Below are 57,671 nucleotides of genomic sequence, written 5' to 3' on the forward strand. Positions count from 1 at the left end.
GCCGCAAGCTCAGGGGCGTTCGGCCTGGGTGATCCAGAGTAATAGTGAGCCTGATGCTATGTCGTTGCTACACCATAGTTACCGGCAGCAGTTTGAGCGCTATTGTTTGTGGTGGACTGACGGCTCTGAACAGGTTCCGGCCTGTACTTTGGTCAGCAATGGTTTACCTCAGGTCAGCCAGTACGCCGCTATGCTTAACGGCGATTGGCAACGCTGGCACTGGCAGTGTGCCGACATTAACGATGGCGGAATTGTATAACGATGAAACAAGTTGTATCCCATGCTCAAACCCACAAAGGACTGGTCAGAAAATGTAACGAAGATGCCTGTCTTGATATGGCTGATAGCGGTGTCTGGCTGGTTGCCGATGGCATGGGTGGACATGCGGCTGGTGATATTGCCAGCCAACTGGTTGTTGATACGGTCAAGGTTGCGGTACAGCGAAGTGACGATGTGTCACTACAGTTGCTGACAGAATCATTACAGCAGGCGAATGACGAGTTATGTCTTTACAGTGCCAGAAACCTGGAGGGGCGCACCGCTGGCTCTACCGTCGTGGTGCTGATGATAGACAAACTGCATTACCATTTTCTCTGGGCCGGAGATAGCCGTGGATATTTGCTGCGTAATAATGTTCTGCGCCAGGTTACCCGTGATCATTCTCAGGTAAATGAGATGGTTGACGAAGGGTTAATTGATAGCAGTGAAGCAGAACAGCACGAGCTCGCCAATGTGATAACACGTGCCGTAGGTGTAGACCCAAATCTGACCGTCGATGTCATTAGTGGTGTGTGGCAACCGGGAGATCTGTTCTTGCTTTGCAGTGATGGACTTAACAAGGAGCTGAGTGACGAAGAGATTTGTCATTATCTGACACATAACAATATTGCCGAGGCTAACAGGGCGCTGCTGCACTCAACGCTGGTTGCGGGGGCAAGAGATAACGTGACTTGTATTCTGATAAAGGTTGATGTGAATCCTGATTATGTTAACGAAAAGGATAAGACAATACCTATTTATATAAAAAATTAGAAAAAGTGACTTAATTGTTGTTATTAATAAAACAATAAAGTAACATAATTCGCTGGAAAACGTCTCATTCTGGTTGTTGTGATGGAATACAGTGAATTAATTGATTTTGAAATGTTAATTAATGTGGTTGATGCCAGTGCACCAGCAGGCATTGATCCGCGTAGTGATATTTCGCCCACTTCTCAGTATTACCAGTTAAAAGATATTCGTGGTCAGGCCAGAGCAAACGAGCGAGCGTTACTCGCTGAAGATGAGGATTTTCAGGCGCTGATATCTGATTGGCGGCCACTTAGCGAAAAAATCCCCCAGGTGTTATGCAGCAGCACTAAAGATCTTGAGTATGCCGCCTGGCTGATAGAAGCACTGTGCCGTACACATGGTTTTGCTGGTCTAGCCGCAGGTTTTAAAGCTACCCGGTTACTCATTGAGCACTTCTGGACTTGCCTGTATCCACTGCCTGATGAAGATGGCATGGAAATGCGCATCGCTCCACTGATTGGCTTGAACGGTTATGAAGGAGATGGCGCCCTTATCACGCCCATTCTCAGTATTCCGCTGACTGATGTGACAGCGCATGGTCAATTTGCATGCTGGCAGTACGAACGTGCGGCTGACATTTCACGTAAGGATGAAAAACGTCAGAAGCAAAAAGCCGATGCGGGTATTGCCAGCCTGGAACAAGTGAAAAACGCAGTAGCGGAGACATCTGCGGCATTTTATCAGCAGCTCAAAACGCAGATTGATGATGCGATTGCTGAGTTTACTTTATTGTCTCAAGCAATGGATTCCGCTATGGGGGGAGAACCCCAGCCGACCAGTGCGATAAGCAAAGCACTGCAAAAATGCCTCGATGCGGTCAATTATCTTGCAGCAGACAAGCTGGCAGAGCAGGTGGTAGCTGTCACATTACAGAGTGAAACTGAAAGTGATAGTGAAGCCGACCCTGTTCAGCGCCAGGTTCAGAGTCGTGAACAAGTGCTGTACAGCCTGAAACAGGCGGCTGAATTTTTCCGCAAAACTGAACCTCATTCACCGATTTCGTACGCGCTTGAACAGGTAGTGCACTGGAGTGGACTCAGCTTGCCTGAGCTGCTGCAGGAGCTGATCGACGATAACAACAGCCGTAATCATTATTTCCGGTTGGCGGGGATCCCGCAGAAAAGCAGTAGCTAATAAACCGGTACCAACAGGCGTAAATAACAGCTGAGTAACAGGAGAAAGTCAATGGAAAGTATTCACAGTAAGTTGTCCCGGGTGCGTAAGCCCCGAGTGCATATTACATATGACGTAGAGACAGAGGGAGCTGCGGTTAAGAAAGAGTTGCCTTTTGTTGTCGGCGTGATGGGTGATTTTGCCGGTCAGAACACCGAAGCATTAAAGCCGTTAAAAGACCGTCGTTTTGTGCAGATTGATCGCGATAACTTTGATGAAGTGTTAAAGCGGATGAATCCGAAGCTGAATTTCAAAGTTGAAAACAAGCTGGCTGGTGATGGTAGTGAGTTCAGTGTCGACCTTCAGTTTAAATCGATGCAGGACTTCGAGCCAGCGGCAATTGTCAAACAGGTTGAACCTTTGGATAAGCTGATGGCGACCCGCAACAAGCTACGCGATCTGATGACTAAAATCGATCGCTCTGAAGAGCTTGAGAATATTTTGGAGCGGGTACTAAACAACAATGAAGATCTGCAAAAGCTGGCGCAGGATCTTAGCGTAGAGGGCAAATAATATGAGTACGGAAGCTTTACTTGAGCAGCATGATAATGCTCAGACAGCCTCCAGTTCTTTGCTGGAGCAAGCCATAGGTGCGACTAAGCAAACCGATGCGTCACGTGCAGAAGAATTGCTACGAACCTTAACAGAAGAGGCATTAAGCGGAACCGTAAGCTGGAATAAGAACCTGACGGTGACGTTTAATGAAGCGATTAACCGGCTGGACCAGCTGATTTCTGAACAGCTGGCAGTCATTATGCACACTCCAGCGTTTCAGAAGTTAGAGGGGAGCTGGCGTGGCTTGAATCACCTGGTGATGAATTCAGAAACCAGCGCTTCGCTTAAAATCCGCATGATCAGTATGAGCAAAAAAGAGCTTTATAAAGATTTGAGCAAAGCGGTGGAGTTTGATCAAAGCCAAACGTTTAAAAAGGTTTATGAGTCCGAGTTTGGTACGCCTGGTGGTGAGCCCTATGGTGCGATTATTGGTGACTATGAATTTACAAATCACCCGGAAGATATTGAAACACTGACGTATATGTCAAACGTTGCGGCAGCCGGTTTTTGCCCGTTCATTTCGGCATCAGCTCCAGCGCTATTCGGTTTTGATGACTGGACAGAATTATCTAAACCGCGCGATCTGGAAAAAATCTTTGAATCGCTGGAATACACCAAATGGCGGTCTTTCCGTGACAGTGACGATTCACGCTTTGTGACGCTGACAATGCCACGTGTTCTGGCACGTTTACCTTACGGCTCGGCCACGGCGCCGATAGAAGAATTTGGCTTTGAAGAATTTGAACTTGACGGCCAAAAAGGTGTAGCGAAAACCACCAACCATTCAGACTATTGCTGGATGAATGCAGCTTACGTTATGGGAACCAAGCTTACCAATGCGTTTGCTCAGTACGGCTTCTGTACAGCAATCCGCGGCGCAGAAGGCGGTGGTAAAGTTGAAGGTTTGCCCAGCCACATTTTCATGAGCGATGATGGTGACCCGGATCTGAAGTGTCCGACAGAAATCGGTATTACCGACAGACGTGAAGCAGAGCTTGGGAAAATGGGCTTTTTACCACTGTGTCATTACAAAAATACCGATTACGCAGTCTTTTTTGGCGCTCAGACAGCACAAAAGCCGAAAAAGTATGACACGCCGGAAGCCACTGCAAACGCGGCAATTTCAGCACGTCTGCCTTATCTGATGGCGACATCACGTTTTGCGCATTACCTGAAAGTACTGGCCCGTGACAAAATCGGTAGCTTTATGGAAGCTGAGGATGTTGAGGTTTGGCTAAATCGCTGGATCCTTAACTACGTGAACGCATCAGAGGGCAGTGGTCAGGAAGTCCGTGCCCGGTATCCGCTGGCTGATGCCAAAGTTCAGGTACGTGAAATTCCAGGCCGTCCAGGCTCTTACAATGCGGTAGCATGGCTAAGACCATGGTTACAGTTAGAAGAGCTGTCTACATCGCTGCGCCTGGTAGCGAAAATTCCTGAAATGGGCAGTTAATACCTGAAGCCTGCAGACACACTCATCCCCATGTGTTTGCAGGCTGATGGGTGTTTTTAATTGCGGGTAAGCAGTCGAGGATGTCATGGCAGACGCGGTAAAATTTGTTTCAGCGGATGTTTTTACGCAAACAGCACCTTCTGATCAGCATGACAGTGCGTTTAGTCAACCGGTATATAAACGGTTAGAACGTGGTGGTGTGCTGGCACGTTTTTTACGTGAGTCTGATCCGCTGGCTGCCATTCTATATTGGCTTGAACATGTTGCAGGCATCAGAACTAATAGTACGAATGCCATCAGTGCTTTGTTATGTCGCGCCATCGCAGATATTGACCGACTAATTAACCTTCAGCTCAACGATATTATTCACCACTCCCAATTACAACAGCTGGAAGCGAGCTGGCGGGGGCTGCTTTACCTTACTGAGCAGACAGAGCGGCATGATCGGGAACAAAAAATCAAAGTAAAACTGCTTTCGTTGTCCTGGCTCGAACTTAGCAAAGATATCAATCGCGCGATCGATTTTGATCAAAGTGATTTTTTCAAGCTGATATACGACAACGAGTTTGATATGCCGGGCGGCGAGCCGTTTGGGGTGTTGATTGGTGATTACCAGATAAGCCATCAGATCCGTCCAGGGCAACTGGTAAACGATCTTGATACGTTAAAAGAAGTTGCCAGAACGGCGGCGGCGGCCTTTGCCCCTTTTATCTGTTCGGCACACCCGTCTTTGTTTGGCGTTGATCACTTTTCTGAACTTGGCCTGGTTTCAGATATCGGAAGTCAGTTTAAACAGCCCGAATATGTTAAGTGGCGTGCGTTGCGGTCCATGGAGGATGCCCGTTTTCTCGGCGTTGTTTTGCCGCAAATCTTAATGCGTAGCCCTTATAAAGACGATGGTTCACGCAGCGAGAGTTTTGTTTTTAAAGAAGCATTAGTACATGCCGAAAAGGATTACCTTTGGGGTAACGCGGCCTTTGCCTTTGCTGCCGTGTTGGTCCGCGCTTACAGCGAATCGGGTTGGTTTGCGCAGATCCGCGGTATGAAAGCCGGACAGCATAATTTCGGTTTGGTCAGTGACTTGCCGGTAAGCCGCTATGAAACAGAAAAGTATCAGCCTAACAATAAGCCCTCTGTAAACCTATTGGTAGGCCATCGTTTTGAAGCCGAACTTTCAGATAACGGCTTTGTGCCTTTATCGGTAGTGCCTTACAGTGATCATTTTGCTTTTTATAACAATGCGTCTGTGCAACAGGCTAAAAGTTATGACGATAAGCTGTCCACGGTCAATGCGCGCCTGTCCGCTATGTTGCAATACATTCTATGCGTGGCGCGGTTTGCACATTATATAAAGGTGATTGGCCGCGATAAAGTCGGCGGTTACCACTCTGCAGAGCATTGCGAACAGGAACTGCAACGCTGGCTACATAATTACACTACTGCGTCTTCAGATGCATCCAGCGATGTCAGAGCAAGGCATCCGCTGCGCGAGGCTCGTATCCAGGTTCGGGAAAAACGCGGCGAACCCGGCCGATATTATTCCATTATTCAGCTGCAACCACATTTCCAGTTAGATCAGATGATCACCACGGTGAAACTGGTTGCGGAGCTTTCTCCCAAACACGCTGCTACAGCATGAGGTTTACAGTGAAACAATTACAGGCATTGATTAAACAAGGCGAGCTTATAAGCGCTACTGAATACGCAATTGCTGCGCTTAAAGAGGATCCGGCAAATGCTGACGTACGCGCGGCTTATATAGAGTTGTTATGCATACAGGGCGCGTTGGAAAAAGCCGATCAGCAACTGGATATGATGGTAAGGCAGCATCCGGATTTCCTGGTTGGAGCTGTCAATTTGCGCCAGTTAATCCGGGCGGCATCTGCCCGGCAGGATTTTTATCAGGCAGGTATGACTGCCACCTTGTTCAGCGAGCCGGACGCCATGTTTGAGTCGCTGCTAAAACTGCGGTTAGCGTTAAAAGAGCAAGATTTGCCCCAGGCAGTGCACTGTGCCGGACAGCTTGAAGCGAACCGCTGCAATACTGTTTTTAACATTAACGGCGACACAGTGTCACAGCTGCGTGATCTTGACGACAGTCTGGGCGGTTATCTGGAATTGTTTGGCACCGATGGTAAATTTTACTTGGCCAAGTTTAGTGAGATTGACAGTTTACAGTTAAAAAAACCTGAATCATTGTTGGATACAGTGTGGCGGCGGGCCGAGATAGCGCTTGCCGATGGCCCGCAGGGAGAAGTGTTCATCCCGATGACCTACAACGACAGTATTAAGGTCTCTGAGCGTCTGGGTAAAGATACCTCTTGGCAGCAACTGCATGAACATCTGGTAACCGGCATTGGGCAGAAAATGTTGCTGGCCGGGGACGAGGCTATGGCGTTGTCCGACGTGCAGTTATTGTCTGTTGCGCAAAGCGCTGAACTGGTCTGAGTGTCAGGGAGCTTTAGCAGTGAAACTGCATTATAAGCAGCCGTTGCAGCAATCGCTGCTGGACAAGCTGATCGATGATACTCCGGGCCAGAAAGACACCGGACGAAGTCGCAGAGGCTTTGACCTCAAAGCACTGCGACAAAGCGTACGCCGTGATCTGGAAAACTTACTCAACAGCCGTGTGCAATGGCATACATGGCCGCAGAGCTATAGCGAATTGCCGCAGAGCTTGCTGAACTACGGGCTGCCCGATTTCTCAGTCATGGTGGTCGATTCAGATGAAGGGCGCTTGCAACTATGCCGGGCCGTTGAACAGACTATCCGCAGGTTTGAACCAAGGTTTGTCGATGTTGAGGTAACCGTGCCAGAGCAGGAACACGGCATGGAAAGGGTGCTGAGGCTAAGGATCCAGGCACTGTTGTACGCCGACCCTGAACCAGAGCACATCATGTTTGATTCAGAAGTAGAGCCGGTACACCTGGGCCTCACCATCAGGGATTATCTGTCATGAATGATGATTTACTGAAGTATTATAACCGGGAGCTGACTTACGTACGCCGGATGGGGGCTGAGTTTGCTGAGCAGTATCCTAAAATTGCCGGCCGCTTGCGCCTTAGTGAAGAAAATGTTGAAGATCCGCACGTTTCAAGGCTAATAGAGGGTTTTGCTCTGCTCACAGCGCAGATCCGGCAAAAACTGGACGATAGTTTTCCGGAGCTGACCGACGCTTTGCTCGGCCAGCTATACCCGGACTATCAGGCGCCCATTCCTTCAACGTCTATCCTGAAACTGAGCAGCCAGAATCTGTCAAATTCTGGCATAGTAGTAAAGCGCGGCACAGAGTTCGAAACCCGTACTGACGGGCTGAAACCCTGCACCTTTCAGGCTTGTTATGATACTGATGTCTGGCCGCTTGAAGTTAATGCGGCTGAATTTAAAAATGCGCCGTTTCATGCACCTAAACCACCGGTGCAACAAAGTGCTAAGGCTCTGCTTAAGTTAAGTTTGTCGTGCGAGTTCGAAAAAACAGCGTTGCATGAGCTGGAGATAACATCGCTGCGCTTTTATCTGAACGGACAACGTCACCATGTTTACCGCCTGTACGAGTTATTGTTAAGTAAGTTGTTGGTTGTCGGTATGGCGCCGGTGGGGCAGCCTGACGCTATGGTGTTTATCTCTGCTCAGCAACTTAAGGCGGTTGGTTTTTCCGATGAGCATCAGGTGGTGCCTTACAGCCAGCGTAGTTTTGCCGGGTATCGCTTGCTGATAGAGCAGTTTTTATGTCCTGAGAAGTTTCTGTTCGTTGAGCTGGATGGTTTGAATCCTGACTGGCCGGGTATCGCCAACGAGCTGGAATTGTATTTCTATCTTGCAGATGGTGCAGAAGAGCTGGAGCGCCATATTACGGCAGATAGTATGTTGCTTGGTTGTACGCCGGTGATCAATTTATTCAGCCAGAAACTGGAACCTGTCAATCTTGACAGTTCGCAGTACGAATACCGTCTGGTACCCCGGTATGCGGATGCAGATGTATGCGAAGTGGTAAGAATAGAGCAGGTGCAGGCGTTTGACCCCTTTGGTAATGAAGTGACGCTAAATCCTTATTATAGCCAGGGGCATCCGGACTATTTGCAGCAGCAGGACCTGTTCTGGCACAGCAGGCGTGAGTTCGCTGATTGGGCCGGCGGTTATTCTGAAGCCGGCACCGAAATGTATTTGTCGGTGATTGACCGCAAGTTTCAGGGCATTAATGCCTCCGAGAGTGCTAAAGATTGGGTGGTTCAGGTGCAGGCCCTATGCAGCAACCGGAACTTACCGGCCTACTTACCTTTTGGTGGGGGAGAGCCACGGTTTCTGATCCGTAAACATGCTGATGTGATTAAAGATGTGCGTTGCCTGACGGCGCCAACAGCCAGTGTCAGACCAGCGCTGCAGGAAGCCAGCCGCTGGCAGTTGGTAAATCATCTGACACTTAACCACTTTACCGGCGATGATGCACTGCACCGGCTCAAGGAGACACTTCAGTTATACGATTTTCGCTGCACGCCGGAGTCCAAGGCCATCATCGATGGCATCTGTGCTCTGCGTATTACATCGGGCAGTGCCAGGGTGGTGCAGCAAGGCAAAGTGGCAGTCTGCAGTGGCAGTGAGATCCTGCTGGAGTTCACGCAATCGTCGTATGCCGGCAGTGGCATATACTTTTTTGCCAACATCCTTGATGTATTTTTTTCTCAGTACGCCACAGTAAACAGCTACACCCGCCTTAGCGTGAAGCTAAAAGAGCATGAGCAGCTTTATCATCGCTGGCCGGCACGTTGTGGTAATAAGGTACTGTTATGACGGTACAAGAACTGAAACAGGATCCATCGGGCTTTGACTTCTATCAGGCGGTGTACACACTGGAGCGTCAGCTTAGTCATCAGCAGAAACGCTGGCAGGGCGTTGGCCGGGACGGATTCCCCCAACGCGAGCTGGTTCGCTTTAAAAGCGTGCAGCATTTAGGATTTCCCGGGCAGCCGGTAACAAAAGTGCAGAGCCGCGAAGTGCAACAGAGCGAAGATGGCTGCGAAGCGGTAGACATGCAAGTCAGTTTTATGGGGCTTACCGGCCCAAGTGGGGTGATGCCACAGCATTATACCGAAATGGTGTTGCAGCGTTTGAAACAGCGCGATAAGACCATGCGTGATTTCTTCGATGTCTTTAATCACCGGCTTATTTCTCTGTATTACCGGGCATGGGAAAAATATCGCTTTGCCTGTCAGTATGAAATGGCTGGCTCAGAGCATGACAGCTTCAGTGCGGTACTGAAAAACCTGTCGGGTGCACAGAGTACACTGGGTCTGTATTACGCCGGGGCTTTTGCTCAGCACAACCGAAGTGCCCAGCAGCTGAAGCAAATTCTCACTGAGCTACTTGGCACCACTGTCGAGCTCAATCCGTTGCAGGGGCGCTGGCTGACGTTAGATGCAACTGAACAAAGCAGACTGGCGATGAAATTTCTACCTCAGGGCCAGCATGCGACACTTGGACGCTCTGCGATGCTGGGCAGTAAAGTGTGGGATGTCAGCGGCGCCATTGAACTGCTTATTAAGGTACCTGTGGGACGGGCAGAGCCCTTACTGCCCGGAAGTTATCAGCACCATTTAATCAGCCATGTACTGGCAGATTTTCTGCCTTCAGCACTTAGAGTGCGTATCACTTTGCTGGGCAGACACTGTGATTTCCCGCAGGCAAAACTGGGTAAATCCTGTCTTGGCCAGAGCGGCAGTCTGGCAGTCAGAAAAGCAATAGAACATCAAGGTACCCGGCTTAGCTATCAGCTGGCCCGGGCTTAGTTAATGCACAGGAAGCAAATATGTCTACTACCACATTAAAAAGTCTGGTTGAGAAACTAAACCCGGCTAGTCGCCAGTCGCTGGAAGCTGCAACGGCACGATGCCAGTCCCGCAGCCACTATAGTGTTGAAATTGAGCATTGGTTAGATGCCATGTTAGATAAGGGTGATGGTGATATTCCGATGCTGTTACGCAGCTTTGATATTAACCCTGATACTGTTAAGCAGCAGTTGCAGCAAGCCCTGGAGCAGATGAAAACCGGTAACAATGCGTTGCCGACCATTTCAGTACAGCTGATTAACTTGCTGCGTACCAGTTGGTTAAGTACTACTATCGAATTTGCGGATCAGCAGATCCGTTCTGCACACATTTTATATACATTGCTCAAAGACGACAGTCTTGCTGCGCTGTTAAGCCGCAGAGTGCCTGCGCTTGATAAACTGGATGCAGCTGAACTACTGCGGCTGTGGCCAGAGCTGGCAAAGCAGAGCTCAGAGCAGCAAGGCCAGCAAGTGATCAATAACTCGGTCAGTGGCGGTAAGACACCGGCACTTGATCAGTTCACCACTGATCTGACGGCACAGGCCCGTGCCGGCAAAATTGATCCTATTGTCGGGCGCGACTATGAAATCCGCCAGATGATCGACATTTTAACTCGCCGGCGGCAAAACAACCCGATACTGACCGGTGAAGCAGGCGTTGGTAAAACCGCGGTTGTCGAAGGACTGGCATTAAAAATTGCCTCAGGCGACGTGCCGGACAAATTAAAAAATATCAGCCTGCGGGTGTTAGACCTTGCCCTGCTGCAAGCGGGTGCAGGCATGAAAGGCGAGTTTGAAAACCGGCTGAAAAATGTCATCAATGAAGTCAATCGCTCGCCATCGCCGGTAATTCTGTTTATTGATGAAGCGCATACCATGATTGGTAGCGGTGGCCAGGCTGGCCAGAACGATGCTGCTAATTTACTTAAACCCGCACTTGCCCGTGGCGAGCTTCGCACTATTGCGGCAACGACCTGGGCGGAATATAAAAAGTATTTCGAAAAAGACGCGGCGCTGGCCCGTCGTTTTCAGGTAGTCAAAGTAGAAGAACCTACACCTGAGCTTGCCGTTGTGATGATGCGCGGGCTGTTGCCCGTGATGGAACAACACCATCAGGTATCTATTACTGACCAGGCGCTGCAGGCGGCTGTTAAGCTGTCTCACCGCTATATTAACGGCAGGCAGTTACCCGATAAAGCGGTGGGCTTGCTTGACACTGCCTGCGCAAGGGTGGCGATGAGCCAGGATGCGATTCCCGGTGTAGTGGAAGACCATCAGCGGCTGGTGACCCAGTTTCAGCAGGAAATTGAGGTTCTTAAGCGGGAACAGTGTCTTGGCGTTAATCATATTGAAACATTAGCCGCACTAGAGCAAAAAGCAGAGCAGATTGCTGCAGAGCTGGCGCAATTGCAGCAACACTGGCAGCAGCAAAAAGCTCTGGTCGCTGAGGCCCGCCAATTGGCGCTGCAACTTACCGCCGAGCCTCAGGAAGACGATTCGCCGTTACTACAACGTTTAAAACAGATTAAAGACGAGTTTGCAGCCATTGCCGAGCCGATGGTGCACTGGCAGGTAACTGAAGAGCTGGTAGCTGAAGTGGTGTCAGACTGGACCGGTATTCCGCTGGGTAAGATGCAGGCTGATGAAATTAATACCATGTTGGCGCTTAATACGTTCTTGCAACAGCGTGTTGTAGGACAGGATCATGCTTTAGAGCTGATAGCACGCACTGTGCAGACCTCAAGAGCGCAGCTTGCTGATGAAAATAAACCCAATGGTATTTTTCTGTTAACCGGGCCCAGCGGGGTAGGAAAAACGGAAACCGCGTTGGCATTGGCTGAGCAGGTTTATGGCAGTGAAGAGCAATTAACTGTAATTAACATGTCAGAATTCAAAGAGGAGCATAAAGTCTCTCTGCTGCTTGGCTCTCCACCTGGATACGTTGGTTATGGCGAAGGCGGTGTGCTGACAGAAGCAGTGCGGCGTAAACCCTATAGCGTGATTCTGCTGGATGAAATGGAGAAAGCTCACCCTGGCGTACAGGATATTTTTTATCAGGTGTTTGATAAGGGCACGATAAAAGACGGTGAAGGCCGTGATATTGATTTTAAAAACACCGTTATCATCATGACGTCTAACGTCGGCACTGATACGACGATGCGTTTATTTGAAGATCCTGATACTGCTCCCTCTGTGGAAGGACTGGCCAAAGCGCTTAAAAACGATTTGTTAACGGTATTTAAGCCGGCATTTCTCGGCAGATTAAACGTTATTCCATACCTGCCACTTGATAATGACAAGCTTGCGATGATTACAAATTTGCAAATAACCCGCATTGATAAACGTTTACGTCAGCATTACAAAGCCGATTTCAGTTACGGCAGTGAAGTAACTGATCTGATTGTCAGTCAGTGTCAGGACGCCGGCTCTGGCGCCCGCACTATTCATAATATTCTGCAGAATCAGTTATTGCCTGAACTCTCTGTACGCATTTTACAGCGGGTCGCTCAGCAACAGCCGGTTAATCATATTCTGCTGCAGGTAGTGGATGGCAAATTTGAATACAGCGTGAGTTGACTATTTGGTTAGAAGTGTCAGGCAGTATCTGCCTGATACTATGAAAGTTAAAAAATAGCTGAATTAATGGTTAATTTTATGTTGTTAATATTGATTTTGAAGATATAATTTGTGAAGTTTAAAAACTGCTGATCAGTTATGTAATTTTATTGATAATGCATGATTAATTTTAATGTGTTTATTAGATAAAGCAGCTGGTGGTTTTTAACGTTTCCGGGTTAATGAGTTATCCGGGCTAACCTTGATGTCCGATATCGGGCACCTGTTTAAATATGCAAAAGGAGCATAGCATGCAAGCAAATACCTACCTGCAATATGGCGCGATCAAAGGTGAAACGACCGCTGAAGAGTTCAAGGATATGATTACTGTATTATCTATGGACTGGGGCACTCAGCGTGAACTGAGCTCTTTCACTGGTACCGCAATGGACCGTGAAGCCAGCGCCACCCGCTTAAATGACATTGTGATTACTAAGCTGCAGGATAAAGCGTCTCCGGATCTGTTCAAAGAGGCGACAATCGGTAAGGGACAAAAAGCGGTTTTCCACATCACCAAACAAGGCGATAAAGTGGAAGAGATCATGAAGATCGAGCTGACTGACGCCATGATCAGTAGCTACCAGATGTCAGTATCTGGCGACCGTCCGGTTGAAACTATCGTTATCAGCTATACCGAGCTGATGATGACTGTTACACCTACAGACGACAAAAACAACGTTACTGCACCGTTGGTATACGGTTACAGCGGCGTTAAAGGTTCTAAGCTGTAAGCTGAACCCGCTGGTGTGGTCTGCCACACCAGCATCCTATCTGCTTTTTTACCGATCATCTTATATTAGTAACCAGTTGAGGCGAATGGATGCAACAGGCAACCCAGGACGAAAACAGCATCAGAATTGATACGCCGCTTGGCAAAGATGCGTTGATTTTAACCCGGTTTGTATTCAAAGAGGCATTGTCTCAGTTATTTAGTGTTAAAGCTGAAGTGTATGGCAATGGTCGCGAAATCAAACCTGATGAGCTGATCGGTAAGGAAGTCACCATTACGTTGTTACTGGGAGGTAACAAAAAACGCTATATCCATGCTGTTGTAGCAGATGTAGCTGCGCTGGGCGCCAGAGTGAGTAAAGAAGCTGCTGGCGCTGACTACCGCGATTATAGTCTGCATCTGGTTGCCAGTGCCTGGTACATGCAACATAGGGTAAACAGCCGCATTTTCCGCGCCAAAAACGTATTAAAAATTGTAGAGCAGATAGCCGGTGAGCACAGCGTTAAGGTTGATGTTTCAGCTAAGATCCAGGGCAGTTACCCTGACTACGATTTTAAAGTGCAGTATGAAGAAAGTGATTTGGATTTTATTCAGCGCTTACTACAGCAAGAAGGTATTTTCTATTACTTTGAACATACACAAAGCAGCCATAAGTTAATTCTGGCAGATAAGGCAACCGCTTATGAGCCGGGTATTGAAGCTAAGGTAAAGTTCTTTGCCGGCAGTTTGTCTGAGTCTCATATTCACCACTGGCAAAAAGCGTTGGTGATGGCTCCGGGGAAATTTGTTCAGCGTGGATTCGATGTAAAAAAACCTACCGCTTTGCCAACTGGCGAAGCGAACAAAGGCAGTTTGGTGAGTGGGCATGCCAACTACGAAGTATTTAGTTATGACGCTGAATCTGAGTTTCATCCGCGCGCCAAAGCTATTGCGGATATCAGATTAGAAGCACTGCAACGGGATATCGAAAGACGCAAAGGCGCAAGCAATTGCCGCAGTTTTAGCACCGGAAAAACCTTTACTCTGACCGAGCATGAAGATAAGGCAGAAGCCGGTAAACAGTACGTCCTTACTGAAGTAGTCCTAACGGCAGCAATAGCCAGCCAGACCGGTGCGAACAAAACCACTAAACAGGAAATTAGTAACAGCTTTTACTGTGTACCTAAAGAGGTAGCTTACCGTCCTCAGCTGACCATTGCAAAGCCAGTGATCACGGGTGTACAAAGCGCCACTGTTACATGTAAAGGCAGTGAAGAAATCTCAGTTGATGAACTGGGGCGGGTTACCGTTAAGTTTCATTGGGATCGCTCAGATATAAAAGATAATGAAAGCTCTTGCCCTATTCGGGTTAGCCAGAACTGGGCGGGCAAAAACTGGGGCGCTTTTTTCTTTCCGCGGCGCGATCAAGAAGTGTTGGTCGAATTCTTAAACGGCGACCCGGATCAGCCAATAATCATTGGTGCTGTATATAACTCTGATCATATGCCGCCTTACACGCTGCCTGATGATAAGACACAAAGTGGTATTAAAAGCAGATCTACTAAAGACGGGGGCGCCGGCAATTTTAACGAACTGAGGTTTGAAGACAAAAAGGGTGAAGAGCTGCTGTATCTGCATGCTGAAAAAGACTTTGAATTACAGGTGGAGAACAATCAGACCGACTTAGTCGCTAATGACCGCGTTACTACTGTAAAAGGTAATGACACTGAAACCGTGAATAAAGACCGGAAAAATACCATTGATGGTAGCGATACGCTTAAAGTTGGCAAAAAGTTGCTGATTGACGCTGGGGATGCCATCACGATTAAAACCGGCGCAGCGTCTATTTCGATGAAGAGCGACGGTTCTATTGATATTAAAGGCGCGAATATCACCATTAAAGGCAGCAAGGTCAGTATCAATTAACTGACACAGCAGACAGGACTAAGTAAATGGCAAAACCGGCGGCGGTTATTGGATGTATGCATGTTTGCCCTAAGGTTGACCCAGGCCCTAAACCTCACGTTGGGGGGCCAATTGTTCAGGGCTCGCCTAACGTCAGTATTTGTGGCATTCCTGCAGCACGCAAGGGCGATAAACTGGTATGTATTGGGCCACCTGACACCATAAGCGGGGGCTCGTCTACTGTGTTTATTAATGGCAAAAATGCGGCGCGCATGGGCGATGACACTGAACATGGCGGAAAAATTGTAGTAGGAATGCCTACGGTTGTAATTGGCGGCTAAACAGAATGTTGTTGCAAGATACTGCGATAGAGCAGGCAGAAATGCTGTTTTGTCAGCGTTTAACGCTAATGAATGATCGTTATACCCGGGTTGACCAGCTAAAGCAGCAGGACCACCGTTTACTGGATTGTCTGCAGGTGCTGGCAGAGTTAAAACGGCAAGTGACTCCACCTATGCCAACGTTGTCCTGGCTGAATTGGTTGACAGAACCACCCCTGGCCGATGCATTGCCGCATATTGATGAATTAAGCAGTTTTTCTACGCCTGAACAGGCGTTACAGCTATTGCTTGATATTAAGTTTAGCCAGCAAACCGCTGAGCTGCAGCATTTCACGGAACTATTGCTGAGTAATTCGGCTGTTGATTGTTCTGCTGTCTGGCACTTTGCAGCGAGGCAGCAACTGCCAGTTAGCAAAGCGGTCTTGCCATTGCTGCAGGGGGATAACATTTGTGCGGCGGCAATTTTCTATATTGGCTGTAGTGGCGATCGCAGCAAGTTGCCGCTAGTGCAGCAGTGGCTATCGATGTTTAATCCAGATGATAGTCGCTGCGGTATAGCTCAGCTGTCGGCTTATATGCTAGGGCAGCAAACCGATGTAGCTGAGCTTGTCGCCAGATTATCCCAGACGTCAGTTTTAACGGATGTCTCACTAATGCTGTTGATGGTTAATGCCCCTGAAGCAATGCAACTGCGGATTATTAATTATCTGTCTGCAGTTGGCGGGCAAACGGAAATGGCGATACGCGCAATGGCTTTTAGTGGCCAGCTCAAGTTTGTTCCGTTGCTGCTGGAGCTTTCACAGCAAAAGGACAGTTCACAGGCTGCACTGGACGCACTAACGCTGATGTTAGGGGTATTGGACGCTGATATGCTGGTATCTGCAGCCGATGTTGCCGCAGTACTGACAGGAAAAAGCAAACGCAGGCTGGCCGGTTGTAATTTTGAGGACGCACAATTGCAGGTAGTTTGGCGACAGGGTAATGCATTGCAACGTCAGGTGGTTGCATGCCATCGCTTCCTGACTAAACCCGGAAGCGCTTTGGTATTCACAGACAGACTGATTGACAGGGTAGGTTATGACTGTTGAGCAGACGTTGATGTTACATCAGTATGCGTTTACGTTGGGCGCTATGCCAGATGCGGACTGTATTGAACAACTCGAGCTTAGTGCTTTAGCGCCTGCTGAAATGGATTGGCATGGGGTGACGGTACGGCATGCTTTTATACAACCTTACTGCGAACCGGAAGATTTTAATCTCCGACTGTGCCAGTTATTGCAGCATTTAGTGGCAAAACTCAAAGCACAGCAAAATACCGATCTGTTGGCAGAGCCGTGCGTTGTTTATCTGGTTCTGCCTGAGCTTGGCACTGCAGATGGTTCTGCACTTAACAGCCTGATACAACAGATTATGCGTAGCTTGCCGGGCCTGTTGCAATCTGCCCATTGCCGGGTGTTTGCGCATGGCAGCGCGGGTGCACTTATGGCATTAGCCGCAGCGCAAAACTTGTTACAGCAGCAGAGTCAGGCGCAAATATGGCTGCTGTCAGTTGACAGCCTGTGTAGTGCAACCGCCTTTGAACGTTATTGCCGATACTCAGCCAGCTATGTTTTGTCTGAAGGGGCTGTAGCGCTGTGTATTGGCAGTAGAGCGTTGGACACTGCAAATGGAGATGCTGGGCTGCAGTTACTCTTCAACGCCGTGGATGCAACCACCGGGCACAGTAACAATGATGCTACTGCTAATGTGTTGCGACAGGCAGCTGGCAAAGCGTTAGATCGCACAACAATGCTCGGGCAGCTGTATATGCCAGATTGTGGTGACGAGAGCGCAGGAGCTGTCTGGCTTGAACAGTATCACTGGTTACGTGGAGCAGTCGATGGCGATACAACTTTCTGTCTGCCGGCATATTGGAGCGGTGAGCTTGGCGCAAGCGGCGGTCTATATCGCTTACTGCACCTGATGCGAGCTGGCGCAAAAGGGCGTTTACCGGGCCTGACATTACAGTACGAACAATCTCTACAGCATTACCGCACTGTTGCGTTATTTGCTGTAAAGGACATTGATAACTAACAACAAGGACGTGTCATCAACATGGGTATGCACAGTTTACAGCTTAAAAGCCGTTATGGCGGCATGTTGCAGTTTAGCGCCCATGCAGTTGCCGATGCAATACAGTTTACTTCAACGACAGACGCGGCTGCGTTTTTGCAGGATAATTTTCCGGATTCAGTCACTGGGTCGGCGTTAGTTAATATTTCTGGCTGGTTTGGCGGTGCCGCCGTCAATATGCAGGTGCAGCACGCCAAAACCGAGTTATATAAGTCGCTGGCAAAAGCCATTATTAAGCGAAAGCTGTTTGTTTGTCGAATGGCTGAACCTGAACGCGTCAGTGATGCAGCGCCAGCTGCGACAGGTAAAGCCAGTAAAAAGCCCAAACTGAATAAGCCAGGTGGAGCAGCCAGCCCGACAAGCAGCCAGGGTAGCAATAGCGCAGCCGGTGAAGCCGTAGTGGGCAGTGCTCCCGCAACAAACGCAAGCGGTGAGGCCGTGCCTCAAAGCAGCAACATTGCTTTTTGCGGTGATCCCGTGGCCATGTGTACCGGAGAGGAAATATTAGCGCTGGTTGATTTTGAGTTGCCAGGGCTGTTCCCGTTGCAGTTTAAACGGACGTATCGCTCCAGCCAGTGTGATGAAAACCTTGGGCTAGGGTTTGGCTGGCGCAGCAATTTCCATTTACACATAATCGCGCTTAAAGATAACAACGATGAACAGTTGCTTGAGCTGCACAACGAAGAAGGCCGGCGCCTGACGTTTGCAATGCCAGAGCCAGGGCAGACGAGTTATCAGTTAACGGAATCTCTGGCATTGCGGCTCGAGGATAATGGCAGCCTGGTTTTACTGCGCCCTGACAGCACGCACTGGGTATTTGTGCGGGTCAGAGTCGACGATAAGCATACCCCACGCTGGGCTTTGCATCAGATCTACGACAGCCTGGGTAACTACCTACAGTTATATTACGACCGTTTTAACCGGTTAAGCCGGATAGACTACAGCAACAAACGTGCTGTTGAACTGCATTACAACCATGAGGGCCTACTGAGCCGTGTCGAGGCTGTTGAGCTGACAGCTAACGGGATGAAAGCGTTAGATGTGACATTGGCGCAATACCAGTATGACGCAGACGCTGACCTGATATTGGCAACTAATCAGGCCAGCCAGACCGAGCGGTACAGTTATCAGGGACATTTACTGGCGAAGCGGCAGCGGGCCAGCGGATTTTGCCATTATTTCAGCTGGCAGGGAGAAGGGCCTTCAGCACGCTGTGTCCGAAACTGGGGCGATGACGGGCACTACGATTATCAGTTTAGCTATGACAATGCTCAGCGCCTGACTGTCAGCACGGATAGCCGCGGCCAGAGCTGGCAATACCAGCATAATGAGCTGAACCAGTTAATAAAAAAAGTCGCTCCCGATGGGGCGGCCTGGCTTTACAACTGGAACAAGCAAGGCAAGAAAATAGCGGAAACCGCCCCGGATGGCGCTGTAACTCGCTTTTATTACAATGAGCTTGGACAGCTTATTACGGTTGAACAGGCTGACGGCGCCATAAGCCATTTTCAGTATAATGAGCTTGGCCAACGTGTGGGCTATATAGATGCAGAAGGCCAACGCTGGCTGCGTGAGTACAGCGCGGGCGGATTACTTAAAGCAGTGATCTATCCCGGCGGTGTTAGTCGCCATTATTATTACAACCAGAATAGCCAATTAAACACAATACAGCATGCTGATGGCCGTATAGAGCAGTATCTGTGGGACGAAGATGGCCAGCTACTGGCGAAGCAACTGGGCGACGCGACAACACGTTATAGCTATGACAAGCTTGGTCGTATCAATGGGACAGTGGATGCGGCTGGTTTAATCACCGAGTACCAGCGTAATAGCGCCGGTAAAATCATTGCGATTAAGCGCTACAGTGCAGACTGGCCTGAACAGGCCGTCACCGAACAATTTGAATATGACGCAGCCGGAAGGCTTATCAGTAAAACCAACGCTCAGGGCGAGTGCACACAGTGGCAATATGAAGGCTTAACCCAGCCTGTAGCGCAGTTACAGGCAGATGGCAGCCGTTTTGATTACGAATATGATAAAGAGCGTAATCTGACAGCCATTATGCGCAGTGATGGGGCACGTTATCAATTTGCTTATGATGCGCAGGAAAGGCCTGTAAAGCTGCAAGGTTTTGATGGCCGGCAACAGCAGTACCAGTATGATTTGTGCGGTAACATCAGCTCTGTAACCGATGGTAGTCAGCGTCAAATCAGGCTAAAACGCGATAGCCGCGGCAGGATAACCGAGCAGACTGCACTGTTTGGCCAGCAACTGGCCAGTAATCATTTTCACTACGACAAACTGGGGCGCCCCCTCAGGGCCAGCAACGCGAGCCGTAAACTGCGTTTTAGTTACCACAGTGCCGGACATTTAGCTGAGCATTGGCAGGATGACTGGCGCACTTTACATCTTTACGACAATGCTGCACGGCGTGTTGGCACAACTTTGCCTGACGGCACCAGGTTGGATTTTCGTTACAACGATCAGGGTCGTTTAGCGCAACTGGCCATCAATCAACAGCCCGTTATGTGGCGAAGTTTTGACAGTGCAGGGCGCGAGACTTCACGTGAGTATCAAACTGGTCTGCAGTTAAAACAAGCATTCGATAGCTTTAGCCGGCTGACAGAACAGCAATGGCTGGTTGGTGAGCAGAAACATAGCCGCCATTACAGCTATAGCAAGCTGCATCAACTGCTTTTGGTTACGGATAACCAGCGAGGTGATACTGAATATCAATACAATTGCCTGAACCAGCTTGTGTGTAAAACACATAGCGCTGACAGAGGGCAATGTGAGACTCATCACTGGGACAGTCTCGGTAATCCCATTGGCGATGAGATTGAGGTTGCACAAGACAGGTTATTAAGGTTTCACGACAGTCAATACCGATATGATGACAGTGGTAATCAGCTAGCAGTGAGCTCACCGGGCAAACGTCAGCAGCGGGAGTTCAATGGCTTTAACCAGTTAACGGCGCTATGCAACATCACTGCTGAGGGTGAAGAGGTTACGCGTTATGAATATGATGCGTATGGCAGGCGCAGCGCCAAGGTTACCGCCAGCGGCCGTACTGATTATCTTTGGGAGGCAAATAACCTTGTCGGCGAATACCGCCAGGGCGAGTACCGCTGGTATATTTATGAGCCAGATACTAACAAACCGTTGGCACTGCTGGCAGGTGGACAGCTGTATTTTTACCAGCTAGATCAGCTTGGCACACCACTTAGCCTGACTGACGCTGACAATAATGTCGTCTGGCAGGCGTACTACAGTGTATTTGGCAAAGCCACTGTTATCGTTAATACGGTGGACAACCCGATCCGCTTTCAAGGGCAATACTATGATAGTGAAAGTGGTTTGCACTATAACCATTTTCGTTATTATGACCCGAAAACAGGCCGCTTTATCAGCCAGGACCCGATAGGGCTGTTAGGTGGTATAAATCACTACCAATACGCCCCGAACCATATTAACTGGGTTGATCCGCTTGGGTTAAGTTGTAAAGAGAATAAAGCAGAAAACGGTGTCAAGGCAGGCGTAGTTTTCGCTGGACATGGTTCTGTAGACATAACAAAAACGGCGATTGTGCCTGCCGGAACTTCTATAACATTCTTCAGTAAAGATGGAGCAACCATTACAGATGATCTTGGAGTGGCAATTGAAAATGGAGAAGAATTAGATGATGCGTATAAAAAAACCTTTAATGCAGGTGATGTAATCCCAATGTACTGTTTGTACCCGAATTGTGGTGCACTAAACATACAGCCAACATCAGTACAGGTTGAGAAAGCCACCAATATTGACCAATTATTAAAACCCAATATGGGAAACTGCAGATGGGCGGCCTGCACGTATGATGAGTCTCATGAAAATGCGGATTTGATATTCCATACTGACGGAATCTATAAAGAAATTAATGGTGAGTTTTTTAAAGAGGTTGATGGGAAATGGACAAAAGTGTAGGGTTTGGCTCATTCAGCGGCGGAATTTACGTGCATCGCTCAGACGAGATATACATTCCAGAATATAGCCCCAATTCGTTGTTTGCAATCTCGGAGAATGAGCTCAAAAATAAGTTCATTGGAGCGTTAATAAATAGCTATCGTACGGGCACGCTGGTGAATGTTCGCCGACATATTGCAACATCGAAAGTGGGTGAAGATAGACAAAAGTGCATTTTTAACTGGGATGGCGATGAAATACTACTTTCAGATGCTGAATTACTTCTTAAATCAGAGGGAACTACTTTTTACTGTAAATCTTCATTAATTTACAATGTATTCAAATACAGTTATAAACCAGATGATATTTTCATTGCTGCTGTAAATGAAAAATTTGCCTAATGGAATTCAGCTCATTCCAAACCGTAAATGTAAATCTTAAACTATTTGCATCATACAATAGGAAAGTAGATGGCATTGAGTATGGGCTATGTCAGAGATTAAAGCGCCTGTAGAAGTAGTATCCATTAAAGCGTCGCATTTCGATGTTATTAAGCTTGCTGGTGAGCATGTTAAAGACCAGGAGGTAGATTTGTCAGGCTACAACATCATGCTTATGGAAGATGATAATAACTGGATTGTTTATTACCAACCTGCTGATTACCCTTCAGGTCAGAGAGGAAGTATGGGTAAAAAGACTTATGTTGTTGAACTTAGAAAAACTGACCTGAAAATTGTCAACGCATATTACGGCAGGTGAAATATCTCAATACCTGCCATACCCTAGTGTTACACGTTGCCGTACATAAACTTATTTTTGTTATTTAACTACCCAGTATCACGCGGCCTATCATGGTAAATGCTGCAATCATACCCGCACCCCATACGGCAGAGCGCAGGGTAGAGTAGTCGAACCAATAACACAGTAAATAAGCGATACGGCTGGCAATAAACACCCAACCCAGCGTTACTGTGGTTTGATCAACAATGCCTGTGGCCAGGGCTGCAAAAACTGCACAGGCGTAAATTAGCAGTGCTTCAAAGCTGTTGTAGTGCGCCGCATTGGCGCGTTGGCCAAACCCTTTAAGCGCAGCTTGCTGCGCTCTTGGATTATGGTTGTCATACCCGCCTGATTTTTGCATAGCAAAAGCCAGTGGGGCTTTGGCCAGAAAAGGCAGCAGCATGGCGAGAAACAGTGTTAATAATAATGAGGTTGTCATAATTTACTCCGTTACAGGCCAGGCCTGCTGTTGATCAGCGTAGTATTTTGGCTTCTGGCCGTTGCAGTAATTGTAACATGGGGTTTTTCGCCATAACTTTTTGCTTTAATGCCAGACCGACAGCCAGCCCTGCAACCAACCCACCCAGATGTGCCCAGTAGGCAACACTGAGATCTTCAGATAACAAACCGATAATATTCATTGCCGCCCAGATGGCAAAATACCATGCCGGATTGAGCTTTTTCTGCCAGACGATAAACATAAATGTCAGGCTGGCGTGGCGGAACCACAGTAAATACATACCAAAAAGACCTGCAACTGCGCCACTTGCACCAACCATTAGCAGGTCACGGTCTACCAGATAGCAAGCCAGCAATTCAGCTAAAGCGGCAATAACACCACAAAAAAGATATACGATCAGGAATTTCCACGGTCCAAGCGCATCTTCAAGATTGTCGCCGATTATCCAGAGAAAATACATGTTACCAAGTAGGTGCAAAACACCGCCATGCAGAAACTGGTAGCTTAGCAAAGTCCACCATTGCTGCTCTGCGAATAATGTTAAAGAGTCCAGCGCAAAATAGCGGAAAGTCCAGTCAGTGGCATTATTATCAAAACCATACAGGATAAAAATCAAAATGTTCAATGCCAGCAGACTCCAGGTAATAATCGGAGTGCGATGCGGCTTGATGTTGTACTCTTTTGGCATCTGTGTGAAAAACTGAAACAACCAGCTTTTGGTGCACACTTTCTGGTTCAGTATCGTAAGCGCGGCTTGCAGTTTTGGAGCGGCCAGTACTTGCTCGGCTTCATTGCCATCTACCCAAATGCCGTTACAACGGGCGCAGTTATCTATGGTAACCTGATAGTCTTTCAGCAAATGATACTGCTGCATTTTACTGTTGCAACGGTGGCAGTGATACTGATGCTGCGCCAGCTTTTCACCAAAATTGTTCTTAACGCAGTAAGGATCTGTCAGTTCGCTACCATGCACGATGGCGTGGCTAAGCTCAGCATCATCAAACCATAAGCCATTGCAGCTGGCGCAGCGGTCAACCTGCTGGCCGTGCAGTTCAACAGTTTGTAGTGTCTGATCCTGACAACAGGGGCAGTATTGTTGAGGCTTGTTCATTCTACTCTACCTCAATGTTTTGCTGAGCAAGCGTTTGCTTAAGTTTCTGCGTGTCGGCTTCGAATTTAGGCAATACATCAGTTTCCATCTTATCAACCAGTTCCAGCAGTAACTTTGAGCCATAAGTACTGTAATAAAAACTGCTGTAAATCTTCTGGTAAATGTCGTTTGCCTGGCGATAAAACTGCCGGCTGGCACTTAACAGAGATGGTGGTGTTTCCAAAGTCGCGGGCGAGTACTTCATGCTTTCCCATACAAAGGTGTCCAGTTGTAATGGGTAACGCTTAATGGTGTGGGCGCCAGCGCCTTTTATTTGCTCGGTATAGTCGCGGATCAGCTGTAAGTTATCAGTCAGTTCCTGCTGCAGGGATATGCGAAGGTAGTAGTTATTTTTATCGCTTTGGATCTGCTCAAACATAACCGCCTGTTGTAAACCTTGCTGAGCAGCAAGGTAGACACCTAACACGGTGGCGATAATCATTGAAACCTGGCTTATCCAGAAGCTCAGGTTTGAAATCTCACCTTGTTGCAACGCAATTTTTTTGCGGACTCTGCGCTCTTGTGTAATGTCACAAGTTTGTATTGTATTCATCAGAGGATCACGGGAAGGCATTGTACATCCTTGTTTGGTAAACTAAACGTGACGCAAGTGTAACCCGAACCAGCCGGCAGATTATAGCTGGTTCTTTAACCGGTACGTTTAATTGCTTTAATTTTGAACAATATATGCTTTATTACAACGCCTCGAGTGTGAATTTCCCCTGATGCATAGCGTCTGCCAGTTCTTCAGAACGCTGTATCACAGTCTGCCAGTAGTTTATTCTGGCAGTGTCGGGTAGCTTAAAATCATTTCGATCCGGTATTTTTGCATAAGGAAGTGACTGCACCCAAGATGGGCTGGGGCAGAGCAAGACCACATTATGCAAATGTGCGGGGTTTGCTCTGCGCCACTTCAGCGCTTTATCAAACCAGCCCGGCGTCAGATAGGGGTAGAAGTGAGGATACAATACCAGACCCTCGTTACTGAAAGGTAAATCGAAATGGTAGTCGGTTACGCCTCCATCGTAATATAGCCCAGGGCCAGCACCTGCAATATTCTCTACCGGATTGAGCACCATAGGGATAGAGCCACTGGCCAGCACAGCTTGCTTTAAGTTTGCTGCAGTAAGCTCAACATGCCTTGTTGGTAGTGAACCTGCATTGTGAAACGGTGACATTTCACCAGAGACATGGAACAACACGCGTTCAAAAAAGTGGCGTAAGTGCCGGCGGCTGACTAAATTAGCACCTGCTGCCAGCGTCAGGGCGCCAGCTTGCAGCAACCTGTGTCGTGCTGACGAGATACGCTGTGCTTTTGCAACCACGAGGCTCAGCTTTATATTGGTATTATCAAGTACCTGCTGAACCTCCTGTTCGGACGGGAATACATCGTCGATAATACGGGCAGAAATTTCGCTGATAAGTGCCGTATCAGCGTATTTAGGATAGGTGATGTGGCTGTATGCCTGACAAAAGCGCCTGGAAGCGGCTACCGGATCTGCCTGAGCAAAACAGGCAAAACGCCAGGCACCGGCAGAGCTGCCAAGAATATGCAGAGGTGTAATGCGCTGACGGAAGAAACTGCCAAATAAGTATTGGTCCAGGCCGTACAGGCAAAACCATTTTGGCCCACCGCTGGCGCCTACCATGACATTAAAATCGGCCTGGTTAAAGCCATGCTGCCTGATTTGCGCCAGGGCAGTCGGTCCGGCTAATACCCGTAATACGTGTTGTGACAAAACTCTTACCCTGCCTGATAAAATTTAGCTATTTGCATACAGCCTCCGATACATATGCTCTGCGTAGTCATCGGTCATGCCGGATATATAATCACATATCACCCGGGTTTTAAGCTGCGCTGGTGCTTGTTGCCAACGCTGCTGGGTATTAGCAGGTAATAAACGTGACGGGTCCGATGAAAATGCATCAAACAAAGCCATCAGCATATTCTGGCAGCGAAAACGCGATTGCTGAATATCAGGCCGGGCGATAACACAGCGGAAGACCACCTGTTTCAGGCAATGCAAAATGGCTTGCGGCTCTTTGCTCAATACGGCGTTAAACCGGATCAGTGGCTCCTTCGCCTGGGGAAGGACTTCAGCCAAGCCGACCGAACTGATAAGCAGATTCACCAGTGAACCTATCGCGTCTTTACGTAAATGATGTTGGTTACTGAACAGCGCTGTGCTTATTTGCTGCATCATCTGCTTTAAATCGCTTGAAAGCGCTGCCCATTCTACTTCTGTATGTTGTTGCCACTGATTTTGGCTAATATTGCCAAGCACTATGGCGTCTTCCAAATCATGCACGCCATAGGCGATATCGTCGGCAAGCTCCATGATGGAGGCATCAAGCGACTTATAGCGTGATTTTATAAAAGGGGACTCGGTCAGCTGTTCGGTGCTTTGAAATAATACTCGGTCTGACGTGCTAAGCGGACTGAGGATCCAATCGAGGATATCGGCATCAGCAGCAAAAATGGCTTTAGTTGGTTTCCAGGGTGTTAAGTTAAGCGGGTTTTGCTGCGGCAGTGTTGTACTGGCCAGTGATGGCTGCAATACCGGGTATTTCAATAGGCCGAGTAAAGTTCGGCGGGATAAATCCATACCATGCTGCTGGGTATAAGGTTCAAGTTTTGCCACAATACGCAGTGTCTGGCCATTACCTTCAAAGCCACCGTCTTGCAACATTTTATAGTTCAGCGCCGTTTCACCGCCGTGACCAAAAGGCGGATGGCCGATATCATGCGCCAGACACAACGACTCCATCAGTGCATCCTGAGGCAAAATAGGTAATAGGTCTGCCGCCGTTTTACTGCGTAGCTGGCTAACCAGGCCAGTGCCAATTTGGGACGCTTCCAGAGAATGCGTTAAGCGGGTACGGTAAAAATCGTTCTGGCCAATACCCAGGATCTGAGTTTTTGCCTGTAAGCGACGAAAAGCAGCGGAATGAAGAATACGGGCCCGGTCGCGTTGCCATGGTGTGCGCTGATCACCCGGTCTGCTATCAGTGGCACCTGAGCGTCGTTCAGACCATACGGAAAAATCCATACTATTCCTTGATAATTCAAACTGCTAAGCAGTCATGGGCGGTTTTGCTTTTGGTTTTTATATTACGCCAATCGGTGCCAAAGTTCGAGTAGACAAAAGTGGCAATAAAACATTAGACAGCTGTATATTTATACTGTATAAAATAACAGTATTCTGAACAAGGGAGAAATACTATGGCTGTGATTATAAAGTATGTAGTAGAACGTAACGGAGCAGAGAAGATGACCTTTACCTCTAAAGCCGAAGCCGATGCTTATGACAAAATGCTTGATACTGCAGATGAGCTGAGTAGTTTTTTAACTGCGACTGAGCTGATGAGTAATGAAAAGCAGACAGAGGCTCTGGCTCTGTACCTGGCACAGCATAAAGACGATTTGCTAATAGCGCTTGGTGCGAAAAAGCCGGCTGCGAAAGCTGACAAAGCACCTGCCGCCAGCAAAACGGCTAAAGCCAGTATTGCTGCTGTAGAGCAAGCCGCTTAATGCGGCTGCTTTGTTTTTTGCCAGTACCGCTGTAGATCGGCTTTTACTTCAGGTAACAATAAATACAATGCCAGAATATTGGGTACGGCCATTAAAAAAATCATCGAATCAATAAAATTAAATACCGCCATCATGTTTGGCACGGCACCTATTGAAACAATTAAGCAAAACAGCACTTTATATAGCTGAGTCAAATGCTTGTTGTGGCCTACAATATAGCGCCAGCCGGTCAGGCCATAGTACGACCAGCTTATAACCGTTGAAAAACCAAACAGCAGTAAAGCCACCATCAATACCCATGGGAACCAGCTGAATACTGAAGCAAACGCACCTGAAGTGATTTGTACACCATCAAGGCCTGGCAGCTGATAAGCGCCGGTCAGGATAATAACCAAAGCGGTAATAGTGCAGATAACTACTGTGTCAATAAACGGTTCTAGCAAACCAACAAAGCCCTGGCTGACCGGATCTTTAACCTGAGCTGCGGCATGGGCTATAGGTGAAGAGCCAATGCCCGCTTCATTTGAATAGGCAGCGCGGCGAAACCCTTGGATAAGTACGCCAATAAAGCCACCATAGCCCGCTTCAGGGCTAAATGCGCTTTGTACAATCAGCCACAATGCGGCTGGTATTGCACTGGCATGTGTGGCCATAACAAATAGTGCGGCAATGAGATAGATACCACACATCAGAGGCACCAGTTTACTGGTCACCCGGGCGATACTTTTTAAACCGCCAATAATGACGGCGGCCACCAGCAGCGCATAAATTACACCAAACAGCCAGGCATTATCGAAGCCGGTAACCGTTTTTAGCTGCACAAAGCCCTGATTGACATGAACAAAACCGGCTGAACCAAAAATAACAAACACAGAAAACGCCAGCGCCAGCACACTGCCGACGACAGGCAGATTGTATTTGTCGAGCGCGGCTTTGATATAGTACATAGGCCCGCCGGATACGGAGCCATCGGCGTTGATCTGGCGGTACTTCACTGCAAGCGTACACTCGACAAACTTTGTTGACATCCCCAGTATGCCCGCCATGATCATCCAGAAAGTTGCGCCCGGGCCACCTAAACTGATTGCAACAGCCACGCCGGCAATATTACCTGTACCTACTGTTCCGGAAAGTGCTGTACTAAGCGCCTGAAACGGCGTAATTTCGCCTTTAGCGCCGCTACGCTGGTTATTGTTTAGTAAACTGATCGCATGTGTAAAACCACGCACATTGATAAAGCCAAGGTAGCAGGTAAACACCAGTGCTCCGCAAATCAGCCATACCAATACCAGAGGTACACTGATATTGTTAATATCAAATGCATAGAATACAACGGCAGCGATTTTAGTGGTCAGGCTTTCAAATGCCTGTTGCAAAGAAAAGTCAGTGATCATTAATTATTATCAGCAGTATGGACGGCTATATATGGCGACAAGACTACTGTGTTATTGCAGGCGAAACAAGAAATTATGTTAAGACCTGCTGTGCGGATTGTCCCTAAACGTTATTACTTTTATGCTCAGAGCACCTATGGCAGGAACTGCGGCAGTGGAGAGGATATAAATGACAGCATCTGAACAACGTAGTGATAACTCATCTGCACATCATCACAAGCACAGCCACAGCTCTCATCAGCACGACGCGCATGATCATCATAGCCATCATGGTTTTCATTCACATCATTACAGTGAAAGCAGCAATATCGCGCTGGCGTTCTGGCTTAATTTTTGTTTCGCGTTGATTGAGATAGCTGGCGGTATCTTAACCAATAGCGTCGCCATTATTGCCGATGCCATACATGACTTGGGAGACAGTCTGGCAATCGCATTCGCCTGGATTGCCAGTAAGGTTGCAAAAAAGCAGCCTACAGAACACTACAGCTATGGTTTCAGGCGCTGGTCTTTGTTAAGTGCGCTGATAAGCGGCCTGATCTTGTTGTCTGGCTCTGCCTGGGTGCTATCTGAAGCGATTCCCCGCTTGTGGCAGCCACAATTACCGCATACCGGCGGCATGTTTGCGCTGGCTATCCTTGGCATAGCAATCAATGGTGTTGCCGTACTGCGTTTACGCAGTGGTAAAACGCAGAATGAAAAAATACTCAGCTGGCATTTACTGGAAGATGTATTAGGCTGGGTAGCGGTGCTGATTGGTGCTGTAGCAATGTATTTTACCGGCTGGGCCTGGCTGGACCCGGCGCTGTGTATTGGTTTTAGCGTGTTTATTTTATTTAATGTGCTTAAAAACCTGCGCCAGACATTAAGTCTGTTTTTACAGGTGTCGCCAGATCCGAAGTTACAGCAAACTATTACCAGCCAACTGGCTGAACTGGATTTCGTTAACTCGTTACACCATGTGCATTTATGGTCGCTGGACGGTGAACAGCACGTACTGACGATGCATGTTGAAATTGCTACACCGGCAGATCTGTCACAGCAGCTGGCGTACAAAAAACGCATCGCCTCGCTATTGGCACCTTACAACCTCAGCCATACTACCGTTGAATTTGAAATCAGTGGTGAAGAATGCCGTGATACCGGCGCTGTGGTTAAGTGATACTTCAGCAAACCCAGCTACACTGTTTGAGAACCTTTCAAGGAGTAAGCTATGTTGATGAAATCTTATCAGAAAATACTGGCTATTTTGCTGTTTTCACTGTTTGCGCTAGTGCAGGGCTGCGCCGGTGGTGTGAACGCGACGGCCGCCGAGCAACGCAATGCAATTCATCAGATGCGCTCTGATGTGCTATCTCAGCTATACCGTGAAAAATCCAGCGCCCGTGCTGAAGTGGAGGGGGCACCCGGCTATGCGACGTTCAGCAATGCCAATGTAAACCTTATTCTGGCAAGCGTGGGTGGCGGGTACGGCATTGTACATAACAACCGTACCGGTAAAGAGACGTACATGAAAATGGGCGAACTGGGTCTTGGTCTGGGCGCTGGCGTGAAAGATTTCCGCCTGGTGCTGGTGTTTCATACACCGGAAGCCCTGCAACGCTTTATTGACCATGGCTGGGCGTTTGGTGCTCAGGCTGACGCGGCTGCAAAAGCCGGTGATAAGGGCGGCGCTGTTGGGGCTGAAGCCAGTGTCGATGATGTGAGTATTTATCAGTTTACGGAAGCTGGCCTTGCGCTGCAGGCAACCGTTAAAGGTACCAAGTTCTGGGTAGATAACGACTTGAACTAGAAAAAGGCAGCTTAGCTGCCTTTTCCGTCACTGGCTATAACCTGGCAAAAACTGTGCAAGCTTACCTATGGCCGTTGCTAACTGCTCTTTGTGTGGCAGGAATACGATACGGAAATGATCCGGCTCTGGCCAGTTAAAGGCGCGTCCATGCACTAACAGCACTTTGTGCTGGCGCAGAAAATCCAGTACAAACACCTCATCATCTTTGATACGAAATTTCTTCCGATCTATCTTTGGGAATAAATACATCGCACCTTTAGGCCGCATACAGCTGATACCATCAATATCAGTCACCAGTTTATGGGCCAAATCCATTTGATCATATAATCTGCCGCCTGGCACAATAAGTTCATTAATGCTCTGATACCCGCCCAGAGCGGTTTGTACGGCATGCTGACAGGGCACGTTTGCACATAACCGCATCGACGCCAGCACATTTAAGCCTTCAATATAATTCTGTGCCAGATGCTTTGCGCCGGAAATAAATAACCAGCCAACGCGAAAACCTGCAATCCGGTAATTTTTAGACAAACCACCAAATGTCAGCATAATAAGGTCGTCTGCTAAAGACGCAGTACTGACATGCTCGGTGCCGTCATACAGCACTTTGTCATAGATTTCGTCACTCAATACCACTAGCCGGTGTTCGCGGGCAATTTTTAGCAGGTCTTGTAAGAAAGCTTTATCGTACACCGCACCTGTCGGGTTATTGGGGTTTATTAGCACTATGGCTTTGGTCTTTTTACTGATTTTCTCTTTAATATCATTAAGGTCCGGGTACCAATCCTGTTGCTCGTCACAACGGTAGTGTACGGGTTTTCCGCCGGCCAGGTTAACGGCAGCTGTCCATAACGGGTAATCGGGAGAGGGGACAAGCACTTCATCGCTGTTATTCAGTAGTGCCTGTAAGGACATTAGGATCAGTTCAGATACCCCATTGCCAATATAAACATCGTCGGCATCTGCGCCTAAAATGCCACGCTGCTGGTAGTATTGCGCAACAGCTACACGGGCGCTGTATATGCCCTGAGAATCTGAATACCCCTGCGCAGTTGGCAGGTTATGAATGACATGTTTAAGAATTTCATCCGGTGCTTCAAAACCAAAAGGCGCGGGATTGCCAATATTCAGTTTCAGGATCCGATGGCCTTCCTCCTCCATTCTTTTTGCTTCCCTGGCGACAGGGCCCCGTATGTCGTAGCAGACTCCGTCTAATTTTGTCGAGCGCTCAATGGGTTTCATAACAACGACCTTATTATCTCCGTATTATCCGTCCAGACAGCTATATAGCTGTGAGCGAACAGTTTTTACATAACTGATGTTGCTTTGCAATGGCCATCAAGCTGTTTTAAGCAAAAAAAGCAGCCAAAACACATTTTCATCGTATAAATTTGCGGGGGCAGGTAAAATAGCCACGTTTTGTAGTAACGAACCGGTTATCAACATAGCAAAGGTGCTATGCAGGCAGGGTAACCCACAGGTGACAGATGGTATTAAAGCGAATAAGTATTTTGGTGTTCTGGCTGGTTGTTGCGGCAGCAGCGTTAAGTCCGTTTTCAGAGCTCGAGCCGGTTAAGCAGCTTGACTCCCTGGAAGAGTGGCAAAAGCCCAGCCGCCTTACTGCATTAAACGAAGCTGATAAAAAGAAGGTCCTGCAACGTCTTGCCTATACGCAACCGATGCCGGTATTCAGTTCGTTACCTGACTTTGACAGTGTCGCCGATACGACAGAAAAAAAACGGCTGTTTTTCAACTATCTTCGCCCTTATGTAAAACGTGAAAACGCACGGCTACGGTCTTTGCGCCAACAGCTATTAGACATTCGAGACAAAAAGCAAAAGCGGCTGCGTATTTCGTTAGAGGAATATGCGTTTTTGTACAGTCTGTATGACGAGTTTCGTATGGATGTTGCAGAAAGTGACATCACCATGTTGGATGAGCTGTTAGAGCGTGTTGATGTGATCCCGGATACACTGGTGCTGATGCAGGCAGCGAATGAGTCAGCCTGGGGGACCAGCCGTTTTGCGATTGAAGGTTATAACTTTTTCGGTCAGTGGTGTTTTCGTGAGGGTTGTGGCATGGTTCCGCAGTCCCGTGTCGAAGGCAGCTACCATGAAGTAGCAAAATTCAATAGCCCTGCTGCCAGTATAAAAAGCTATTTTTATAATTTAAATACCTTCCATACCTATGATCATCTGCGTGATATTCGTGCCAGACTGCGCGAAGAGGGGAAACCCGTGCGGGGAGAGGCGCTGGCTGCCGGCTTAGGAGCGTACTCAGAGCGCGGCGAAGAATATATTGCTGAAATCAGCGGCATGATCCGGTTTAACCGCAAGCTTTTGGAAGAATAATATGCGTTATCTGTTTCTACTGGCAGCGTTGTTGCTAACGATGCCAGCTACAGCTGATTTACAGCTTAACTATAATGGTTTTTACGGCAGGATGAAGAAACTGCAGCAGCCGCAATACAGTGATATTACTCTGGCTTTTGCACTTACCGGAGTGAAAAGCGGTAAGGCGTGCCGGTTTTATAGTTTAAAGCTGGTAAGTGATCAGCACGACATTGCCGTTGATATTGCTGGCAACGGCGAGCTTAGTCTGCCGTATGATGAAGCGTTAAAAGATAGCAATGCTGTTTTACTGCTGCGTCAGGCCGACAATGCTGAGGCTTGTCAGGTAGAGATGCGGCTGCGCTCGCGCATGCGCTTGCCATCGTCACTGGATCTTACCACCTTACAACATTATCAGCAGCAGTTTGACCTGTTACTGGATGATATGGCGGGGATCAGTAAATACTGGCTGCCGGCGGTCAGTGGGGTTATTGCTGAATTTAGCTCTGACACTGTTGTGGTAGATATCAAAGAGGCCGCTGCTGACAGTACAAGGTGTAAAGCTAAGCGCTGTTATATAAAACTAAGTGATGCTATGCCAGCAAACAGCCGCTGGTCTTTTAACGAGCGGCCGGCGTACCTGTTGCCATTACTGCAAAGTAAAGCTGACTAAATCCTGCACAGGCTAACTTAATGCGATGATCTGTACATTGCTATGGCGGGCAGTACCGTCCTGTTCAGCAGTGTCATCATCCTGCTCTAACCCTACCGGAATGGCAGGTACAGCAGCTTTATCAAAGGCGGTATCACGTTCGCTAAGTTCAGTATCTTTACTTAATGTAGCGAAACTAAACAAGTTAGTGTCAATCATGTGTGAGGGTACTATGTTTTGCATAGCCTGAAACATGGTTTCAATGCGGCCAGGAAAGCGTTTATCCCAATCCTGTAGCATTTCTTTGACAACCTGGCGCTGTAACCCATCCTGCGAGCCACAAAGGTTACATGGAATTATTGGAAACTGTTTCGCTTGCGCATACTTTTCAATATCTTTCTCTTTGCAGTATGCCAGCGGGCGGATCACAATATGTTCGCCGTTATCGCTAACCAGTTTAGGTGGCATTGACTTCATTTTTCCACCGTAGAACATATTCAAAAATAAGGTTTCCAGCATATCGTCACGGTGATGGCCCAGTGCAATCTTGGTTGCCCCCAGCTCTTTTGCTGTACGGTATAAAATGCCCCGGCGCAATCTGGAGCAAAGTGAACAGGTCGTTTTACCTTCGGGGATTTTTTCTTTGACGATAGAATAGGTATCTTCGGTAACAATTTTAAAATCGACGCCGATTTGGCTTAAATAACCGGGTAATACCTCAGCCGGAAAACCAGGTTGTTTCTGGTCCAAGTTCACGGCAACAATAGAAAAGTTTATCGGTGCTGACTGTTGCAGGTTTAACAGGATATCCAACAGGGTATACGAGTCTTTACCGCCGGATAAGCACACCATAATTTTGTCGCCTTCTTCAACCATATTGAAGTCAGCAATAGCCTGACCAACGCCCCGGCGCAGGCGCTTATGCAGTTTATTTAAATTGTATTGGGCTTTGGCTTGCGCTGCGTGCGTCATAAAACAGAAGTACCACTAAAGAAAATGGCGCACATTATAACGAAGCATGCGCCAATACCAAAGCTGTCAATAATAAATCTCAGTCTTTCTGCAGCGGACAGACGAAATTAGCCGGTTTTACTGCCAATACATCACAATCCAGCCGGTCAATCACATGCTCGGCGGTATTACCGATAATCGCAGCGGATAAACCGGTGCGGCCTATAGTGCCGATCACCACCATTTCAGCATCCAGCCTGGTTGCCAGCTCAGGCAGCACATCTTCCGGCATGCCTTCTTTGACATGGTAATGTTCACTATCAATATCATATTGGCTCGCTAATGTTGAAACGGCTTCAATATGATGATGTTTCATCGTGCTGTTGTATTCTTGCGGGTTAAACTCCGGTATTTCGATGGCAATGTTTACCGGGGTACCGGGGTAAGCATTGACGAGATGAGTCTGGGCATTTAACAGGCTGGCCATTTTAAGTGCAGTCGCGGTGACTTTCTGGTTTAGTTCCAGATGGTGTTCCTGTTCACTGCCGGCGTTGACTGCTGCAATGATATTACCACCTTGCGGCCAGTCGTGATCTTTGACTAACAGCACAGGGCAGGGGCACTTACGCAGAATATGCCAGTCTGTCGGTGTGAAAATCATCGATTTTAATACATCGTGGTCATGAGTACCTTTTATAACTAAATCGTAATTGTCTTCCAGTACTGCCAGCACAACGGCCTCGAATGGCCGATTGTGCCAAACCACTTTGATATCGATATTCACACCGCCGGCGCGTGCGGCGGCCAGATAATCACTGATCCACAGCTCACGGTCTTTTATTACCGCCTGGCGCATGGATTCACGTTCCTCGCCGGATAGCATAGTGGTCATTTCATAAGAAAAATCATAGACGGACAGGAAAGCGGTAAGTTTACCGCCCTGTAAACGGACGAGTTCTATTGCACGGTTAAGTGCTTTTTGCTTGTCGACAGTAGGATCCAGTACAACCAATACATTACTGTAAGTTGACATAAGCTGCTCCACGTTGCGGTTACTGCATTAAGTGTAGCCAAAATAACGTGAACTGACCCAGACTTACTTGCGCTGGCGCAAAGAACAGTGAACTAATTAGCAATGTGCGGTAAGGGCACCTAGCTTGGACAGCGCTGTTTTATCATTAATGCTGATGAGCTTGCCGTTAACCTGGATCAGCTGTTCTTTGTCCAGTTTACTGAGCAGACGGCTGATGGTTTCTACCGTAAGCCCCAGATAGTTACCAATGTCGCTACGGGTCATCGTCAAACGAAACTCGCTGCCGGAAAAACCACGGCTGGCGTACCGCTGTGCCAGCTGTGATAAAAACGTCGCCAGTTTCTGCTCTGCTGTTTTGCGGTTTAGTAATAACATCATCTGCTGATCAGCCTGAATGTCCTCGCTCATCAGGCGCATCATTTGCTGACGTAACCGGGGCAGCTGGTCAAGTAGGGTTTCAAGATTTGGCAGCGGAATTTCACACACCATCGCCGTTTCCAGCGCTTCGGCGTAGCTAGGATGCTGTTGGTTGCTCAGAGCATCAAAACCAACAATATCACCCGGCAGATGAAAACCAGTAATTTGCTGCTCGCCCTGCTCAGTCAGTGTAAAGGTTTTAAACGAGCCGGTACGTATCGCGTAAAGGCAGCGTTGTGTTTGGCCGGCTTCAAATAGCATATCGGCTTTATGTAATGGCTTTTTACGCTGGATGATATCATCCAGACGATTCAGCTCAGTGTCGTTAAGCGAAAACGGTAAACATAACTGACTGAAACCGCAGTCCTGACAATTGATCGCTGAGCGTTGCATAGATACATCCTTTACGCTAAATACCGGTACACGACGGCTAGGTTAGAAAATCAGACGGCGAATGGCAAGCCAAATCGTATAGCTGGCATAAATAGCCAAAGCTGCGGCGATGATATAGCGCAGTAACGGAGTATTTTTAAGCTTGTTTAACAGTTGCGCCGCACTGCCGCTGAGCAGTATCGCCGGTAGCGTGCCGATACCAAAACTAAACATGATTAATGCGCCCTGTAACATGCTGCCACTGGCCAGGCTCCAGCCCAGCGTGCTGTATACCAGGCCACAGGGAAGGGCACCCCAGCACAGGCCATAGCTGTAGGCCTTGATACCAGAGTTTAGAGGCAACAATTTTTTCGCCAGCGGTAGTACGTAGCGCCATAATCGTTGCCCCAGTTTTTCCAGATGGATGAGGCCAAACCATAACCGGCTGATATAGAGTGCCATCATTAGCAGCAATATACCGGCAACTAAACGTAGCCAAAGTAACGATACACCGGCAGCCTGCATAGCGCTAACGCCAAAATAACCCACTGCTGCGCCAAACAGGCTGTAGGTTGTCAGCCGGCCTAAACTTAGCAGCAGTTGCAGGCGCAACTTCTGCAGTGGTGACTGTTGCGGCATAGACAGCTGCAAAGCGGCTGCAATACCACCACACATTACCAGACAGTGGCTGCTACCGAGCAAACCGATAATCAACGCTGCCAGTAAATCGGTGTTCATTGTCTAGGTGGCTGCTGTTCGTCGTCGGAAGGGGCGCTGCGACTTTGCGGCTTGTTATCATCAAACAGAATACTAAAACCTTCCTTATCCAGATCTTCAAACTGTTTACTGCGAACAGCCCAGAAAAATACCGCTAATCCTATGATAACAAACAAGATAGCGATTGGGATCAGGACGTAAATAACACTCATTTTTTAAGTAGCCTTAAAGAGTTTGATACCACCAGTAACGAGCTGAATGACATACCCAGCACTGCGATATAAGGCGAAACAAAACCGGCAACAGCCAATGGGATAATAATCAGGTTATAGCCAGCGGACCAATACAGATTTTGTTTAATAACGTTTTGTGCATTACTGCTTTCAGTAAGCAGGTGTTCAAGTAAACCGATACTGGGCTGCAACAATAACACATCGGCCTGATTTTTTGACAGGTCACTGCCAGTCTCCAGCGTTACAGACACATGCGCTGCGTGAAATGCCGGATTATCGTTAATACCGTCGCCCAGCATCAGCACTTTATGCCCGTCGTTCACCAAACGCTCGATTTCTGTTACTTTTTGCTCAGGTGTACACCCTTTACGCATAAAATTAAACTGCAATTGCTGTTGTAGCAGTTGTGCCTGTGCTGAGTTGTCACCGGTCAACATTACCAGCTTGTAGCCTGCTGTGCGCAGCCGCGCAATCAGCGAAGGTACTTCTGGGCGTACCGCATCCTGTAACCATATCTCGGCGATACATATATCGTTTATTGTCAGAAACACCATTGCATCTGATGACGTACTGAGTTTACAAAAAGCCAAACTGCCAACTTTGACGGGCATACTGTTGTAATTTGTCTGAATACCGGCGCCTACACTGATCTCCGTCTCAGTTAATGGCAGAGGCGCGCAAAGATAGGGTTTAAAAGCTCTGGCAATCGGATGTTCTGAAAATTGTTCTATATTGGCTATCAGGTTCAGCACATCTGCACGGCTGTACTCAGCGCTATTGATTTTAACCTCGGCGACAGAAAAACGACCTTCAGTCAGGGTGCCGGTTTTATCAAAAACCAGATGGGTTAGCTGCGGCAGCACATCAAGTACCGTTGAGTGCTTTATCAGAATGCCGCGCCGGTTCAGGCTGGCCAGCGCGCAGGTAACCGCCGTCGGGGCTGCCAGGCTTAGTGCACAGGGACAGGTAGCAACCAGCACCGACAACGTGATCCAAAAAGCGCGGTCAGCGTCGAGCCAGAAGTACCATAGCGCAAAAGTTGCTACTGCTATCACTAATAAGCGTTCAACAAAATAGCGCGCCAGTTGATCGGTCTTTTGCAGTACTGCTGGCTTCTGACTTAATGTTCTTTGCTGCAGTGCGATAATCTGTCCCAGATGTGATGCTGCCAGAGGCTGGCTCACTTTAACCTGCAGCAAGCCATCATGATTGGTAGTGCCTGCCAGCACTTTGTCGCCACATTGTTTTGTTACGGCAGCGTATTCGCCTGTTAGCATGGACTCATCAGTCGAACTGTTGCCGCTGATAATAACGCCATCTGCTGCGATGGTTTCACCGGGTTTTACCAGTATCACATCACCGGCTCTGAGCCTTTTGGCGGAAACAGCCTGCGGCTGATTATCCTGTAACAGCGTTGCCGCAACAGGCATAATCTTCAACAGGTTGCTGGTGGCATCCCGGGCGCGGGAGCGGGCGCGATATTCAAAAAATTTACCCAGCTGCAGTAAAAAGGTAAACATACATACAGATTCAAAATAGACTTCGCCGGTACTGAATATCGTCGCGTAAGCTGAAGCAAAAAAGGTGTAATACACCGCTAAGCTGACCGGTACATCCATATTCAGCTGGCGGGCTTTGATACCGCGCCAGGCGCTTTGCACGAATGGCAGCGCAGCGTATAGCACTACCGGCAAGGTTAGCACCAGGCTAATCCAGCGCAGATAGCCCTGATGTGAGGCTTCAATGCCGGTGTAGTCACCAAAATACAGTGCAACCGCCAACATCATAACCTGCATAGTCATGATACCTGACACGGCTAGTCGCTTTAAAAACCGGTTCAGTTCTGCTTTAAATGCTTGCTCCTCATTGTCAGCTACAAAGGGGCTGGCCTGGTAGCCGATAGCTGCAAGCTTGCTGAGGATAACGCTAAGTGGCGTTTTATCAGCCTGCCAGATCAAGTGACAGCGCTGTGTGGCAGAATTAACCGTGACTTGATGAACGGTATTCAACTGGCGCAGTTGTTTTTCAATCAACCAGGCACAGGCTGCACAACTGATGCCGGTGACGGATAATGATATTTCGGTTAAATCGCCTTGTTGTACACTGACATCGGCCAACACATCGGGCGCATCGTACTCTGCCAGTGTATCGGCAAGTTCTTCTGGCAGCGCATAACGGCTGGCAGGTTCAGTTCTAAAACGGTAATAATCGCTCAGACCACTGGATATGATGGTGTCTGCGATGGCCTGACAACCGGCACAGCAGAATTGCCGCTGCTGATTATCAAAAGAAAGCGTAAAGTTAAAACCGTCCGGTATCGGCTCATTACAGTGAAAACAACGTTCAGCAGTCACTGAGAAAACCCTACTCAATAGCCAAGTTTAATTTCGGTTGCCGCAGGTAGGTGCAGCTCTGCCCTGAGTTTCCATTCTTTACTGGCATCTGATACTACCAGCTGCCATTTTCCTGTAGGCGATAGCGGTAAATTAGCGACATACAGTAATTCACCGCTACGCTCTGCATCCAGAGCAAAATCACGCGCGGCAAGGGTAGGGTGATAAAAATCCAGATGCACTTCGCCTTCAAGCACAGCATTTTCAGCAAAGCGCACTATGGCTTTGTTACCTGCAATCAGAATAGTGGCCTGTAAATTTCGCAGTGCAGCCTCGCGGTATTTCGCCAGTTGCATATTAATTGCCCGGCCTTCTTTGTAGTAATCGTCTACGACCAGATCGGGAGAGTTTTGCTGCATAATAAAAACGGTGTGTACTGCTTTTAGGGCGGTAAAAACCGGGATAGCAATTAACAGCCATGGCCACAGCTGCTTATACCAGGGTTTAGTGTCGTGCTGCATCGCTACCTCTAAACATAGAAATAAGCCCCAAACAGGGGCTTATTCTTTTGCGGACTGCCAGATTACTGTTGAGCGTCAGGCTTATCCGGGTTTGATAACCGGTATACATAAGCGGTCAGAATATGTACTTTGTCTTCACCCAGTACATTTTTCCATGCCGGCATGACGCCATTACGGCCTTTGGTCAGAGTTTCAGCAACAGTATCTGCAGAGCCACCGTATAACCAGATATTGTCTGTCAGGTTAGGTGCACCAAATGGCAGATTGTGCGCCACACTGCCTTTGCCGTCGGCACCATGGCAGGCTGCACACAGTGCAAACTTAGCTTTGCCTGCTTCAGCGTCACGATCATTCACTGCGCGGCCTGATAAACTCAATACGTAAGCTGTCATTTCTTTTATGCCGTGCTCACCCAAAGCGTCGAACCAGGCAGGCATTGCTGCTTTACGACCGTATAGCAGTGTTTCTTTGATTTTGTCCGGTGAGCCACCATACAGCCAGTCGTTGTCTGTCAGGTTAGGGAAGCCTTGCTGACCGCGCGCATCTGAGCCGTGACACAGAGCACAGTTTTGTAAAAACAAGCGCTGACCAATTTTGATAGCTTCGTCATCATACGCCAGATCCAGTACATCACGCTTCGCATACTGCTCGAAAATCGGGCCATATACTTCCTGCGCATGGACCACTTCACGGTCAAGCTGCACGTTTAAGCCTTCTGCCCTGGCATGTTCAGCAGCCAGGCGAGACTCTTCCAGTGATTTCACACCCTGATTTGAGCTGGTCCAGCCTAAAAAGCCTTTCCAGTTTCCCAGCCCCGGGTAAGCCGCCAGATAGTACACTGACCATACCAGCGTCAGGACAAACATATAGGTCCACCAACGCGGTAAAGGGTTGTTGATTTCCTCAATACCGTCTACTTCGTGGCCGGTGTTCTGATCTTCCGGCACGCCTACGTGGTTGGTGAGGTTCCATTTCAACAGCACGGCGCAGCCAATCAGCACCGGCAGGGTTAACACTATGATCCAAGCACTCCAAAAGCTACTCATGATCCGACTCCTGTTTGTTTTTTTGTTGTGCTTTCTGTTCGTCGTCAAAAACCAGATTTGCCGCCTGATCAAAATCAGATTTACGCTTTTTGCTGTATGCCCAGATTACGAAGGCGACAAAGCCGACAAACAAAATCACGGTAAAAATACTATGTAACGTTGCGTATTCCATGAGTATTACTTCAAATGTGTGCCAAGGGACTGCAGATAGGCAATCAACGCCTGCATCTCTGTCTTACCCTTCACGGCATCCGCTGCACCTGCTATATCTTCGTCCGTGTATGGCACGTCATACATGCGCATCACTTCCATTTTCTTAGCTGTGTGCTTGCCATCGAGAATATTTTCATTCAGCCATGGGAAGCCTGGCATATTTGACTGTGGTACCACAGAGCGCGGATCCATCAGGTGAGCAAAGTGCCAGTCATCGCTGTAACGCTGCCCAACGCGCGCCAGATCAGGACCTGTACGCTTGGAACCCCACAGGAAAGGATGGTCCCAAACACTTTCACCTGCTACAGAGTAGTGGCCATAACGCTCAACCTCTGCACGGAAAGGACGTACCATCTGGCTGTGGCAGCCTACGCAACCTTCACGGATATAGATGTCGCGGCCTTCCAGCTGCAGCGCAGTGTAGGGCGCCATACCATCTACCGGTTGCGTCGTTTCATCCATAAAGAACAGCGGGGTGATCAGTACCAAAGTACCGAAGCTGATCGCAACGATGGTCAAAATAGCTAACAGACCTACGCTGCGTTCAATTTTGTCATGATGATTCTTGTTCGACATGATTTACCTCTTACGCCGCTGCCGGTACAGGTTGTAACGATTCATCTTTTGCACGTACGGTTTTGTATACGTTGTATGCCATTAACAGCATACCGGTCACGACAAACACACCGCCGATAAAACGCATCAGATAAAATGGCATAGACGCTTCCAGGCTTTGTACAAAGCTGTACGTCAGGGTGCCGTCAGTATTAACTGCGCGCCACATCATGCCCTGAGTAATACCCGAAATCCACATTGCTACGATATACAGCACCACGCCGATAGTATGCAGCCAGAAGTGGGTGTTAATCAGAGAAATACTGTACATACGGCCCTGGTTATACAGCACAGGGATCAGGTGGTATATCGCGCCGATAGAAATCATTGCAACCCAACCCAGTGCACCAGAGTGTACGTGGCCGATAGTCCAGTCAGTGTAGTGCGACAGCGCATTTACAGACTTGATCGCCATCATCGGGCCTTCAAACGTTGACATGCCGTAGAATGACAGAGATACGATAAGGAAGCGCAAGATAGGGTCGGTTTTCAGCTTATGCCAGGCTCCGGATAACGTCATAATACCGTTGATCATCCCGCCCCAGCTAGGCACAAACAGCACGACTGACATCACCATACCTAATGACTGTGTCCAGTCAGGCAGGGCAGTGTAGTGTAAATGGTGTGGACCGGCCCAGATATATAGCGCTATCAGTGCCCAGAAGTGCACGATTGACAAACGGTAAGAATAAACCGGACGACCAGCCTGCTTAGGCACGAAATAGTACATCATACCCAGGAAACCAGCAGTCAGTAAGAAGCCCACTGCGTTATGGCCGTACCACCACTGGATCATTGCATCTACGGCACCCGCATAGATTGAGTACGATTTAAAGGCACTGACGGGTATCGCCATACTATTGACGATGTGCAGAGCTGCAACGGTCAGAATAAAACCGCCGAGAAACCAGTTCGCCACATAAATATGGCTGGTTCTACGTTTTACCAGCGTACCGAAGAATACGATGGCGTAACACACCCAAACCAGTGTAATCAGAATATCAATTGGCCATTCCAGTTCAGCGTATTCTTTTGAACTGCTTAAGCCCAGCGGCAGCGTCACAATCGCCGAAACGATAACCGCTTGCCAGCCCCAGAATGTAAACATGGCCAGCTTTTCTGCAAACAACCTTACCTGGCAGGTACGTTGCACTATGTAATAGCTGGTAGCAAACAGGGCGCTGGTACCAAAAGCGAAAATAACCGCATTGGTATGTAAAGGACGAAGGCGACTATAGGTCAACCAAGGTGTATCGAAGTTTAATGCCGGCCAGTATAACTGGGCCGCAATTAACACGCCTACTGCCATACCTACAATACCCCAAAGCACTGTAGTTAAAGCAAACAGGCGGACAACGCTATAGTTGTAGTCAACATTTAACGAATTGGTCTGGCTCATGTTGAGTTCCGCTGCAGTTTGTGCTGGTTACTGATACAGGCTGGTAAACAGCCATTCTTGTTATAGACAGCTAATACACCCAGTAAATGCAATGTTTTAGCTACCAATTTGGGGCTGCATATTAAGGGTTTTACCTTCGAAAAGATAGGCAAAACAGCCCGTTTTATGATTTAGAACAAAGTTAAAGATTAATAATTAACCAATTCTAGCTGCTGTTTGAAGCTTTTCCGCAAAACAACATACAATACGCAAACTTTTTAGCGTTATCGGGTTAATCATGCGGCTATTTTATCTGGTTTTACTGGCAATTTGTGCAGTCAGCGGATGCCAGCCGGCTGACAAAGCTCCCATCTCATCGCGTTTGTTAATTGATGAGGCGAGTGTGCAGCTGCAGCTTACTCCGGCTGACGCTCCGGTTGAAACTCCGCTTCGGTTGCAGGTTTACGGTGAAGGTATAGCTGAAATAACCGGAGAAATCAGTGGTATATCGATGTATATGGGGCGGGTGCCGCTGAAGTTCAGCCGGCATGAGTCTGCCTGGCAGGCAGAATTTTTGCTTGGAGCGTGCAGTGATCCGAAGATGTTGTGGCAAGTGCAAGTGGAATTGACGTTGACTGATGGAAAAAAACGATTGCTAAAACAACAGTTTCATTCCAGTTGGCGCTAAAACGGATAATTTTCGCTTGAATTGTGATTAAAAAATAGCCAGTATCGCACAGCAAAATAAATTGGAGTGATCAAAATGACCAGTGAGTTTGTGCGCAATATACACCTGGCAACTGCCCAGAGATTAAAAGAGCAAGGTGCTGATTTAAACGGCATTGTTGAGCATTTCGAGAATGTTTACTTGCCAATGGATGAAGTGCCTGAAATGCTGGGGCAGCTTGGCTACCCGCAGCAGGATTTGAAACAGTTTTTAAAAGGCCTCGACTCCTGAACCCACGTCAGGTTGCTGCTTTGATTTGCTGCGTCAGGTTGAGTGGCGCAGCTTCGTCCAGCTGCAGTCTGGCTGTTTCGACACAAATAAATTCCAGATAGCTGTCGTCACGAAGATCTGTTATCTGCCGGCTGCGCTCAACCCATGGGTTCCATACCACTGTTGCATCTTGCCCGTGTTGATTCAGATTAACGACTGAGTCTGGCATTAATAGCTGCAAATTGGTGACGGGCTGGGGGTACACTCTGTCAACTTCAGCATTAAAAATTGCCTGCTCTGAAGCGTCAGCTACCGTCGTTGCCGTTACCTTGTCGCTGTATTGCCGGGGTAAAGGCTGTACCCGGGTTTGTGCTAATTCTGTAATAGCGAAATAGCTGTGCAACGCGGCTTGCTGCAGTAATGATGTGTTACAACACAAGTTAATAGTTAAACTGCTATCTAAAGTAACCTGCAATTGTAATGTGACTTCGCCAGCGTGGTGTGGCAAATCTTCAACGGTAATTTCAAGTGTTGCATTGGCCTGGCTGTCATCTGTGTGTTGATTTACCAGCTGCCACATCCTGGTCCGTACCACACCATGATTAGAGAGTTTGTTTTGTTTGGGGTTGACTCTGCTATCCGCAGGACCAAACCACGGCCAGCATACAGGTACGCCACCGCGAATAGGCGTCTGATTATGCCACTGCGCTAAAGGAGATAGCCAAAGTTTGTCCACATCGGGTGCTGGCCGGTACGATAAGACCTGGCCACCATATAATGAGATCACTGCAGTGGCATTGCCATATTGCAACAAGATGCAGGGCAGGTCAGTTAAATGTGCAAACCCGGTTTGCGCGGAGATAGAACTGTTCAAAAGTTAGGCTCCTGATATTAGGTGTGGGGGGCCAAAATAAAACAGCCAGCTTAAAGCTGGCTGTTTTAGCATGCAATGCTTCAGGCGTGTTTCATAAATTCAACCGTGTTATCCAGCATACGGTTGCTGAAACCCCACTCGTTGTCATACCAGCTCATTACTTTAACTAAACGGCCATTAACACGAGTTTCCGTCGCATCAAAGATAGAAGATTTCGGATTATGGTTAAAATCGACTGATACCAACGGTAAATCGTTTACTGCCAACACTTCTGCCATAGGGCCTGACGCACAGGCTTTGCGGATAATGTCATTCACTTCATCAATAGACGTATTACGACCGGCGATAAAGCTCAAGTCCACTAATGATACGTTGATGGTAGGTACGCGTACGGCTAAACCATCAAACTTGCCTACCAGCTCAGGCACAACCAGGCCAACCGCAGCAGCGGCACCGGTTTTTGTTGGGATCATTGACATGGCAGCTGCACGTGCACGGCGTACATCGGTGTGATACACGTCACTTAAGCGCTGGTCATTGGTATAAGCATGGATAGTGGTCATCAGGCCTGACTCAATACCCAGTGCTTCATTTAATGGCTTGGCTATTGGGGCAAGGCAGTTAGTGGTGCAGGAAGCATTTGAAATAATGTTCATCTGCGGCGTTAAAATTTGATGGTTTACACCATATACCACTGTTGCATCAACATCCTTGGCTGGTGCAGAAATAATAACTTTTTTCGCTCCGGCTTCAAGGTGGGCGCCAGCACTTTTACGATCAGTGAAAAGCCCTGTACATTCAAGTACCACATCTACTTTAAGTTGCTGCCAGGGCAGGTTAGCCGGGTTACGCTCACTCAGTGTCAGGATTTCATCCTGATTTACATAGATAGCTTTGTCACTATGCTCGACGTTAGCAGCGAAAATACCATGTGCTGTGTCGTACTTCAGTAAATGGGCATTGATGGCGGCGTCGCCTAAATCATTAATCGCTACTACCTTAATGTCGTAATTTTTGCTGCTCTCGTACAAAGCACGCAGCACGTTGCGGCCAATGCGACCAAAACCGTTGATTGCAACACGAATTGTCATACATACCCCGTCAAAATAGCTGTTATGAAACTGAACTGAATAATATGTGTAGTAAAATTACATTAATCTGCAGCTTTTTCAAGTTTAAAACGCTATAAAACCGGTATTTATGTAATTAAATGACATAAATGAACAATGACATTAGCTGCGATGACGCCTAGAATGAGCGGTAGCCAACTGACAATAATAAGGATTTATCATGGACGCCGCCTTACTGGCTGAATTGATCGCATTTTGTGGCATTGAAACCGAATTTAACGATGCCTGGGGTAAGCCGATCCGGGTTAGCGAGCCACAACAGCTGGAACTGTTAAAAGCGCAGGGCTTTGACACTGAAGATGACGATACCGCGCGGTTGCAATTACTTTCCAGGCAGCTGGATTTCTGGCAAAAGCCTTTGCAACAGGTATCGGTGCAGCGCCTTGGCGAACCGCTGCAGTTATCGCTTCAGGTTACTCTGGAGCAGGCAAACACGGTTATTGCACTGCAGCTTACCTGTGAGGATGGCAAGCATTACACCTGCAACCTTACTCCTGTAGACGGTGAGCTGACTCAGGTTATCGTGCTTGATGATGTTGAGTACCACCAGTATCTGCATGAACTGCCATGGCAATTGCCGGCAGGTTACCATCAGCTCGCTATTGCGAAGAGTACTGAGCAGCAGCGGCTGATTATTACGCCCGGGCGCTGCTTCCAACCAGAGCCGTTTACGCGGCATAAGCAATGGGGTATAGCGTTGCAGCTATACGCACTGCGTTCTGACCGTAACTGGGGTATAGGGGATTTTACCGATCTGGGTAATACCCTTAGCTATCTGGCCAGCGTTGGCGCTGATTTTATCGGGTTGAACCCAATTCACGCGCTGTATCCTGCGATGCCGGAAAGCGCCAGCCCTTACAGCCCGTCATCACGGCGTTGGCTGAATATCAGTTACATTGACGTTGAGGCAATGCCGGGCTTTGCCAATTGCAGCCGTACCAAAGCACTGGTTGAAGCACCGGGCTTTGTATCTCAGATCAGTGAGCAGCGTAGTAAAGATTACGTAGATTACAGCGGCGTTATGCAATTAAAGCTGCCCGCAATGAAAAGCTTATATCAGTGGTTTAGTGAGCAGAAAAGCACTACAGCCAAAGATATAAACAAAGCATTTAAGCAGTTTAAGCTGCAAGGCGGTGATAGTTTACTGCAACTGGCGTTATATGATGCTTTGCACGCCCATTTATATCAGCAGAACAGCGATTATTGGGGCTGGCCAAACTGGCCGGAGCAATATCGTGACCCGGCGTCAGACGCGGTTATGCAATTTAGCAAGCAACACAGCGCAGAGCTGGATTTTTACTGTTACCTGCAGTTTATCGCACAGCAGCAATTAGCGCAGGCACAACAGGTAGCCAAAAATGCCGGTATGCTGCTGGGGCTATACCGCGATTTAGCCGTAGGCGTTAGTGAAGCGTCAACCGAGATATGGTCAAATCCCCAATTATACTGCCGACAAGCCAGTGTAGGCGCTCCGCCTGATCCGCTTGGGCCTGCAGGCCAGAACTGGGGACTACCACCGATGTATCCCTATCAATTGTACAAGCAGGCTTATCAGCCGATTATCGACTTGTTGCATGCCAATATGCAGCACGCAGGTGCACTGCGTATTGATCACGTTATGGCATTGCTTCGCCTATGGTGGGTACCCAAAAGTGCCGCAACTGCAGCCGGCGGTGCCTATGTCTATTACCCGATTATGGATCTGCTTGGTATTCTGGCACTGGAAAGTCAGCGTAATCAGGCGGTGGTGATAGGCGAAGATTTAGGTACTGTGCCAGAGGGTATTCGAGAACTGCTGTCTGATTATGGCGTGTATTCTTACCGGGTGTTCTTTTTTGAAACTGCTGCTGATGGTGGTTACATCTCAACACAGCATTATCCGCAGCAGGCAATGGCGACACTGACCACGCATGATTTGCCGACCTTGATTGGTTTCTGGCACTGTGACGACTTGCGTTTAGGCAAAGAGCTGGGCTTATATCAGGATGATGTGCAGTTGCAGCAACTGTACGCTGAGCGCCATGCAAATAAACAGCGTATTCTCGACTCTTTGCATGGACACCGCATTGGCGGCGACGGCGTTTTACCACACGATTATCCGCGCAGTAGTGAGCATCTTGGCATGGATAAAACACTTAACTATGCGTTGCAGCGTCATCTGGCAGCAACGTCTAGCCAGTTGCTTTGTCTGCAACTGGAAGACGCGTTGGAAATGACACAGCCGGTAAATGTACCCGGTACCAGTTCAGAGTATCCAAACTGGCGGCGTAAACTGTCGCAACCACTGGAGCAGTGGAGCCAGCGTGAGGATATCCGGCAGTTATTCAGTGACATAAGCAGCATTCGAAAAGTGTAGTATTTTAACGTACAAAAATAAGAAAGGAATGGACATGAGTTTAGCGTTATTGCAACAGGTCAACTGCGCCACGCCATTTTCGTTACTGGGTTGGCAGCCTTTAGAACACGGCAAAGCCACAGGTTTACTGCTACGGGTTTACTTGCCACACGCGACGGCTGTTACAGCATTGAGTGCTGACGGTAAAAAAACGCTGGGCGAGCTGACTGCAGTCAGCGATTTTGACGGCGTGTTTGAGTTGAGACTGAGTAAAAAACGCAAAGCTGAAGCTTATATTCTGCAGGTGCAGGCCGGCAATTATCAATATCAGCTGTTTGATCCATACCAGTTTAAAGTTGAAGCGTATTATGCGGTACATTATGTCACCAGCCAGCCAGAGAATCTGTACCGCCAGCTTGGCGCGCAGTTAATTGAGCTGGATATTGGCACAAAAAAAGTACCGGCAACCCGTTTTGCGGTGTATGCACCTAACGCCAGCGCCGTCAGCGTAATAGGTGATATGAACAGCTGGGATGGCAGGGTACACCCGATGCAGCGCACCGAGTGTGGGCATTGGGTACTGGTGCTGCCGGAAGTAGCCCAGGGCGTGCGCTACAAATACGAAATAAAGGACCAGCACGGCCACTTGCTGCCGCATAAAGCTGATCCTATGGCATTTTATGCTGAGCAATATCCATCGCATGCGTCTTTGGTATTTGATCATCAGCATTACCAATGGCAGGACAGCGATTGGTGTAACCGCAAAGCCGTTAACCCGCTGCATAGCCCAATCAGTATTTATGAGCTGCAAGCCGGTAGCTGGAAACGGCAGAACGATAATCAACCGCTCAGTTACCGCGAGTTGGCTGAGCAGCTGATCCCTTATGTGCTGGATATGGGCTACACCCATATCGAGTTATTACCTGTGATGGAGCATCCGTTTGATGGGTCCTGGGGCTATCAGCCTTTGGGGCTATTTGCGCCGACATCGCGTTTTGGCAACCCGGATGATTTTAAGTATTTTGTTGATCAATGCCATCAGGCAGGTATTGGCGTTATTCTGGACTGGGTGCCGGCGCATTTTCCGGAAGATGGCCATGGCCTGGCGCGCTTTGATGGCAGTCATCTTTATGAGTACGAAGATCCGCGACGGGGGTGGCACCCTGACTGGAACTCCTGTATTTACGATTACGGTAAAGGTTATGTGCGCCAGTTTCTACTTGCCAGTGCTTTATTTTGGCTGGAGCATTTTCATATCGACGGGTTGCGCGTAGATGCCGTCGCTTCGATGTTGTATTGGGACTATTCGCGTAAAGAAGGCGAGTGGATCCCGAATATCGACGGTGGCAACCATAATTATGAGGCCATAAGTTTCTTTCGCTGGTTTAATACTGAGGTATACAGTAAATACCCCAAAGCGATGACAATCGCCGAAGAGTCGACATCCTTCCCCATGGTGTCGCGCCCGGTAGATATGGGGGGATTGGGTTTTGGTTTTAAATGGAATATGGGTTGGATGAATGACAGCTTGCGTTACATTAGTAAAGATCCGGCATATCGGCGTTATCATCATAATGACCTGACGTTTTCGATGGTGTATGCCTATAACGAAAACTTTATTCTGCCGCTCTCGCATGACGAAGTGGTGCACGGTAAAGGCAGTTTGCTGAACAAAATGCCTGGCGATGAATGGCAACAAGCTGCTAACTTAAGGGCCTATTATGCTTTTATGTTTGCTCACCCGGGAAAGAAGCTGAATTTTATGGGTAACGAGTTTGCTCAGGGGCGCGAGTGGAATCATACCCAAAGTCTGGATTGGCACCTGCTTGGGTATGATAAGCACAGGGGCATACAGCAGCTGTTTCGTGATTTAAACCAAACGTACCGCCGCTGTGCGCCACTGTATGAGCTGGACTATCAGCACGATGGTTTCAGTTGGCTCGATCATCAGGATGCCGATAACAGCACGTTGAGTTTTTTACGCCGTGACAGTCAGGGCAACACTATTTATGTGGTCAGCAATTTTACACCGGTGCCGCGTACAGATTTTCTGCTGGGTGTTGAACAGCAAGGTGATTACGAAGTTATTCTTAACACCGACAGTGAGTATTACTGGGGCAGCAATTATGAGGTAGGCAGTGCACTTCACAGTATTGCGATGCCTTATCATGGTAAAGCACAGCATATCTGTCTGCAGCTGCCGCCAATGGCCACCTTATATATCCGCAGGAAACATCAGAGCTGATAACCGGGAAGCCGTTTGTTATGAGTAACCATATACCGCTGTTAAAGTTGTCCGCCGGAACTGCCTCACCACTTGGGGCAAGTTGCTTACAGCAAGCAGGGCAAGGCGTGTGGAATTTTGCCGTATTTGCGCCGGATGCGACAGCCTTAACGTTGTGTTTGTATCAGCCTGATACTGAAGAGCTGTTGGGTGAGCTGGCTTTCAGTGCCCGTACCGGTGAGGTATGGCATTTACAGGTCAGTGGTATCGAAGAGGGAACCTTATACGGCTTAAAAGCCGATGGCCCGTTCGATATCGACAAAGGTTTAGTATTTGACGCTGAGCGTCTGCTGCTGGATCCTTATGTACGACAGTTAAACCGCAGTATTAGTTTTAATGAACGCTTGTATATCACTAAAAGCCATTACATGCTGGCAAAAGGCATTTTAAAAGCACAGCCGTTTGACTGGCAAAGCAGCACTAAACCCGAGATTGCACGCGAAAAAACGGTCATATACGAGGCCCACGTCAAAGGCATGACAATGTTGCACCCTGACGTACCTGAAGAGTTACGCGGGACCTACCTTGGGCTGTGCCATCCTGCTGTTATTGCGCATTTAAAACAACTTGGCATTACTACGTTACAACTGTTGCCAGTGGCGGCCTTTATGAGTGAGCCGCGGTTGGGCAAATTGCAGCTGACGAATTACTGGGGTTATAACCCGGTGAGTTTTTTTGCGCCTGATCCGCGTTATCAGTATCAGGACGCGGTAACTGAGTTCAAAACTCTGGTACGAACTTATCATCAGGCTGGCATAGAAGTGATTCTGGATGTGGTGTTTAATCATACCGCAGAGGCAGGGGATGATGGCCCGTTGCTGAGTTTTCGTGGCCTGGCGAATAAACACTATTACTTGTTTGAAAGCCATGCTGACATCACCGATTTTACCCAGCCTTGTAATTACACCGGTTGCGGTAATACGCTGAATGTCGCGCATCCTGCTGTGCAAAAGCTGGTGATGGATGCTTTGCGTTATTGGGTAACCGAAATGCAGGTTGACGGTTTTCGGTTTGACCTGGCAACAACTCTTGCGAGAGAGCATAAAAGGTTTAATCCTTATGCGGCATTTTTTCAGATCATCGCACAAGATCCGGTGTTATCTGGTGTAAAACTGATTGCTGAGCCCTGGGATGTTGGCCCTATGGGGTATCAGCTAGGGCAGTTTCCTGCTCACTGGTCAGAATTAAATGACAAGTGCCGTGACACCTTCCGGGCATTCTGGCGCGGTGACAAAGGTGTGTTGCCGGAATTTACCACGCGTTTGCTTGGGTCTCGGGATATTTTTCAAAAACACCATAAACCAGCGTGCTGCAGTGTAAATTATCTGACTTACCATGACGGTTTTACGCTGCAGGATGTGGTCAGCTACAAAGACAAACATAACTGGCTGAACGGCGAGGAAAACCGTGATGGCCACAACCATAATCTGAGTTGTAACCATGGTGTCGAAGGCCCAAGTAAAGACCCGTCAGTTAAAGCCAACCGATATTTACATAAACGTAATCTGGTGGCCACGTTACTACTTAGCCAGGGCATGATCCACTGGCTGGGTGGTGACGAGCTGAGCCATAGTCAGCGCGGCAATAACAATGCTTACTGTCAGGACAACGATATCAGCTGGCTGGACTGGCATCTGGACAGCGACGAGGAAGATTTTCTGCAGTTTGTCCGCCAGATGCTGGCATTTCGGCGTAAATACAGCTGCCTGCAACAATTATCACTGCTGGACGACAGTTATCAGTTGCATGGTGACAAGCATCATATTCAATGGTATCTGCCGGATGGCGAAAAAAAACAGCCTCAGGACTGGCAAGACCCTGAGCGGTTAAGCTGTATTTTTCAGATCACCAATAAAACCAATCAGGCCAGCCTGTTGTTTGTGTTAAATGCCGACAGCAATGCACTTAAGCTGACATTACCTGGTAAGGCTCGCCGGCTGTTGTTTGACACCAGTGTTGATAAAGGTTTACTGCAATCCGCTGGCCAGACAACATCACAATACCAGCAGAATGCTAACAGTATGTCGGTATGGCTGTAGGTTTATTGGCTCCTTTTCAGTATAATGCGCGCCGTTTATGTGCTGCCCGGTGTTTGCACACGGGCTGGCAAAAATGAAAATAATGAAGGAATGTCAGATGACAGACACAGCTGCACTTTGTGATATCGGTTTTGTCGGCGCCGGTGTAATGGGCAAAAACCTTATTCTGAACCTGGCGGATAATGGCTATCGCGTTGCCGCGTTCGATTTGGACCACCAGAAACTGGAAGCTGTGCTGGCGCAGGACAAAGCCGAGCGGGGCGACAAACCTGCCCGCGTTATCGCTTGCAGCTCCTACACCGAATTATTATCCCGCCTGTCAGCGCCGCATTTAATCGTGCTGTCGGTACCGGCCGGTAAACCGGTAGATGATGTGTGCCATAAGTTAATTGATGCGGGTATTCAGGCAGATGACATTATCGTCGATACCGGTAACAGCTTGTGGACCGATACGGTAGCCCGTGAGAAAGACTTTGAAGGGAAGTTTATCTTCTTCTCTACTGCGGTATCTGGCGGTGAAGTGGGGGCCCGGTTTGGTCCATCATTAATGCCAAGCGGCGATCCCTACGCCTGGACCCGTATTAAACCTTTATGGCAAGCCATTGCTGCTAAAGTTGACCCCGCTACCGGCAAGCCGATAGAACGGTTTGAGCCTGGCAACCCGGTTACTGAAGGTGAGCCATGTGCCACTTATATCGGCCCAAGCGGCTCTGGTCATTATGTCAAAATGGTGCACAACGGCATTGAATATGCTGATATGCAGCTGATTTGCGAAGCCTATCAGGTGATGCGCGATATATTAGGCATGCCAGCAGCAGAAATTGCTGACGTGTTCAAACAATGGAATGAAGGCAAGCTGCACAGCTATTTAATCGGCATCAGTGCTGATGTGCTGGCGACCAAAGATTCAGAAACCGGTTTACCGCTGGTTGACGTCATTATGGATAAAGCCGGACAAAAAGGTACCGGGCTGTGGACAGCTGTCAGCAGCCTGCAGCTTGGCAGCCCGTCACCCACTATTGCAGAGGCAGTGTATGCCCGCTCACTGTCAGCGCTGAAACATGAACGGGTGAAAGCAGCAACGGTGCTGGCCGGCCCGGCACAAAACCTGATTTCAGATGAACAAAAGCAGGACATTATTCAGGCACTGCATGATGCGCTGTACTGTGCAAAAATCTGTGTCTATGCGCAAGGCTTCCACCTGATGAAAACCGCGGCAGACGAGCATGGCTGGCAACTGAATTTTGCTGAAATTGCCAAGATCTGGCGTGCCGGTTGTATTATCAGGGCGGTATTTTTGCAATCTATTACCGAAGCTTATGAGCGCAATGATGAGCTGGAAAACCTGCTGCTTGACCCTTTTTTCGCCAAACAAATCTCTGTCTATCAGCAGAACTGGCGTAAAGCTGTAGCTAATGCCACGTTGGCCGGTATTCCGGTAGCTGCACTTAGCTCAGCACTAAGTTACTACGATTCCTACCGTACAGCAGTTTTACCGGCAAATTTACTGCAAGGTCAGCGTGACTATTTTGGTGCTCATACGTTCGAGCGTACTGATAAAGCTAAAGGCCGTATGTTCCATGTCGATTGGAGCAACCCGGCCCGGCCAATGGTGAAAATAAAATGACGAACACTGTAATAGGAACCGTGGGCTGTACCAGCAGCACTAAAGTGCTGTTACTCGGCGCAGGTGAGCTGGGTAAAGAGCTGTGCATTGAGCTTAAGCGTTACGGTTGTGAAGTGATAGCGGTTGACCGTTACCCCAATGCGCCTGCGATGCAGGTGGCCGATAAAGCCGTTGTCATGTCAATGCTGGATAATGCGGCACTGCGCCAGCTGGTTATCAGCGAAAAACCGGCCCTTATCGTGCCTGAGTTAGAAGCCATTGCAACCTCAGTGCTGATAGAACTGGAAGACTGTGGTTTTAATGTGGTACCCAGTGCCAAAGCGGTAAACCTGACGATGAACCGCGAAGGGATCCGCCGGTTAGCCGCAGAAGAGCTACAGCTTGCGACATCGCCGTTTCAGTTTGCCAGCGATAAAGACAGCTTTATTGCCGCTGTAAATGCCATTGGTTATCCGTGCGTAGTTAAGCCAATTATGTCATCCAGTGGTAAAGGCCAGAGCGTACTGCATAGTGCTGCTGATCTGGATAAAGCCTGGTTATATGCCCAGGAAGGTGGCCGTGCCGGTAAAGGCCGGGTGATAGTTGAAGGCTTTATTGATTTTGACTATGAAATCACGCTGCTTACAGTCAATTCGGTGTCCGGTATTCAATATTGCGCGCCTATTGGCCATCGTCAGGAAAAAGGTGATTACCGCGAAAGCTGGCAGCCGCAAGTAATGAGCGAAAAAGCACTGAATACCGCCAAAACCTATGCCAAAGCAGTAGTGGAGGCATTAGGCGGGCGCGGTCTGTTTGGTGTTGAGCTGTTTATTAAAGGCGACGAGGTTTACTTCTCTGAAGTATCACCACGGCCGCATGACACTGGCATGGTAACGCTGATATCGCAGCAACTGAGCGAATTCGCATTGCATGCCCGCGCTATCTTAGGCTTGCCAATACCGCAAATTAAACAATACGGCCCGGCAGCCTCAGCCGTGCTGTTAGTGCCAGGTAACAGTGCTGATATTCAGTACCATGGTTTAGCAGCAGCGCTAGCCGAACCTGATACCGAACTACGCATTTTCGGTAAGCCAGAAGTGCAGGGCGAGCGTCGCATGGGCGTAGCATTGGCACTGAGTGACAACGTTGAGCTAGCCACGCAAAAGGCACTGAATGCAATCAGTAAGCTAAGCGTCACGTTAAAGTGACGCTTGAACTGTAAAAAACCACCTGCGGGTGGTTTTTTTATGTCTGCTGATGTAAATAAGTTGTTCACTTTGCTGGTAAAGTTCACTAGCATCAACTTAAGACACTTTTATATTGGGTAATTATCTTTTTCAGGAAACTATAAACCGCAGGCGTTTATTGATTGCCTTGATTTGCATATACAAAAAACAAAGGAGTGAATAACGTGCCAGATGCAATGTGTAAAGCCTTGCTACTAACTTGCGTATTATTGTTGTCGGCTTGTGCTACCAAGCAGGCAGTACCAGAGCCAGAAGAGCAAAAAGTTACAATATCTCCTGCGCCAGCGAAGATTCTCAGCAAAACAACAGTATACACAGGGAAACCTTATACACCTCAGTTGTGGTCGGGTCATAAAGTTCTTACGTTGTCTGCAGAGCAATGTGCAGCTAAAGGTAAAGCGGTGCTTGATGCCATGCAGTTTGGCTCTGTGATGCAAAACGGTAACTATGTTTACGGCAACCACCAGCAAAACCGAGCTGCGGTTAAATGTGTACCGCTTGATAGCGGCAGTTTTTTGTATGTTGCTGTCGCCGGCAGACAAAAAAAGGCGGTTGAGGCGCTGCGCAACGAAATTGTCTGGCAGTTTTGAGTTCTGTTTTCGTTTATTTTACAAGGATCAGCTGTGAACATTTCACTACGTGAAGTAAGCCAGGAAAACTATGAAGCGGTGTGCGACCTAGAGGTCACTGCTGAGCAAGAGCCTTACGTGGCTTGCAATATGTGGTCTCTGGTGGAGGCAGCCTATAACGATGGCCATAGCTGCCGCGCAATTTATCTTGCTCAGCAGCCAGTCGGGTTTTTTATGTGGGTAAAAGAAACGCCGCAGCTTATGTCTATCTGGCGTTTTATGGTTGATAAAGAGTACCAACAGCAGGGGATAGGCCGTCAGGCAATGGCGCTGGCATTAGCTGAGATTAAGCAAGACGCTGATATTAAACAGATTGAGATTTGTTATAACCCTGGAAATCCGGTAGCAAAAAACTTTTATGCCAGCTTTGGTTTTGTTGAGCAAGGGTTGGATGACGACAATGAAGATATGCTGGCGTTAATCACGCTGTAAGAGGAGTATTTATGTATCATGGGGCTTGTTTGTGCGGTGAGGTAAGGGTTGAGGTTAGCGGCCCAATAAGCAGCATTATTCATTGTCACTGTTCGCTGTGTCGTAAATCAAGCGGTACTGCTTTTGCTACTAATGGTTTTGTCCAGACAAAGGATTTTGCCGTTGTCAAAGGCGCCGATACGTTAAGCCAGTTTGCATTTAAACCAGGGCGTTTGCGGCATTTTTGCCGCAACTGTGGGTCACCGGTGTATAGCAGTAATGCGGCTGATCCGGCGCGGGTACGTTTGCGCCTGGGTATATTAAATTCTGATATCAGCGAGCGGCCTGTATCGCATAATTTTTACAGTTCCAGAGCAAACTGGGAAGACTTGGACTGTGTTCTGCCACGTTACGATGGCTTTGAACCCGAACGCACTGCCGTGACTTAAATTAACCGCTATGTTTTATAGCAGCTACTGCCTTAGGAGAGCACTATGCAGGCAATGAAACTGAACACAATGCGCTTAGGGTTACTACTGATCTTTGTGCTTGTGTTGTCAGG

General features: G+C 48.2%; 55 protein-coding genes (2 of these 55 running past the window's edge). 35 read left to right on the forward strand and 20 right to left on the reverse strand.

Going from position 1 to position 57,671, the window contains the following annotated elements:
* The 19 genes from tagF to AC5SV9_RS19155 form a co-directional block, all read left to right on the forward strand.
* Positions 1-259, forward strand: the final stretch of a protein-coding gene (gene tagF / locus AC5SV9_RS19065) for a type VI secretion system-associated protein TagF (RefSeq protein ID WP_475150709.1). It extends 467 nt beyond the left edge of the window; 259 of the gene's 726 nt are visible here — the last part of the coding sequence; its start codon lies beyond the left edge, outside the window; the stop codon is at positions 257-259.
* Between the two features lie 2 nt (positions 260-261).
* The gene (locus AC5SV9_RS19070; RefSeq protein ID WP_475150706.1) at positions 262-1,032 is read left to right on the forward strand and encodes a PP2C family protein-serine/threonine phosphatase; all 771 of its coding nucleotides are present in this window, start codon (positions 262-264) and stop codon (positions 1,030-1,032) included.
* Between the two features lie 81 nt (positions 1,033-1,113).
* The gene (gene tssA / locus AC5SV9_RS19075) at positions 1,114-2,205 is read left to right on the forward strand and encodes a type VI secretion system protein TssA (protein ID WP_475150705.1); all 1,092 of its coding nucleotides are present in this window, start codon (positions 1,114-1,116) and stop codon (positions 2,203-2,205) included.
* Positions 2,206-2,256: 51 nt separating this feature from the next.
* Complete coding sequence (gene tssB / locus AC5SV9_RS19080; RefSeq protein WP_475150704.1) at positions 2,257-2,757, forward strand: type VI secretion system contractile sheath small subunit; 501 nt, start codon at positions 2,257-2,259, stop codon at positions 2,755-2,757.
* Between the two features lies 1 nt (position 2,758).
* Positions 2,759-4,252 carry a type VI secretion system contractile sheath large subunit gene (gene tssC, locus AC5SV9_RS19085; RefSeq protein ID WP_134055097.1) on the forward strand — a complete coding sequence of 498 codons (1,494 nt, stop codon included), beginning with the start codon at positions 2,759-2,761 and terminating at the stop codon, positions 4,250-4,252.
* A gap of 85 nt (positions 4,253-4,337) precedes the next feature.
* Positions 4,338-5,891, forward strand: coding sequence for a type VI secretion system contractile sheath large subunit (gene tssC / locus AC5SV9_RS19090; RefSeq protein WP_475150701.1), 1,554 nt, complete (start codon positions 4,338-4,340; stop codon positions 5,889-5,891).
* An 8-nt stretch (positions 5,892-5,899) separates the two neighbouring features.
* A complete protein-coding gene (locus tag AC5SV9_RS19095) occupies positions 5,900-6,700 on the forward strand; it encodes a type VI secretion system accessory protein TagJ (RefSeq protein WP_475150700.1) in 801 nt (266 codons plus the stop codon).
* 19 nt (positions 6,701-6,719) lie between these two features.
* A complete protein-coding gene (gene tssE, locus AC5SV9_RS19100) occupies positions 6,720-7,211 on the forward strand; it encodes a type VI secretion system baseplate subunit TssE (RefSeq protein WP_475150699.1) in 492 nt (163 codons plus the stop codon).
* Positions 7,208-9,040: a type VI secretion system baseplate subunit TssF gene (gene tssF, locus AC5SV9_RS19105; protein ID WP_475150697.1), complete on the forward strand. Its 1,833-nt coding sequence runs from the start codon at positions 7,208-7,210 to the stop codon at positions 9,038-9,040. Before tssE ends, tssF begins: the two co-directional genes overlap by 4 nt.
* Entirely contained in the window at positions 9,037-10,035 is a 999-nt protein-coding gene (tssG, locus tag AC5SV9_RS19110; protein WP_475150696.1) for a type VI secretion system baseplate subunit TssG, read from the forward strand. Before tssF ends, tssG begins: the two co-directional genes overlap by 4 nt.
* Positions 10,036-10,055: 20 nt before the next feature.
* Complete coding sequence (gene tssH / locus AC5SV9_RS19115; protein WP_475150694.1) at positions 10,056-12,653, forward strand: type VI secretion system ATPase TssH; 2,598 nt, start codon at positions 10,056-10,058, stop codon at positions 12,651-12,653.
* Between the two features lie 290 nt (positions 12,654-12,943).
* Positions 12,944-13,423, forward strand: coding sequence for an Hcp family type VI secretion system effector (locus AC5SV9_RS19120; protein WP_134055083.1), 480 nt, complete (start codon positions 12,944-12,946; stop codon positions 13,421-13,423).
* An 89-nt stretch (positions 13,424-13,512) separates the two neighbouring features.
* Positions 13,513-15,327 (forward strand): type VI secretion system tip protein TssI/VgrG, encoded by a 1,815-nt coding sequence (gene tssI / locus AC5SV9_RS19125; protein WP_475150692.1) that lies wholly within the window; start codon positions 13,513-13,515, stop codon positions 15,325-15,327.
* A 26-nt stretch (positions 15,328-15,353) separates the two neighbouring features.
* Positions 15,354-15,647 (forward strand): PAAR domain-containing protein, encoded by a 294-nt coding sequence (locus AC5SV9_RS19130; protein ID WP_475150690.1) that lies wholly within the window; start codon positions 15,354-15,356, stop codon positions 15,645-15,647.
* A gap of 5 nt (positions 15,648-15,652) precedes the next feature.
* Positions 15,653-16,735, forward strand: a complete 1,083-nt coding sequence (locus AC5SV9_RS19135) for a hypothetical protein (RefSeq protein ID WP_475150689.1) — start codon at positions 15,653-15,655, stop codon at positions 16,733-16,735.
* Positions 16,725-17,720 carry a hypothetical protein gene (locus AC5SV9_RS19140; protein ID WP_475150686.1) on the forward strand — a complete coding sequence of 332 codons (996 nt, stop codon included), beginning with the start codon at positions 16,725-16,727 and terminating at the stop codon, positions 17,718-17,720. The genes AC5SV9_RS19135 and AC5SV9_RS19140 overlap by 11 nt, the downstream gene beginning before the upstream one ends.
* A 21-nt stretch (positions 17,721-17,741) precedes the next feature.
* Positions 17,742-21,722 (forward strand): RHS repeat-associated core domain-containing protein, encoded by a 3,981-nt coding sequence (locus AC5SV9_RS19145; protein WP_475150685.1) that lies wholly within the window; start codon positions 17,742-17,744, stop codon positions 21,720-21,722.
* Positions 21,707-22,102: a hypothetical protein gene (locus AC5SV9_RS19150; protein ID WP_475150683.1), complete on the forward strand. Its 396-nt coding sequence runs from the start codon at positions 21,707-21,709 to the stop codon at positions 22,100-22,102. The genes AC5SV9_RS19145 and AC5SV9_RS19150 overlap by 16 nt, the downstream gene beginning before the upstream one ends.
* A gap of 88 nt (positions 22,103-22,190) precedes the next feature.
* The gene (locus AC5SV9_RS19155; protein WP_475150681.1) at positions 22,191-22,460 is read left to right on the forward strand and encodes a hypothetical protein; all 270 of its coding nucleotides are present in this window, start codon (positions 22,191-22,193) and stop codon (positions 22,458-22,460) included.
* A gap of 64 nt (positions 22,461-22,524) precedes the next feature.
* On the opposite strand, the gene AC5SV9_RS19160 is transcribed toward AC5SV9_RS19155, so the two are convergent.
* From AC5SV9_RS19160 to AC5SV9_RS19180, 5 genes are all read right to left on the reverse strand, one after another.
* On the reverse strand, positions 22,525-22,920 hold the full coding sequence (locus AC5SV9_RS19160; RefSeq protein ID WP_475150679.1) for an MAPEG family protein: 396 nt from the start codon (positions 22,918-22,920) through the stop codon (positions 22,525-22,527).
* 34 nt (positions 22,921-22,954) lie between these two features.
* Positions 22,955-24,052, reverse strand: coding sequence for a rhomboid family intramembrane serine protease (locus tag AC5SV9_RS19165; protein ID WP_475150677.1), 1,098 nt, complete (start codon positions 24,050-24,052; stop codon positions 22,955-22,957).
* A gap of 1 nt (position 24,053) precedes the next feature.
* A complete protein-coding gene (locus tag AC5SV9_RS19170; RefSeq protein ID WP_475150676.1) occupies positions 24,054-24,644 on the reverse strand; it encodes a hypothetical protein in 591 nt (196 codons plus the stop codon).
* A gap of 142 nt (positions 24,645-24,786) precedes the next feature.
* On the reverse strand, positions 24,787-25,830 hold the full coding sequence (locus AC5SV9_RS19175; RefSeq protein ID WP_475150674.1) for a patatin-like phospholipase family protein: 1,044 nt from the start codon (positions 25,828-25,830) through the stop codon (positions 24,787-24,789).
* Between the two features lie 24 nt (positions 25,831-25,854).
* Entirely contained in the window at positions 25,855-27,141 is a 1,287-nt protein-coding gene (locus AC5SV9_RS19180) for an anti-phage deoxyguanosine triphosphatase (protein ID WP_475150672.1), read from the reverse strand.
* A gap of 173 nt (positions 27,142-27,314) precedes the next feature.
* Here AC5SV9_RS19180 and AC5SV9_RS19185 point away from each other — a divergent pair, with 173 nt between their 5' ends.
* On the forward strand, positions 27,315-27,623 hold the full coding sequence (locus tag AC5SV9_RS19185) for a YebG family protein (protein ID WP_134055059.1): 309 nt from the start codon (positions 27,315-27,317) through the stop codon (positions 27,621-27,623).
* Here the strand turns inward: AC5SV9_RS19185 and AC5SV9_RS19190 are convergent.
* Positions 27,620-29,017, reverse strand: coding sequence for an alanine/glycine:cation symporter family protein (locus AC5SV9_RS19190; RefSeq protein ID WP_475150668.1), 1,398 nt, complete (start codon positions 29,015-29,017; stop codon positions 27,620-27,622). The two genes, AC5SV9_RS19185 and AC5SV9_RS19190, sit on opposite strands and share 4 nt — an antisense overlap.
* A gap of 169 nt (positions 29,018-29,186) precedes the next feature.
* Here AC5SV9_RS19190 and AC5SV9_RS19195 point away from each other — a divergent pair, with 169 nt between their 5' ends.
* Together AC5SV9_RS19195 and AC5SV9_RS19200 are read left to right on the forward strand one after the other, a co-directional pair.
* Complete coding sequence (locus tag AC5SV9_RS19195) at positions 29,187-30,176, forward strand: cation diffusion facilitator family transporter (protein ID WP_475150666.1); 990 nt, start codon at positions 29,187-29,189, stop codon at positions 30,174-30,176.
* A 51-nt stretch (positions 30,177-30,227) separates the two neighbouring features.
* Positions 30,228-30,806 (forward strand): lipid-binding SYLF domain-containing protein, encoded by a 579-nt coding sequence (locus AC5SV9_RS19200; protein ID WP_475150664.1) that lies wholly within the window; start codon positions 30,228-30,230, stop codon positions 30,804-30,806.
* Positions 30,807-30,833: 27 nt separating this feature from the next.
* Here AC5SV9_RS19200 and AC5SV9_RS19205 read toward each other — a convergent pair whose 3' ends face one another.
* Positions 30,834-32,048, reverse strand: coding sequence for a pyridoxal phosphate-dependent aminotransferase (locus AC5SV9_RS19205; protein WP_475150662.1), 1,215 nt, complete (start codon positions 32,046-32,048; stop codon positions 30,834-30,836).
* 245 nt (positions 32,049-32,293) lie between these two features.
* Between AC5SV9_RS19205 and AC5SV9_RS19210 the strand changes: the two genes are divergently transcribed.
* Both AC5SV9_RS19210 and AC5SV9_RS19215 read left to right on the forward strand, forming a co-directional pair.
* Complete coding sequence (locus AC5SV9_RS19210) at positions 32,294-33,157, forward strand: glucosaminidase domain-containing protein (protein WP_475150659.1); 864 nt, start codon at positions 32,294-32,296, stop codon at positions 33,155-33,157.
* 1 nt (position 33,158) lies between these two features.
* The gene (locus AC5SV9_RS19215) at positions 33,159-33,809 is read left to right on the forward strand and encodes a DUF2987 domain-containing protein (RefSeq protein ID WP_475150658.1); all 651 of its coding nucleotides are present in this window, start codon (positions 33,159-33,161) and stop codon (positions 33,807-33,809) included.
* Positions 33,810-33,821: 12 nt separating this feature from the next.
* Here AC5SV9_RS19215 and ttcA read toward each other — a convergent pair whose 3' ends face one another.
* From ttcA to ccoN, 11 genes are all read right to left on the reverse strand, one after another.
* Complete coding sequence (gene ttcA, locus AC5SV9_RS19220; protein WP_475150656.1) at positions 33,822-34,760, reverse strand: tRNA 2-thiocytidine(32) synthetase TtcA; 939 nt, start codon at positions 34,758-34,760, stop codon at positions 33,822-33,824.
* Positions 34,761-34,839: 79 nt separating this feature from the next.
* On the reverse strand, positions 34,840-35,772 hold the full coding sequence (gene uspE, locus AC5SV9_RS19225; RefSeq protein ID WP_475150654.1) for a universal stress protein UspE: 933 nt from the start codon (positions 35,770-35,772) through the stop codon (positions 34,840-34,842).
* 96 nt (positions 35,773-35,868) lie between these two features.
* Positions 35,869-36,582, reverse strand: coding sequence for a fumarate/nitrate reduction transcriptional regulator Fnr (gene fnr / locus AC5SV9_RS19230; protein WP_134055042.1), 714 nt, complete (start codon positions 36,580-36,582; stop codon positions 35,869-35,871).
* Between the two features lie 42 nt (positions 36,583-36,624).
* Positions 36,625-37,299 (reverse strand): sulfite exporter TauE/SafE family protein, encoded by a 675-nt coding sequence (locus AC5SV9_RS19235; protein ID WP_475150652.1) that lies wholly within the window; start codon positions 37,297-37,299, stop codon positions 36,625-36,627.
* A complete protein-coding gene (gene ccoS, locus AC5SV9_RS19240) occupies positions 37,296-37,490 on the reverse strand; it encodes a cbb3-type cytochrome oxidase assembly protein CcoS (protein ID WP_475150650.1) in 195 nt (64 codons plus the stop codon). The genes AC5SV9_RS19235 and ccoS overlap by 4 nt, the downstream gene beginning before the upstream one ends.
* A complete protein-coding gene (locus AC5SV9_RS19245) occupies positions 37,487-39,865 on the reverse strand; it encodes a heavy metal translocating P-type ATPase (protein ID WP_475150648.1) in 2,379 nt (792 codons plus the stop codon). Before AC5SV9_RS19245 ends, ccoS begins: the two co-directional genes overlap by 4 nt.
* Before the next feature lie 14 nt (positions 39,866-39,879).
* Positions 39,880-40,365 carry a FixH family protein gene (locus AC5SV9_RS19250; RefSeq protein WP_134055034.1) on the reverse strand — a complete coding sequence of 162 codons (486 nt, stop codon included), beginning with the start codon at positions 40,363-40,365 and terminating at the stop codon, positions 39,880-39,882.
* Positions 40,366-40,427: 62 nt separating this feature from the next.
* Positions 40,428-41,411 (reverse strand): cytochrome-c oxidase, cbb3-type subunit III, encoded by a 984-nt coding sequence (ccoP, locus tag AC5SV9_RS19255; RefSeq protein ID WP_475150646.1) that lies wholly within the window; start codon positions 41,409-41,411, stop codon positions 40,428-40,430.
* Positions 41,404-41,583, reverse strand: a complete 180-nt coding sequence (locus AC5SV9_RS19260; RefSeq protein WP_134055030.1) for a cbb3-type cytochrome oxidase subunit 3 — start codon at positions 41,581-41,583, stop codon at positions 41,404-41,406. Before AC5SV9_RS19260 ends, ccoP begins: the two co-directional genes overlap by 8 nt.
* A gap of 5 nt (positions 41,584-41,588) precedes the next feature.
* Entirely contained in the window at positions 41,589-42,200 is a 612-nt protein-coding gene (gene ccoO / locus AC5SV9_RS19265) for a cytochrome-c oxidase, cbb3-type subunit II (protein WP_134055027.1), read from the reverse strand.
* A 10-nt stretch (positions 42,201-42,210) separates the two neighbouring features.
* Positions 42,211-43,638 (reverse strand): cytochrome-c oxidase, cbb3-type subunit I, encoded by a 1,428-nt coding sequence (gene ccoN, locus AC5SV9_RS19270; RefSeq protein WP_134055026.1) that lies wholly within the window; start codon positions 43,636-43,638, stop codon positions 42,211-42,213.
* Positions 43,639-43,915: 277 nt separating this feature from the next.
* Between ccoN and AC5SV9_RS19275 the strand changes: the two genes are divergently transcribed.
* Both AC5SV9_RS19275 and AC5SV9_RS19280 read left to right on the forward strand, forming a co-directional pair.
* Positions 43,916-44,305 (forward strand): hypothetical protein, encoded by a 390-nt coding sequence (locus AC5SV9_RS19275; RefSeq protein ID WP_475150643.1) that lies wholly within the window; start codon positions 43,916-43,918, stop codon positions 44,303-44,305.
* A gap of 75 nt (positions 44,306-44,380) precedes the next feature.
* On the forward strand, positions 44,381-44,575 hold the full coding sequence (locus AC5SV9_RS19280; protein ID WP_134055022.1) for a hypothetical protein: 195 nt from the start codon (positions 44,381-44,383) through the stop codon (positions 44,573-44,575).
* Positions 44,576-44,582: 7 nt separating this feature from the next.
* Here the strand turns inward: AC5SV9_RS19280 and AC5SV9_RS19285 are convergent, their stop codons facing one another.
* Positions 44,583-45,428 (reverse strand): aldose epimerase family protein, encoded by an 846-nt coding sequence (locus AC5SV9_RS19285; RefSeq protein WP_475150641.1) that lies wholly within the window; start codon positions 45,426-45,428, stop codon positions 44,583-44,585.
* Positions 45,429-45,508: 80 nt separating this feature from the next.
* A complete protein-coding gene (gene gap, locus AC5SV9_RS19290) occupies positions 45,509-46,519 on the reverse strand; it encodes a type I glyceraldehyde-3-phosphate dehydrogenase (RefSeq protein ID WP_134055018.1) in 1,011 nt (336 codons plus the stop codon).
* 199 nt (positions 46,520-46,718) lie between these two features.
* On the opposite strand from gap, the gene malQ reads away from it, so the two are divergent.
* The 9 genes from malQ to AC5SV9_RS19335 all read left to right on the forward strand — a co-directional run.
* Entirely contained in the window at positions 46,719-48,914 is a 2,196-nt protein-coding gene (malQ, locus tag AC5SV9_RS19295; protein ID WP_475150638.1) for a 4-alpha-glucanotransferase, read from the forward strand.
* 34 nt (positions 48,915-48,948) lie between these two features.
* A complete protein-coding gene (gene glgB / locus AC5SV9_RS19300) occupies positions 48,949-51,138 on the forward strand; it encodes a 1,4-alpha-glucan branching protein GlgB (protein ID WP_475150636.1) in 2,190 nt (729 codons plus the stop codon).
* Between the two features lie 20 nt (positions 51,139-51,158).
* Entirely contained in the window at positions 51,159-53,216 is a 2,058-nt protein-coding gene (gene glgX / locus AC5SV9_RS19305; protein WP_475150634.1) for a glycogen debranching protein GlgX, read from the forward strand.
* 97 nt (positions 53,217-53,313) lie between these two features.
* A complete protein-coding gene (gene gnd / locus AC5SV9_RS19310; protein WP_417706833.1) occupies positions 53,314-54,843 on the forward strand; it encodes an NADP-dependent phosphogluconate dehydrogenase in 1,530 nt (509 codons plus the stop codon).
* Positions 54,840-56,030, forward strand: a complete 1,191-nt coding sequence (purT, locus tag AC5SV9_RS19315) for a formate-dependent phosphoribosylglycinamide formyltransferase (RefSeq protein ID WP_475150631.1) — start codon at positions 54,840-54,842, stop codon at positions 56,028-56,030. Before gnd ends, purT begins: the two co-directional genes overlap by 4 nt.
* A gap of 203 nt (positions 56,031-56,233) precedes the next feature.
* Positions 56,234-56,659: a hypothetical protein gene (locus AC5SV9_RS19320; protein WP_475150629.1), complete on the forward strand. Its 426-nt coding sequence runs from the start codon at positions 56,234-56,236 to the stop codon at positions 56,657-56,659.
* 33 nt (positions 56,660-56,692) lie between these two features.
* Complete coding sequence (locus AC5SV9_RS19325; RefSeq protein WP_475150626.1) at positions 56,693-57,130, forward strand: GNAT family N-acetyltransferase; 438 nt, start codon at positions 56,693-56,695, stop codon at positions 57,128-57,130.
* 11 nt (positions 57,131-57,141) lie between these two features.
* On the forward strand, positions 57,142-57,558 hold the full coding sequence (locus tag AC5SV9_RS19330; RefSeq protein WP_475150625.1) for a GFA family protein: 417 nt from the start codon (positions 57,142-57,144) through the stop codon (positions 57,556-57,558).
* Positions 57,559-57,603: 45 nt separating this feature from the next.
* On the forward strand, positions 57,604-57,671 hold the beginning of the coding sequence (locus AC5SV9_RS19335; RefSeq protein WP_475150623.1) for a hypothetical protein. The gene runs 388 nt beyond the window's last position; 68 of the gene's 456 nt are visible here — the first part of the coding sequence; its start codon is at positions 57,604-57,606; the stop codon falls past the right edge of the window.

It is taken from the genome of Rheinheimera sp. ATLC3 (assembly GCF_059429535.1).

Excerpts from the sequence above, each read along its gene's own strand:
- gnd (WP_417706833.1), top strand. The coding sequence starts at position 53,314 with ATGACAGACACAGCTGCACTTTGTGATATCGGTTTTGTCGGCGCCGGT.
- AC5SV9_RS19160 (WP_475150679.1), bottom strand. The coding sequence starts at position 22,920 with ATGACAACCTCATTATTATTAACACTGTTTCTCGCCATGCTGCTGCCT.
- AC5SV9_RS19235 (WP_475150652.1), bottom strand. The coding sequence starts at position 37,299 with ATGAACACCGATTTACTGGCAGCGTTGATTATCGGTTTGCTCGGTAGC.
- tssG (WP_475150696.1), top strand. The coding sequence starts at position 9,037 with ATGACGGTACAAGAACTGAAACAGGATCCATCGGGCTTTGACTTCTAT.
- AC5SV9_RS19165 (WP_475150677.1), bottom strand. The coding sequence starts at position 24,052 with ATGAACAAGCCTCAACAATACTGCCCCTGTTGTCAGGATCAGACACTA.
- AC5SV9_RS19140 (WP_475150686.1), top strand. The coding sequence starts at position 16,725 with ATGACTGTTGAGCAGACGTTGATGTTACATCAGTATGCGTTTACGTTG.
- AC5SV9_RS19070 (WP_475150706.1), top strand. The coding sequence starts at position 262 with ATGAAACAAGTTGTATCCCATGCTCAAACCCACAAAGGACTGGTCAGA.
- AC5SV9_RS19130 (WP_475150690.1), top strand. The coding sequence starts at position 15,354 with ATGGCAAAACCGGCGGCGGTTATTGGATGTATGCATGTTTGCCCTAAG.
- AC5SV9_RS19195 (WP_475150666.1), top strand. The coding sequence starts at position 29,187 with ATGACAGCATCTGAACAACGTAGTGATAACTCATCTGCACATCATCAC.
- AC5SV9_RS19185 (WP_134055059.1), top strand. The coding sequence starts at position 27,315 with ATGGCTGTGATTATAAAGTATGTAGTAGAACGTAACGGAGCAGAGAAG.
- malQ (WP_475150638.1), top strand. The coding sequence starts at position 46,719 with ATGGACGCCGCCTTACTGGCTGAATTGATCGCATTTTGTGGCATTGAA.
- tssH (WP_475150694.1), top strand. The coding sequence starts at position 10,056 with ATGTCTACTACCACATTAAAAAGTCTGGTTGAGAAACTAAACCCGGCT.
- tssB (WP_475150704.1), top strand. The coding sequence starts at position 2,257 with ATGGAAAGTATTCACAGTAAGTTGTCCCGGGTGCGTAAGCCCCGAGTG.
- AC5SV9_RS19330 (WP_475150625.1), top strand. The coding sequence starts at position 57,142 with ATGTATCATGGGGCTTGTTTGTGCGGTGAGGTAAGGGTTGAGGTTAGC.
- ccoP (WP_475150646.1), bottom strand. The coding sequence starts at position 41,411 with ATGAGTAGCTTTTGGAGTGCTTGGATCATAGTGTTAACCCTGCCGGTG.
- uspE (WP_475150654.1), bottom strand. The coding sequence starts at position 35,772 with ATGTCAACTTACAGTAATGTATTGGTTGTACTGGATCCTACTGTCGAC.
- AC5SV9_RS19170 (WP_475150676.1), bottom strand. The coding sequence starts at position 24,644 with ATGAATACAATACAAACTTGTGACATTACACAAGAGCGCAGAGTCCGC.
- purT (WP_475150631.1), top strand. The coding sequence starts at position 54,840 with ATGACGAACACTGTAATAGGAACCGTGGGCTGTACCAGCAGCACTAAA.
- gap (WP_134055018.1), bottom strand. The coding sequence starts at position 46,519 with ATGACAATTCGTGTTGCAATCAACGGTTTTGGTCGCATTGGCCGCAAC.
- ccoN (WP_134055026.1), bottom strand. The coding sequence starts at position 43,638 with ATGAGCCAGACCAATTCGTTAAATGTTGACTACAACTATAGCGTTGTC.
- AC5SV9_RS19150 (WP_475150683.1), top strand. The coding sequence starts at position 21,707 with ATGGACAAAAGTGTAGGGTTTGGCTCATTCAGCGGCGGAATTTACGTG.
- tssA (WP_475150705.1), top strand. The coding sequence starts at position 1,114 with ATGGAATACAGTGAATTAATTGATTTTGAAATGTTAATTAATGTGGTT.
- glgB (WP_475150636.1), top strand. The coding sequence starts at position 48,949 with ATGAGTTTAGCGTTATTGCAACAGGTCAACTGCGCCACGCCATTTTCG.
- ccoS (WP_475150650.1), bottom strand. The coding sequence starts at position 37,490 with ATGAGTGTTATTTACGTCCTGATCCCAATCGCTATCTTGTTTGTTATC.
- AC5SV9_RS19180 (WP_475150672.1), bottom strand. The coding sequence starts at position 27,141 with ATGGATTTTTCCGTATGGTCTGAACGACGCTCAGGTGCCACTGATAGC.
- AC5SV9_RS19205 (WP_475150662.1), bottom strand. The coding sequence starts at position 32,048 with ATGAAACCCATTGAGCGCTCGACAAAATTAGACGGAGTCTGCTACGAC.
- AC5SV9_RS19210 (WP_475150659.1), top strand. The coding sequence starts at position 32,294 with ATGGTATTAAAGCGAATAAGTATTTTGGTGTTCTGGCTGGTTGTTGCG.
- AC5SV9_RS19200 (WP_475150664.1), top strand. The coding sequence starts at position 30,228 with ATGTTGATGAAATCTTATCAGAAAATACTGGCTATTTTGCTGTTTTCA.
- AC5SV9_RS19215 (WP_475150658.1), top strand. The coding sequence starts at position 33,159 with ATGCGTTATCTGTTTCTACTGGCAGCGTTGTTGCTAACGATGCCAGCT.
- AC5SV9_RS19120 (WP_134055083.1), top strand. The coding sequence starts at position 12,944 with ATGCAAGCAAATACCTACCTGCAATATGGCGCGATCAAAGGTGAAACG.
- ccoO (WP_134055027.1), bottom strand. The coding sequence starts at position 42,200 with ATGTCGAACAAGAATCATCATGACAAAATTGAACGCAGCGTAGGTCTG.
- AC5SV9_RS19275 (WP_475150643.1), top strand. The coding sequence starts at position 43,916 with ATGCGGCTATTTTATCTGGTTTTACTGGCAATTTGTGCAGTCAGCGGA.
- fnr (WP_134055042.1), bottom strand. The coding sequence starts at position 36,582 with ATGCAACGCTCAGCGATCAATTGTCAGGACTGCGGTTTCAGTCAGTTA.
- tssI (WP_475150692.1), top strand. The coding sequence starts at position 13,513 with ATGCAACAGGCAACCCAGGACGAAAACAGCATCAGAATTGATACGCCG.
- AC5SV9_RS19145 (WP_475150685.1), top strand. The coding sequence starts at position 17,742 with ATGGGTATGCACAGTTTACAGCTTAAAAGCCGTTATGGCGGCATGTTG.
- AC5SV9_RS19190 (WP_475150668.1), bottom strand. The coding sequence starts at position 29,017 with ATGATCACTGACTTTTCTTTGCAACAGGCATTTGAAAGCCTGACCACT.
- AC5SV9_RS19280 (WP_134055022.1), top strand. The coding sequence starts at position 44,381 with ATGACCAGTGAGTTTGTGCGCAATATACACCTGGCAACTGCCCAGAGA.
- AC5SV9_RS19250 (WP_134055034.1), bottom strand. The coding sequence starts at position 40,365 with ATGCAGCACGACACTAAACCCTGGTATAAGCAGCTGTGGCCATGGCTG.
- glgX (WP_475150634.1), top strand. The coding sequence starts at position 51,159 with ATGAGTAACCATATACCGCTGTTAAAGTTGTCCGCCGGAACTGCCTCA.
- tssC (WP_134055097.1), top strand. The coding sequence starts at position 2,759 with ATGAGTACGGAAGCTTTACTTGAGCAGCATGATAATGCTCAGACAGCC.
- tssC (WP_475150701.1), top strand. The coding sequence starts at position 4,338 with ATGGCAGACGCGGTAAAATTTGTTTCAGCGGATGTTTTTACGCAAACA.
- tssF (WP_475150697.1), top strand. The coding sequence starts at position 7,208 with ATGAATGATGATTTACTGAAGTATTATAACCGGGAGCTGACTTACGTA.
- AC5SV9_RS19135 (WP_475150689.1), top strand. The coding sequence starts at position 15,653 with ATGTTGTTGCAAGATACTGCGATAGAGCAGGCAGAAATGCTGTTTTGT.
- AC5SV9_RS19260 (WP_134055030.1), bottom strand. The coding sequence starts at position 41,583 with ATGGAATACGCAACGTTACATAGTATTTTTACCGTGATTTTGTTTGTC.
- ttcA (WP_475150656.1), bottom strand. The coding sequence starts at position 34,760 with ATGACGCACGCAGCGCAAGCCAAAGCCCAATACAATTTAAATAAACTG.
- AC5SV9_RS19155 (WP_475150681.1), top strand. The coding sequence starts at position 22,191 with ATGTCAGAGATTAAAGCGCCTGTAGAAGTAGTATCCATTAAAGCGTCG.